The 57289-nt window shown below is 58.9% G+C and carries 49 protein-coding genes and 2 pseudogenes (1 of these 51 cut by a window edge); 26 read left to right on the forward strand and 25 right to left on the reverse strand.

Annotation, left to right across the window (positions count from 1 at the left end; all coding sequences use genetic code 11):
* Together ACB035_RS13980 and ACB035_RS13985 are read left to right on the forward strand one after the other, a co-directional pair.
* Positions 1-383: pseudogene (locus ACB035_RS13980) on the forward strand (hypothetical protein); the annotation flags it as partial.
* A complete protein-coding gene (locus tag ACB035_RS13985; RefSeq protein WP_371167491.1) occupies positions 380-949 on the forward strand; it encodes a VapE domain-containing protein in 570 nt (189 codons plus the stop codon). The pseudogene ACB035_RS13980 and the gene ACB035_RS13985, both read left to right, overlap by 4 nt.
* 265 nt (positions 950-1214) lie before the next feature.
* Here the strand turns inward: ACB035_RS13985 and ACB035_RS13990 are convergent, their stop codons facing one another.
* Positions 1215-1649 carry a YcgN family cysteine cluster protein gene (locus tag ACB035_RS13990; protein ID WP_371167537.1) on the reverse strand — a complete coding sequence of 145 codons (435 nt, stop codon included), beginning with the start codon at positions 1647-1649 and terminating at the stop codon, positions 1215-1217.
* Positions 1650-2062: 413 nt separating this feature from the next.
* Positions 2063-2548: a cell division inhibitor gene (locus ACB035_RS13995; protein WP_371167492.1), complete on the reverse strand. Its 486-nt coding sequence runs from the start codon at positions 2546-2548 to the stop codon at positions 2063-2065.
* Positions 2549-2778: 230 nt separating this feature from the next.
* Between ACB035_RS13995 and ACB035_RS14000 the strand changes: the two genes are divergently transcribed.
* Both ACB035_RS14000 and ACB035_RS14005 read left to right on the forward strand, forming a co-directional pair.
* Positions 2779-2976, forward strand: coding sequence for a DUF4250 domain-containing protein (locus tag ACB035_RS14000; protein ID WP_005333612.1), 198 nt, complete (start codon positions 2779-2781; stop codon positions 2974-2976).
* A 375-nt stretch (positions 2977-3351) separates the two neighbouring features.
* Positions 3352-5826 carry a glycogen/starch/alpha-glucan phosphorylase gene (locus tag ACB035_RS14005; RefSeq protein WP_005361122.1) on the forward strand — a complete coding sequence of 825 codons (2475 nt, stop codon included), beginning with the start codon at positions 3352-3354 and terminating at the stop codon, positions 5824-5826.
* A gap of 64 nt (positions 5827-5890) precedes the next feature.
* Here the strand turns inward: ACB035_RS14005 and ACB035_RS14010 are convergent, their stop codons facing one another.
* Positions 5891-7273 carry a DASS family sodium-coupled anion symporter gene (locus ACB035_RS14010; RefSeq protein WP_005333606.1) on the reverse strand — a complete coding sequence of 461 codons (1383 nt, stop codon included), beginning with the start codon at positions 7271-7273 and terminating at the stop codon, positions 5891-5893.
* Positions 7274-7434: 161 nt separating this feature from the next.
* Positions 7435-7869, reverse strand: a complete 435-nt coding sequence (gene trxC, locus ACB035_RS14015; protein ID WP_201905518.1) for a thioredoxin TrxC — start codon at positions 7867-7869, stop codon at positions 7435-7437.
* Between the two features lie 187 nt (positions 7870-8056).
* Here trxC and ACB035_RS14020 point away from each other — a divergent pair, with 187 nt between their 5' ends.
* From ACB035_RS14020 to ACB035_RS14035, 4 genes are all read left to right on the forward strand, one after another.
* A complete protein-coding gene (locus tag ACB035_RS14020) occupies positions 8057-10861 on the forward strand; it encodes a response regulator (RefSeq protein ID WP_371167493.1) in 2805 nt (934 codons plus the stop codon).
* A gap of 166 nt (positions 10862-11027) precedes the next feature.
* Entirely contained in the window at positions 11028-12764 is a 1737-nt protein-coding gene (locus ACB035_RS14025) for an ABC transporter transmembrane domain-containing protein (protein ID WP_371167494.1), read from the forward strand.
* Positions 12761-14512 carry an ABC transporter transmembrane domain-containing protein gene (locus ACB035_RS14030; RefSeq protein WP_199416344.1) on the forward strand — a complete coding sequence of 584 codons (1752 nt, stop codon included), beginning with the start codon at positions 12761-12763 and terminating at the stop codon, positions 14510-14512. The genes ACB035_RS14025 and ACB035_RS14030 overlap by 4 nt, the downstream gene beginning before the upstream one ends.
* 167 nt (positions 14513-14679) lie before the next feature.
* Positions 14680-15153, forward strand: a complete 474-nt coding sequence (locus tag ACB035_RS14035) for a DUF4442 domain-containing protein (protein WP_005352552.1) — start codon at positions 14680-14682, stop codon at positions 15151-15153.
* A 33-nt stretch (positions 15154-15186) separates the two neighbouring features.
* Here the strand turns inward: ACB035_RS14035 and ybcJ are convergent, their stop codons facing one another.
* Positions 15187-15420, reverse strand: a complete 234-nt coding sequence (gene ybcJ, locus ACB035_RS14040; RefSeq protein WP_005333598.1) for a ribosome-associated protein YbcJ — start codon at positions 15418-15420, stop codon at positions 15187-15189.
* A 260-nt stretch (positions 15421-15680) separates the two neighbouring features.
* Between ybcJ and ACB035_RS14045 the strand changes: the two genes are divergently transcribed.
* The 3 genes from ACB035_RS14045 to pdxY all read left to right on the forward strand — a co-directional run bounded on the left by ACB035_RS14045 (position 15681) and on the right by pdxY (position 18136).
* Complete coding sequence (locus ACB035_RS14045; RefSeq protein WP_005333596.1) at positions 15681-16244, forward strand: VC2662 family protein; 564 nt, start codon at positions 15681-15683, stop codon at positions 16242-16244.
* Between the two features lie 83 nt (positions 16245-16327).
* On the forward strand, positions 16328-17104 hold the full coding sequence (locus tag ACB035_RS14050) for a DUF429 domain-containing protein (protein ID WP_371167495.1): 777 nt from the start codon (positions 16328-16330) through the stop codon (positions 17102-17104).
* Between the two features lie 168 nt (positions 17105-17272).
* The gene (gene pdxY, locus ACB035_RS14055; protein ID WP_371167496.1) at positions 17273-18136 is read left to right on the forward strand and encodes a pyridoxal kinase PdxY; all 864 of its coding nucleotides are present in this window, start codon (positions 17273-17275) and stop codon (positions 18134-18136) included.
* Between the two features lie 107 nt (positions 18137-18243).
* On the opposite strand, the gene ACB035_RS14060 is transcribed toward pdxY, so the two are convergent.
* The 4 genes from ACB035_RS14060 to cyaB form a co-directional block, all read right to left on the reverse strand.
* Positions 18244-19362, reverse strand: coding sequence for a glycerol dehydrogenase (locus ACB035_RS14060; RefSeq protein ID WP_371167497.1), 1119 nt, complete (start codon positions 19360-19362; stop codon positions 18244-18246).
* A 298-nt stretch (positions 19363-19660) separates the two neighbouring features.
* Positions 19661-20167: an N-acetyltransferase family protein gene (locus tag ACB035_RS14065; RefSeq protein ID WP_371167498.1), complete on the reverse strand. Its 507-nt coding sequence runs from the start codon at positions 20165-20167 to the stop codon at positions 19661-19663.
* 91 nt (positions 20168-20258) lie between these two features.
* Positions 20259-20651, reverse strand: a complete 393-nt coding sequence (locus ACB035_RS14070; protein WP_371167499.1) for an NUDIX domain-containing protein — start codon at positions 20649-20651, stop codon at positions 20259-20261.
* Positions 20648-21235, reverse strand: a complete 588-nt coding sequence (gene cyaB, locus ACB035_RS14075; protein ID WP_371167500.1) for a class IV adenylate cyclase — start codon at positions 21233-21235, stop codon at positions 20648-20650. The genes ACB035_RS14070 and cyaB overlap by 4 nt, the downstream gene beginning before the upstream one ends.
* A gap of 299 nt (positions 21236-21534) precedes the next feature.
* On the opposite strand from cyaB, the gene ACB035_RS14080 reads away from it, so the two are divergent.
* Together ACB035_RS14080 and ACB035_RS14085 are read left to right on the forward strand one after the other, a co-directional pair.
* On the forward strand, positions 21535-22380 hold the full coding sequence (locus ACB035_RS14080) for a DUF5718 family protein (RefSeq protein WP_371167501.1): 846 nt from the start codon (positions 21535-21537) through the stop codon (positions 22378-22380).
* Positions 22381-22437: 57 nt separating this feature from the next.
* Positions 22438-22878 carry an acetyltransferase gene (locus ACB035_RS14085; RefSeq protein ID WP_371167502.1) on the forward strand — a complete coding sequence of 147 codons (441 nt, stop codon included), beginning with the start codon at positions 22438-22440 and terminating at the stop codon, positions 22876-22878.
* A 78-nt stretch (positions 22879-22956) separates the two neighbouring features.
* On the opposite strand, the gene ACB035_RS14090 is transcribed toward ACB035_RS14085, so the two are convergent.
* On the reverse strand, positions 22957-23277 hold the full coding sequence (locus ACB035_RS14090; RefSeq protein ID WP_088868807.1) for a DUF4377 domain-containing protein: 321 nt from the start codon (positions 23275-23277) through the stop codon (positions 22957-22959).
* Between the two features lie 92 nt (positions 23278-23369).
* A complete protein-coding gene (locus tag ACB035_RS14095) occupies positions 23370-24656 on the reverse strand; it encodes a citrate synthase (protein WP_005333572.1) in 1287 nt (428 codons plus the stop codon).
* Between the two features lie 442 nt (positions 24657-25098).
* Here ACB035_RS14095 and sdhC point away from each other — a divergent pair, with 442 nt between their 5' ends.
* The 9 genes from sdhC to ACB035_RS14140 all read left to right on the forward strand — a co-directional run bounded on the left by sdhC (position 25099) and on the right by ACB035_RS14140 (position 36200).
* A complete protein-coding gene (sdhC, locus tag ACB035_RS14100) occupies positions 25099-25476 on the forward strand; it encodes a succinate dehydrogenase cytochrome b556 subunit (RefSeq protein ID WP_005333571.1) in 378 nt (125 codons plus the stop codon).
* Entirely contained in the window at positions 25470-25814 is a 345-nt protein-coding gene (gene sdhD, locus ACB035_RS14105) for a succinate dehydrogenase, hydrophobic membrane anchor protein (RefSeq protein ID WP_005333558.1), read from the forward strand. Before sdhC ends, sdhD begins: the two co-directional genes overlap by 7 nt.
* A gap of 1 nt (position 25815) precedes the next feature.
* Positions 25816-27582 (forward strand): succinate dehydrogenase flavoprotein subunit, encoded by a 1767-nt coding sequence (gene sdhA, locus ACB035_RS14110; protein WP_040066317.1) that lies wholly within the window; start codon positions 25816-25818, stop codon positions 27580-27582.
* A 16-nt stretch (positions 27583-27598) separates the two neighbouring features.
* On the forward strand, positions 27599-28315 hold the full coding sequence (locus ACB035_RS14115) for a succinate dehydrogenase iron-sulfur subunit (RefSeq protein ID WP_005333549.1): 717 nt from the start codon (positions 27599-27601) through the stop codon (positions 28313-28315).
* A 115-nt stretch (positions 28316-28430) separates the two neighbouring features.
* A complete protein-coding gene (gene sucA, locus ACB035_RS14120; protein ID WP_005333548.1) occupies positions 28431-31238 on the forward strand; it encodes a 2-oxoglutarate dehydrogenase E1 component in 2808 nt (935 codons plus the stop codon).
* Positions 31239-31273: 35 nt separating this feature from the next.
* Positions 31274-32464, forward strand: coding sequence for a 2-oxoglutarate dehydrogenase complex dihydrolipoyllysine-residue succinyltransferase (gene odhB, locus ACB035_RS14125; RefSeq protein WP_005333546.1), 1191 nt, complete (start codon positions 31274-31276; stop codon positions 32462-32464).
* Positions 32465-32635: 171 nt separating this feature from the next.
* The gene (gene sucC, locus ACB035_RS14130; protein WP_005361097.1) at positions 32636-33802 is read left to right on the forward strand and encodes an ADP-forming succinate--CoA ligase subunit beta; all 1167 of its coding nucleotides are present in this window, start codon (positions 32636-32638) and stop codon (positions 33800-33802) included.
* Entirely contained in the window at positions 33802-34674 is an 873-nt protein-coding gene (gene sucD, locus ACB035_RS14135; protein WP_005333542.1) for a succinate--CoA ligase subunit alpha, read from the forward strand. Before sucC ends, sucD begins: the two co-directional genes overlap by 1 nt.
* A 179-nt stretch (positions 34675-34853) precedes the next feature.
* Positions 34854-36200 (forward strand): hypothetical protein, encoded by a 1347-nt coding sequence (locus ACB035_RS14140; protein WP_371167503.1) that lies wholly within the window; start codon positions 34854-34856, stop codon positions 36198-36200.
* A gap of 597 nt (positions 36201-36797) precedes the next feature.
* Here the strand turns inward: ACB035_RS14140 and ACB035_RS14145 are convergent.
* The 5 genes from ACB035_RS14145 to phnR all read right to left on the reverse strand — a co-directional run bounded on the left by ACB035_RS14145 (position 36798) and on the right by phnR (position 43170).
* The gene (locus ACB035_RS14145; RefSeq protein WP_371167504.1) at positions 36798-38204 is read right to left on the reverse strand and encodes an FAD-dependent oxidoreductase; all 1407 of its coding nucleotides are present in this window, start codon (positions 38202-38204) and stop codon (positions 36798-36800) included.
* A gap of 18 nt (positions 38205-38222) precedes the next feature.
* Entirely contained in the window at positions 38223-39959 is a 1737-nt protein-coding gene (locus ACB035_RS14150; protein WP_371167505.1) for a putative 2-aminoethylphosphonate ABC transporter permease subunit, read from the reverse strand.
* Positions 39956-41050 (reverse strand): putative 2-aminoethylphosphonate ABC transporter ATP-binding protein, encoded by a 1095-nt coding sequence (locus ACB035_RS14155; RefSeq protein ID WP_371167506.1) that lies wholly within the window; start codon positions 41048-41050, stop codon positions 39956-39958. The genes ACB035_RS14150 and ACB035_RS14155 overlap by 4 nt, the downstream gene beginning before the upstream one ends.
* Before the next feature lie 272 nt (positions 41051-41322).
* Positions 41323-42342 (reverse strand): putative 2-aminoethylphosphonate ABC transporter substrate-binding protein, encoded by a 1020-nt coding sequence (locus ACB035_RS14160; protein WP_043824248.1) that lies wholly within the window; start codon positions 42340-42342, stop codon positions 41323-41325.
* Positions 42343-42462: 120 nt separating this feature from the next.
* Positions 42463-43170, reverse strand: a complete 708-nt coding sequence (phnR, locus tag ACB035_RS14165; RefSeq protein ID WP_167556589.1) for a phosphonate utilization transcriptional regulator PhnR — start codon at positions 43168-43170, stop codon at positions 42463-42465.
* Between the two features lie 253 nt (positions 43171-43423).
* Here phnR and phnW point away from each other — a divergent pair, with 253 nt between their 5' ends.
* Genes phnW through phnX form a run of 3 tightly spaced genes read left to right on the forward strand, consistent with a single transcriptional unit; the run spans position 43424 to position 46834 of the window.
* Positions 43424-44566: a 2-aminoethylphosphonate--pyruvate transaminase gene (phnW, locus tag ACB035_RS14170; protein ID WP_371167507.1), complete on the forward strand. Its 1143-nt coding sequence runs from the start codon at positions 43424-43426 to the stop codon at positions 44564-44566.
* A complete protein-coding gene (locus ACB035_RS14175) occupies positions 44563-46002 on the forward strand; it encodes an aspartate aminotransferase family protein (RefSeq protein WP_371167508.1) in 1440 nt (479 codons plus the stop codon). Before phnW ends, ACB035_RS14175 begins: the two co-directional genes overlap by 4 nt.
* Positions 45995-46834, forward strand: coding sequence for a phosphonoacetaldehyde hydrolase (gene phnX, locus ACB035_RS14180; RefSeq protein WP_371167509.1), 840 nt, complete (start codon positions 45995-45997; stop codon positions 46832-46834). The genes ACB035_RS14175 and phnX overlap by 8 nt, the downstream gene beginning before the upstream one ends.
* 98 nt (positions 46835-46932) lie before the next feature.
* Here phnX and ACB035_RS14185 read toward each other — a convergent pair.
* From ACB035_RS14185 to nrfA, 9 genes and pseudogenes are all read right to left on the reverse strand, one after another.
* Positions 46933-47386: pseudogene (locus ACB035_RS14185) on the reverse strand (NUDIX pyrophosphatase).
* A gap of 54 nt (positions 47387-47440) precedes the next feature.
* Positions 47441-48070 (reverse strand): DUF2268 domain-containing putative Zn-dependent protease, encoded by a 630-nt coding sequence (locus tag ACB035_RS14190; RefSeq protein WP_371167510.1) that lies wholly within the window; start codon positions 48068-48070, stop codon positions 47441-47443.
* Positions 48071-48161: 91 nt separating this feature from the next.
* Positions 48162-49367, reverse strand: coding sequence for a heme lyase NrfEFG subunit NrfF (gene nrfF / locus ACB035_RS14195; protein WP_371167511.1), 1206 nt, complete (start codon positions 49365-49367; stop codon positions 48162-48164).
* Positions 49364-49954 (reverse strand): DsbE family thiol:disulfide interchange protein, encoded by a 591-nt coding sequence (locus ACB035_RS14200; RefSeq protein WP_371167512.1) that lies wholly within the window; start codon positions 49952-49954, stop codon positions 49364-49366. Before ACB035_RS14200 ends, nrfF begins: the two co-directional genes overlap by 4 nt.
* Positions 49951-51918, reverse strand: a complete 1968-nt coding sequence (gene nrfE, locus ACB035_RS14205) for a heme lyase NrfEFG subunit NrfE (RefSeq protein WP_371167538.1) — start codon at positions 51916-51918, stop codon at positions 49951-49953. Before nrfE ends, ACB035_RS14200 begins: the two co-directional genes overlap by 4 nt.
* A 315-nt stretch (positions 51919-52233) precedes the next feature.
* Complete coding sequence (gene nrfD / locus ACB035_RS14210) at positions 52234-53187, reverse strand: cytochrome c nitrite reductase subunit NrfD (RefSeq protein ID WP_371167513.1); 954 nt, start codon at positions 53185-53187, stop codon at positions 52234-52236.
* A gap of 87 nt (positions 53188-53274) precedes the next feature.
* Positions 53275-53955: a cytochrome c nitrite reductase Fe-S protein gene (gene nrfC, locus ACB035_RS14215; RefSeq protein ID WP_159143807.1), complete on the reverse strand. Its 681-nt coding sequence runs from the start codon at positions 53953-53955 to the stop codon at positions 53275-53277.
* On the reverse strand, positions 53952-54551 hold the full coding sequence (nrfB, locus tag ACB035_RS14220; RefSeq protein WP_371167514.1) for a cytochrome c nitrite reductase pentaheme subunit: 600 nt from the start codon (positions 54549-54551) through the stop codon (positions 53952-53954). Before nrfB ends, nrfC begins: the two co-directional genes overlap by 4 nt.
* 51 nt (positions 54552-54602) lie before the next feature.
* On the reverse strand, positions 54603-56039 hold the full coding sequence (nrfA, locus tag ACB035_RS14225) for an ammonia-forming nitrite reductase cytochrome c552 subunit (RefSeq protein WP_371167515.1): 1437 nt from the start codon (positions 56037-56039) through the stop codon (positions 54603-54605).
* 727 nt (positions 56040-56766) lie between these two features.
* On the opposite strand from nrfA, the gene ACB035_RS14230 reads away from it, so the two are divergent.
* Positions 56767-57289 carry the beginning of a retention module-containing protein gene (locus ACB035_RS14230; protein ID WP_371167516.1) on the forward strand. Its footprint extends 10172 nt past the window's final position, so only the first 523 of its 10695 coding nucleotides appear in the window; it begins with the start codon at positions 56767-56769; the stop codon falls past the right edge of the window.

The following is a 57289-nucleotide window of genomic DNA, read 5'->3' on the forward strand; positions in this document are numbered from 1 at the left end:
ATGGGATGAAGCGATATGCCCATGATGCAGACTTGAAGAGGATGGTGGTGATCAGATCACCAAGTCCTCAGTTAGTTCCATTCAAGCGGCATCGATTTGGGAAACAACGCCGTGCGAATTTGTTTGCGCTTATCACATTCAACGGTTGGGATCCACGCTACAACCTGATTACGGGTGAGGCAGAACTGGCAGATGCGGATGGTGAGCGTCTGGGAGGCTCTGAGGCGGGTCAGCGATCCGCGCTGCTTGATGCCTGCCAGCTGGCAGGTGTGCCGGATGCCTCAATTGATGAGCACCTGACCGCGATTTGTGAGCGCCACAGTTACCACCCTGTGCGTCACAGGCTCGAACGTGGGACGGGATACCACGCATCCATGCGGTGATTGCCACCCTCAATGCAGCTAATCCCGCCTATGCGGGAGCGGTATTGCATGCGTGGCTGGTGGGGTGTGTCGCTGCGCTGTATCAGCTACGCGGGCACTCGAAACTGGTGCCCGTGTTGGCGGGGGCGCAGTCCTATCGAAAAAGCTCCTGGGTGAGCCGTCTGGTTGCTGTAGTGCCTGGTTCGGCCCTCGATTGCTCCATCAATTCAGACAAGCTGGGTGATGTACGCCGCGCGGTGTCAGCGTGGATTGTGGAACTAGCTGAGCTAGAGAACACGACCAGACATGAGGCGGACAGCCTGAAAGCAATTTTGACCCGTGAGAGCGACTGTTTCCGCCTGCCCTATGCCCGTTGCATGACCACCAAAAAGCGGCAAACTTCATTTCTTGCCACAGTAAATGGCACGGATTTTCTCAGGGATACAGCCGGTAATGCGCGGTTTGCGCTTATCGAGCTGTTTGCTGCGGCAGATATGGATGGCTTGAATGCGATCCTCGGCTGGAGGTGTTGGCTCTTTATAAGTCTAACGCGACGTGGTTTCTGGATGATGGGACTGTTGCCCTAGCCGCCGCTGCAAACGATCTCCACACCGACAAGGGACCGTTGTATGATTTTATCTGTCACCACTACCTGTCGAACGAACATGCTCATTCTGAATGGCTCATTGCGAGCGAACTATGCACCAGACACGGTGAGAAACTGAGCGTGGCGGGCCCTTGGGGTAAAGCGCTCAAATTGCTAGTAAGTGAAGGCAAGATCCAGAACCGAAAACGACGATCCAACCAAACCTTGTGCAGCCCTTGCCTCTGGAGAATAGCGGGTTGAGCGTGTCAGCTGGCCCAGGTGATGATGTGATCGATCCATTCACCCGCCTGATCCTCGTGAATCACTTTGCCACGGACGGATTGACCAGCCTGATGCATCGCGGAACGACTGCCGGTCAGCAGAGGATGCCACTCTGGAAGAGCGTAACCTTCAGACAGCAGGCGATATGCGCAGGTTGAGGGGAGCCAGTCATATTCGGTGATCTTGTCATGGGTGATCTGCAGACAGTCAGGCTCTTTTTTGAAACGATTGGCGTAATCAGAGCACTGACAGGTCTTGGTGTTAAGCAAATTGCAGGCGACATTGGTGAAAACCAGTTCGTCGGTATCTTCATCGATCAGCTTGTTGAGGCAGCATTTTCCGCAACCATCGCAGAGGGATTCCCATTCGGATTCAGTCATCTGCTGCAGACTCTTGGTCTGCCAAAAGGGGGCTTGCATCATACCGCTCACTTATTACACCTGATAAAACGCGTGGTTATACCCCTTGTTACCCGGTATTTCAAGGAGAGGGTCACTCCGGTGGGCAAATTGTCGTGACCAGCTCAAATGAATGCAATGACTTTCAGCCTCATCATATTGCTCAAACGGGTTCGCTGGTGGGCAGGAAGTCCCGCAGGTTTGAATACTTGGGCTGCATGATTCTCCAGTTCAGGTTTTATTTTCTGCTTCTTTATCCGTTACATCTTTTTGATGTTTGTCTGCTTGCAGCAAGCAGGGTCAAATGATCTCCGATGCCTACCGTCAGGCTGTTGCACGCTTGTCTTTCAAATAAAGCCGCTGGTCACATATTGTTTGCGCCCTTCTGTCACTGCGACCCGCGGGAGAGCCTGCGTAGGCGTTCGTTTTTTGTCTTAATGATTGAGATAGATATCTTGCTCTGCATAGGCCAGCAGAGGTGTGCCGAGGTTAGTCCGTCTCGCGCCAAAGAAGCGGGTGAGTACGCCAGATTGCTGTCCCAGTCGCTGCAGCTTGACGTGATCCAGCTCGATCTGCTCGGGTAGCCAGGTAAATACGGCGGCGCAATGACCATTGCCAAGACTGCGCTCCAGAGTTTGCTGCCAGTTCTTGATTTTGGGGCTATGTACCACCAGCACTCTCTTGGGATCGATACCTCGCTCTTCCAGACGGCTGACTGTGGGGCGTCCCGGCGGGGCGATCAACAAGATCCAGCCGGTATGAGCCTCCCCAAGCTTTGTCAGCTCGCTCAGAAACTGATCATCAGACTGGATAATCACACCATAATGAGCCAACTCCGCTTTGCAGGCGGTTCTGGTTGGCCAGGGCTTGCTCATGACACGATTCATCGCAAAGGGCAGTGAGTGCAGGGGCTGGTTCATATATGGGGTTCCTGTATGAATATCCAAGCTGTATGCGCATACAGTAGTTCTATCCTGTGGCAGTGACAAGGTGTTTTTGCTGAAAAATGTGATGGTGTTGGCATGTGTCGTTAGTAAGGTTATGTTTTTAAACACTATTTAATATAAAGCTAGTTGGGTGTTTTTCGTACTATGGACAAACCTTGCGTAACCGCCCATGGTTATACAGGTCATTTACAGGAGGTGCCGCCATGGACATCAGTACCTTGCAACGTCTTGATGCCAACATCTTGCTGGGCATCATCAATGAGAAGCTAAGGCTTGAGTGTGACGGGTTGGAGGAGTTGCTGGCCTATTACGATATGAGTGAAGAGCAGTTGGCAGGACGTCTGGATCAGATTGGATACCATTACGATCCATTGAGCAATCAGTTCAAAGCACATCTTTAAGGGTGCAATGATTGCTTCATATTTATACGGTAATTTTTCAGGCACATTGAAACCGGTTTCAATGTGCCGTCTTGCTGCCTATTTTCAGGGATTTTCAAGGCTTGGCAATCTCTGAAAACCTATTCATGCCAGAATATTTTTATTGTTTCATTAAGTTCATGATAATAAAGGGAATGTTTGTTTTTATGCGATCAATTAAAGGAAAGGGTTTTCAAGCTTTTCAGGCTGTTTTTATCGGTTAAAGTGTGACTTGCGTTAACTTTTAATTCTGCCGCTTTAGTTAGTATTCTCACGCCGGTACATATTTTGAGATAACAACAGCGCCGGTCCCGCAAGCGGGATAACAATTTTATTTGTAACGAAGGAATATGGTTTATGGCTACCAAGAAGAAGACAGACCAGGATCTCCAACTGGATAAAGATCAGCTCAAGGCGAGTATCGTGCGTCACCTGCGTTCTACCTTGGGAACAAGCGAACAGAAAGCCTCTCCCGAAGCGTGGTGGAAAGCCACTGCTGCGGCTGTCAATGAACAGGTGTACGAGCGCCTGACCCGCACTCAGCAGACTCATTTCAAGAAAGATACTCGTGCGATTCACTATCTCTCTGCTGAATTCCTGATGGGACGATTGACTTCCAACAACCTGCACAACCTCTCCCTCTACAAGACTTGCGAAGAGGCGCTGGGCGAACTCGGTCTGGAACTGACCGACCTGTGCGAACAAGAGCCGGACATGGCACTTGGCAACGGCGGCCTGGGTCGTCTGGCTGCCTGCTTTATCGACTCGCTGGCCACTCTGAACTATCCGGCGGTTGGTTACGGTATCCACTACGAACACGGTCTGTTCCGTCAGGAAATCCAGGATGGCCGCCAGATCGAGCGTCCGGACTCCTGGCGTGAATATGGCAACCCCTGGGAGATCTGCCGCCCCGAGTCGGTGCAAGAAGTGCCGCTCTATGGCTACGTCGAGACCGTGTTTGGTGACAATGGCGGCCTGAAGAAGGTATGGCACGCCGGTCGCAAGATTAAAGGGGTGCCTTGGGATATTCCGGTGGTCGGTTTTGGCGGTCACACCGTCAACATCCTGCGTTTGTGGGAATCCCGCGCCTCTGAGTTTTTCGACTGGGACGTGTTCAACGCCGGTGGTTACATCGACTCCCAGGCTGAGAAAGCCCAGGCCGAGACCATTTCCAAGGTGCTGTATCCGAACGATGAGACCGATGCAGGTAAAGAGCTGCGTCTGATCCAGCAGTACTTCTTCTGTGCTTGCTCCATCAAGGACATCATGCGCCGCTACAAGCGGGTCCATGGCAGTGACTTCAGCAACTTTGCCGCGCAAATTGCCATTCAGCTCAACGATACTCACCCGACTGTCGCCATCCCGGAACTGATGCGGGTGCTGGTTGACGAGGAAGATCTGAACTGGGATGCCGCTTGGGCTATCTGCTATCAGGTCTTCTCTTATACCAACCACACTCTGCTGCCGGAAGCGCTGGAGAAGTGGTCGGTCAGCCTGTTCGAGAAAGTACTGCCTCGCCATCTGGAGGTGATTTACGAGATCAACGCCCGCTTCCTGAACGAGTTGGTGGAGCCCAAGTGGCCGGGCAACGATGCCATCAAGGCCAAGCTCTCCATCATCGAAGAGGGTGATGTACGCAAGGTTCGCATGGGCAACCTGTGCGTGATCGGTTCGTCCAAAGTGAACGGTGTGGCCGAGATCCACTCCAAGCTGGTGAAGGAAGATCTCTTCCCCGAGTATGCCGAGCTGTGGCCGGAAAAAATGTGCAACGTGACCAACGGGGTGACCCCGCGTCGCTGGCTGCTGGCGTGCAACCCGGAACTGGCTGGCCTCTACAACGAAGTAGTGGGCAAGGAGTGGCCGCTGCAACTGGACAAACTGCGTGGCGTGGTGAAGTTTGCCGACGACAAGGCGTTCCAGCAGCAGTTCATGACCATCAAGCGTCACAACAAAGAGAAGCTGGTCAAGGTCATCAAAGACGAAACCGGTATCGATGTCAGTGCCGAGGCGATCTTTGACGTTCAGATCAAGCGTCTGCACGAGTACAAGCGCCAGCAGCTGAACCTTATTCACATCATGGCGCTCTATCGTCGCCTGCTGGCCAACCCGGACTATGACATGCATCCGCGCGTGTTTATCTTCGGCTCCAAAGCGGCGCCCGGTTACAAGCTGGCCAAAGACATCATCTATGCCATCAACAAGCTGGCGGATCGGGTCAATAACGATGCTCGTATCCAGGGCAAGCTGAAAGTGGTGTTCATGCCGAACTATCGCGTGAGTCTGGCCGAGAAGCTGATCCCGGCAGCAGATGTCTCCGAGCAGATCTCCACTGCAGGTTATGAAGCATCCGGTACCGGCAACATGAAGATGGCACTCAACGGTGCAATCACCATCGGGACGCTGGATGGAGCCAACATCGAGATCGCCGAAGAGGCGGGTGCCGAAAACTGTGCCATCTTCGGTCTGAACGTGGACGAGGTGAAGTCGCTGAAGGCGCGCGGTTACAACCCGTACGACTTCTACTATGCCAACTCCGAGCTCAAAGCCGTGCTGGACTGGTTTGATACCGACTACTTCACGCCGGGTCGTCCGGGTGAGCTGGCCTCCATCAAGCGCTCTTTGCTGGAAGGGGGAGACCCTTACCTGACCCTGGCGGACTTCCAGTCCTACTCGGATGCACACAAGCTGATCGATACCTGGTATCGGGATCCGGCACTGTGGGCGAAGAAGGCCATCATCAACTCGGCCACCATGGGCAAGTTCAACTCCGACCGCTCCATTCAGGACTATGTGGATCGGATCTGGGATCTGAAGGCCTGCAACATCGGCTAATCGGATTCATAAATGAGAAAACCCCCGCAATGCGGGGGTTTTTGTTTATTGGGGGGGAGGTGGATCAGAGGATATCGCCAACGAAGTAGGCCAGCAGGGCGAGCAACACGGTAAAGACCACGTTCAGAGCCATACCGGCTTTCATCATCTCCCTCTGGCGGATGTGGCCACTGGCAAAGACGATGGCATTGGGCGGCGTGGCGACCGGCAGCATAAAGGCACAGGAGGCACCGATAGCGATCAACACCGACATTACCACAGGTGATACACCCAGCGCCTCGGCGACACCGGCAAACAGGGGAACCAACAGCGCGGCGGTGGCGGTGTTGGAGACCAGCTCGGTCAGGAACACCACGAAGGCGGCCAGCATAAGCAACACGACAAAAATGTTGGCGTTGGAGAGTACGGCCGACAGATGGCTGGCCAAGAATGCGCTGGTACCAGTGGCCTTGAGAATGGCGCTCAGGGTCAGACCGCCGCCAAACAGCATCAGCACGCCCCAGTCGGTGTTCTGGTTGACGTCATCCCAGCTGGCGACACGGCTGACCACGATGGCCACGATGGCGCCCATGGCAATCAGGGTGTCGAGTTGCGGAATACCGCCAAAGGCGTTGGAGATGGGTTGTGATCCGATCCAGAGCACAACGGTGGTCAGGAAGATTGCCAGCGTCACTTTACGCTCGCGGGTCCAGTTGATGGTGACATCCTGGATCTCGACGCGGTGGCTGAGACGCGGGCGGGTTACCAGATAGAGCAGGGCAATGCCGCAGGGCATCAGGATCAGCACGACTGGAACACCGAATTTCATCCAGTCAGTGAAGCCAATCCCCATCTGGGCGGCTGCGATGGCGTTGGGTGGGCTACCCACCAGGGTGCCGATGCCGCCGATACTGGCGCTGTAGGCGATCCCCAGCAATACGAAGACGAAGGTGGCGCGCTCTTTTTTGCTGTCGAGGCGTGCCAGCATACCGATCGCCAGTGGCAGCATCATGGCGGTGGTAGCGGTGTTGCTGATCCACATCGACATGGCGGCTGTGATGGTAAAGAGCAGGATGACGCCCCAACCCAGATGACCATTGGCCAGGTGCATCACCTTGCCTGCCATCAGGGTATCCAGTCCCTGTTTGGAGAGGGCTGCCGCGAGGGCGAAACCGCCAAAAAAGAGGAACAGGATCGGGTTGGCAAAATCGGTGAGGGATTTGCTCATGTCAAACACCCCGAGCACGGTAGCCAGCAGGGGTACCAGCAGCGCGGTGATGGTGACGTGCAGCGCTTCGGTCAGCCAGAGGATGGCAATAAAGACCAGAATGCCCAGCCCCTTGTTGACCATGGGGTCAAACGGGAGCCAAGCGAGCATGGCACAAAGTAACAAAACATCCAGGATGACGATCCCTGATTTGATGTCCAGCCAGCGAGATGGAGCAGAGGGTACAGCTGATGTGTGCATAATGTTCTCTCGGTTAATTTATGGTTGTTTTTGTGTTGCTGAGATTACATCCATTCACTTGTTTGAAACAGACTCACATGTTGAAAATAAGCCTCTACTCACATACTCATTGATAAAAATGAGGAAATGAACACATAAATAAAACATGTGCGAAATATAAATCAATCATCCATGAACTGTTCCAGCCATTGCTTGAACATGCTCTTGGGCAAGGAGCCATTTATCTGGTTCACCAGTTTGCCCTGTTTGAAGACCATCAGGGTGGGGATGCTGCGAATGGCGTAACGGGCGGCAATGGTGCTCTGCTGCTCGGTATCGACTTTGACAAAGCGCATCCGTGGTTCGAGTTCATGGGCAACCTCATGAAATACCGGAGCAAACTGCTGGCAGGGGCCGCACCAGCTGGCCCAGAAATCGACCACGACCGGGATATCTGAGTTGATCAGGGTATCGAAGTTATCCGCCTTCCCGAGGCAAGGGGTCTGGCTGAACAGGAGGGCTTTGCAGCGCCCGCATTTGGCAGATGTATCGATATGGGTAACGGGCAGGCGGTTCCTGGTAAAGCAGTGGCTACAATAAGTAGTGATAAATGACATAATTGGTTCCTTCTAAATCAGCGCTGGCCGGGGATATGATGAGAAGCCAGAATGAAGCAATCGCGAAACAATAGCGAAATATCAGAGCAATAACGGTAACACAGTGCCCAGCGGGAGTGGATAATTCCCCCAGGGTTCATTGCCTAACCGGATAATTCAGCGACCACCAGATGAGAGTCGAGACGGGATGAATAAAGGATCACGGAAAAACCGTGCTGTGCCAGGGCTGATCGTTGCCTTGCTGCTCGCCTTTTCGGGCTACTGCTGGCAGTCGCTCAGTCAGCAGCAGCAGGCCCACGACCTGAACGACGCGGCCGAGGTGGTACTGAACCGGATCAACGCCGATACCGTCTATCTGCTTGGGCGGGAGCAGGCCAATGACAGCAATGTCCAGCAGCGCCTGAACCAGTTATCCATCACCCTTGACGGTTTTGTACGGGAAGTCAGAAGCGATCCCGAGCTGGTGCAAGACGATCTCTCCCAGGCACTGCTTGAGGACATGGACACCTATCTGATGGCGCTGGCCAGGCTTCATGCCATTGAGATGGCTATCGAGTACCTCAATGCGCCCCTGCAGGCCCAGATTAAAAAGGTGCGGGGGATAAGCCCGTCAGACAGTGCGCTTCATCGCGACCTGGAGGAGCTGGCGCAACTGAGCAACTATCTGCAGCGCAGTTGGGACAAACGTGAACAGACTACGCTGGACCAGCTGCAACAGCAGTTGCAATCCCGTTATGGCAACTTGCCGGAGATCGCTACCCTGATCCGCCTGAGCAAGGAGATGAGCCAGCAGGTGATTGCCTATCACACCTTGCGTTACCAGCTCATCGACATGCATGTGATCGAGAGTCTGGTGCGCTGGAAACTCGACAAGCTGGAGCGCGCCTCCTCTTTGATGAACCGCTTCTATCTGATGGTGCTGTGCGGGGCTTTGATCTGCTTTGCGCTGGTGGCCTTCACCCTGTGGCGCCGCAACCAGAAGCTGAGCGAGTTGTCGCGCCAGACCGGCTTGCTGGCCCAGGCCAAAAGCGATTTTCTGGCCAACATGAGCCACGAGATCCGCACCCCCATGAATGCCATCATAGGTTTTAGCTCGCTGGCACTGCAGACTGAACTGGATCAACAACAGCGGGACTATCTGGGCAAGATCAAATCCTCATCCGACACCCTGCTGCTGCTGATCAACGACATCCTTGATTTGACCAAGGTGGAGTCAGGCAAGCTGACGTTGGAGGAGATCGACTTCGATCTCAGCGAGCAGCTCGATTCGCTGGCGGGCATGTTTGCCGATCTGGCGGAGCGCAAACACGTGGAAGTGGTTATTCGCAAGTCACCGGAGGTGCCGGTCTTCTTGCGTGGAGATCCCCTGCGATTGGGACAAGTGCTGGTCAATCTGGTGAACAACGCCATCAAGTTTACCGAACGCGGTGAAGTCGAAGTCTGCATCGAGCTGGCCAATCCTCACCCAATGCGGATCCGCTTCAGTGTGCGCGATACCGGCATCGGCATTGCCGAAGAGAAGCAGACCCAACTGTTTCAGGCGTTTACCCAGCTGGAGGCGGGCAATACCCGAAAATATGGCGGCTCGGGTCTTGGGCTCAACATCTCCCAGCGGCTGGTGGAGCTGATGGGGGGGCGGATCACCGTAGAGAGCAAGCCTGGCGTCGGCTCTCTGTTCAAGTTCGATATTCCGATGGCGCAGGCGGTCTACGGCGTCGCTGGACGGAAAGTCTTCTTCGAAAACCAGCCGCTGGTGATGGTGATGGATGACAACGAGCTGGTGCTGGATCTGGCCCAGGACATTCTGACTCGCGCGGGAGTGCGGGTGCTGCCGGTTAACTCCCTTTCCCGTGCCCGTCAGCTGCTCCGTGAAGAGGGACCGAATCTGCGGTTGGCGATCCTTGACTGGCGTATGGGTCAGGAGGATGGGCTCGATCTGGCGCTGGAGATGTATCAGCACAGCCAGTGGCGGCGGATCCCCATTCTGATGATCAGTGCCTGGGCCAGAGAGGGGTTGCACGCCCGGATGGACAGCATGGGGCTGACCCATTTTCTGCCCAAACCGATGACCGAAAATGCCCTGCTGGCCAAGGTGGACGAGCTGCTCAACGGCAGCTCCTACGAGCTCAACCTGCGCAAGGCCGAGGCACAGGGGGATCAGCAACACTTCAAATCCCTGTTGCAGGGTACCCGAGTGCTGTTGGCGGAAGACAACCGGGTCAATCAGCAGCTCATCATTGAGTATCTGCGGCGCGTCGATGCGGTGGTGTGTGTGGTCAGCAATGGTCGGGAGGCGGTGGAGCGGGTCGCCGAGCAGCCTTTTGACGTGATCCTGATGGATTTGCAGATGCCGGTGCTGGACGGACTCGATGCCACCCGCCAGATCCGCAAGATGGTCGACAAACACGATGTGCCCATCATTGCCCTCACCGCCAGTGCCATGCCCGGTGACAAGGAGCGTTGCCTGGGGGTGGGGATGAATGGCTATGTCACCAAGCCGGTGAGCAAGCTGGATCTCTACAACAACCTGCTGCAGTGGGTAAAGCCGCAAGGGGTGGAGCAGGCGGGGATCATGGAGGTGAAACCGCCGGATATGATCGGGATCCTCGATCTGCAGGATGCACTCAAGCGGCTGGAGCAGGACAAGGAGGCGTTGCAGATCCTGTTCAAGCTGTTCATGTCGGAACACAAGGACGACCTGTGGGAGATCCGCTCCGCCCTGCGCCGTCAGCAACCCGAGGTGGCCAGCAAGCTGCTGCACACCCTCAAGGGGGTGTCGGCCAATATCTCGGCGGCCCGTCTGCAATTGGTGGCTGGCGAGCTGGAGTGGCGCTTGCGGCAAAACGAGGTGCTAAGCGAGACGGATCTGGAGCAGTTGCAACAGGTCTTTAGCCAGACCCGGGAAGAGGTGTCACACTTCCTGTTGACCGGTGAGCAGCATGAAAATTCGTATAATCCCTATTCATCAGGGGATGATCGCATGTCACAGTGAATTAAATAGTAATTATTCTCAACCATCCCGGTTCGGGATATGATGAGCTTTCGTTCGAATCGCCTCCAGCCGGAGGCGATTGTTTTCATTCTTCTATTTCTGCGTGGCTTCTCTGATGGCCGCTCCTTGGAGCGGTCACGGGCAGAGAGCGCTAAAGGTTGGTGGTGTGAGCGTATTTCTACGATTGAGCTGGTTTTTCAAGGAGCAGTGGCCCCGTTATCTGGCTGCCATCTCCCTGCTGCTGATGGTGGCCCTGTTGACCGTTATTCCGCCCAAAGTTGTGGGCTGGGTGGTGGATGGCATCACCAAGGGCGGTCTCGACAATGGTACCCTGATGCGCTATCTGGCGGGGCTGTTTGGTCTGGGTGTGCTGATTTATCTGCTGCGCTACGTTTGGCGGGTGATGCTGTTTGGTGCCTCTTACCGTCTGGCCTATGTGTTGCGCAATCGCCTTTTCAGCCATTTCACCCGGATGAGCCCAGATTTTTATCAGCGCCACCGTACTGGCGATTTGATGGCCCATGCCACCAATGACATTCAGGCGGTGGAGATGACCGCTGGCGAAGGGGTGCTGACTCTGGTGGACTCCATCATGGTCGGGGTATTGGTGCTCTCCATCATGTGTAGCCAGTACTCCTGGCAGTTGACGCTGGTCTCCTTGTTGCCGCTGCCGGTGATGGCCTATTTCATGAACCGCTTCGGCACCCAGATCTACACCCAGTTCAAGGCGGCGCAAGGGGCCTTCTCCAAACTCAACAACAAGACCCAGGAGGCCCTTTCCGGCGTGCGGGTGTTGAAATCCTATGCGGTTGAATCGCTGGAAGATGAAGGCTTTGCCGAGCTGACCAAACAGGCGGGGGAGCGCAATATGGCTGTGGCCCGCATCGATGCCAAATTCGATCCGGTCATCTATCTCTGTATCGGTTGCTCCTACTTCCTCGCGGTGGCGGGGGGCAGTGTGCTGGTGCTGCACGATGAGTTGACCCTGGGTGAGCTCACCAGCTTCACCATGTACCTCGGCCAGCTGATCTGGCCGATGTTTGCCATCGCCTGGTTGTTCAACATCATCGAGCGGGGCAGCGCCGCCTACTCCCGCATCGAGAGCCTGTTGGGAGAGCGCAGCGATATCGAAGAGCCCGCCCAGCCGGCCGCGTTTACCTCTGCCTTTCCTTTGCAGATCAAAGGGGTGAGCTATCAACTTGAGCAGCGCACCCTGCTTGCGGATATCGACGTTACCCTCAAGCAAGGGGGGATGCTCGGGGTGGTGGGGCGCACCGGGGCAGGCAAGAGCTCCCTGCTCAAGCTGTTGATGCGCCTTGCCAATCCGACTCACGGTTCGATTGTCATGGGTGGCGTTCCGATTGACCAGCTGCCGCTTGCCACATTGCGCAGCCAGTTTGCCTATGTGCCGCAGGAGCCATTCCTGTTTTCCACCACTATCGCCGCCAATATTGCCCTGGGCAAACCCGATGCGAGCCGCGAGGAGGTCGAACGGGTGGCGCGCATTGCCTGTGTCCACGATGATATTGTGCGTTTCCCCAAAGGCTATGAGACCGAGGTGGGGGAGAAAGGGGTGACCCTCTCCGGCGGCCAGAAACAGCGGCTGGCCATTGCCCGCGCCCTGCTGCTGGATGCGCCCATTCTGGTGCTCGATGATGCGCTCTCGGCGGTGGATGCCCACACCGAGCAGCAAATTCTGCATGCCCTCAAGGCACATCGTCGCACCCTGATCCTGGTCAGCCATCGCATGACGGCGGTGGAGCAGGCCGACGAGATCCTGGTGCTGGAGCAGGGAACCGTTAGCGAACGGGGTCATCACGGTGCCCTGATGGCGCACAATGGCTGGTATGCAGATATGGTGCGTTATCAGCGTCTCGAAGAAGCGGTGGAGGAGAGCCTGTGAATCCGACCATTAAACGACTGCTCGCCTACTGCGCCCAGTATCCTCGCTGGCTGATCCAGGCGGGGATTTGCCTGCTGCTTGCGACCGGCGCCGAAGTGGCCGGGCCGCTGCTGATCAAGCTCTTTATCGATGACTATCTGGCGCCTCGCAATATCGTGCTGCCCACCATAGCCCTGATTGCAGCGGGCTATCTGGGTTTGCAGGTGCTGTCGGCGGCGGGTTTCTATCTGCAATCCCTGCGCTTTAACCGTATCGCTCAGGCGGTGGTGCAAACCCTGCGCGAGCAGGTATTTGCTACCGCCATCCGTTTGCCGGCCCGCTACTTTGACAAGCATCGATCCGGCTCGCTGATTTCCCGCATCACCAACGACACCGAGGCGATCATGAACCTCTATGTGCAGGTGATCGGCTTGCTGGTGCAAAAGGTGGTGCTCTTGTGCGGCATCCTCATCTCGATGGCGCTGCTGGATCTGCGGCTGATGCTGGTCTGCTCCCTGTTGCTGCCCGCTGTGGGCGGGGTGATGTGGCTCTACCAGAAACTGAGCGTGCCGGTGGTGCGAGCGACCCGCAGTCTGCTCTCCGACATCAACAGCCGCCTCAACGAGTCGCTGCAGGGGATGCCGGTGATCCAGGCGATGGTGCAGGAGCGCCACTTTGCCAACGCCTTTGCCGAGGTGAACCAGCAACACTGGTCGGCACGGATCAAGAGCCTCAAGATCAACGGCATTTTGCTGCGTCCGCTCATCGATCTCTTCTACATGATGGTGCTGATCGGTCTGTTGGCGCTGTTCGCCCACGAGGGGGGGAGCCACGCCGGTGCCATTCAGGTGGGGGTGCTCTACGCCTTTATCAGCTATCTGGGGCGGATGATCGAGCCGCTCATCGAGATGACCAACCAGCTTAACCAGTTGCAGCAGGCGATGGTGGCGGGGGAGCGGGTCTTTGCCCTGCTCGATGAAACCCGCGAGAGCACCGAGGGCGAGCTGCGCCCGCTGGAAGGACGGGTCAGTTTCGAGCGGGTGAGCTTCTCCTACGATGGCGAGCAGCAGGTGCTGCGGGAGGTCAGCTTTGCCGCAAAACCGGGCCAGATGCTGGCGCTGGTGGGCCATACCGGCAGCGGCAAGTCCACCATCATCAGCTTGCTGATGGGCTTCTATCCGCTGGATCAGGGGCAGATCCGCTTCGATGATCACGCACTGGATACCCTGTCGCTGGCGGCGGTGCGCCGCAGCATCGGGCTGGTGCAGCAAGATCCTTTTATCTTCGTCGGCACCCTGGCGGAGAACCTGCGTCTCGGCCGCGCCGGCATAGATGACGCGCGGCTCTGGCAGGCGCTGAGCGAGGTGCAGCTGGCCGAGTTTGTGCGCAGCCTGCCACAGGGGATCAACACCCTGATGGAGGAGGGGGGCAAGAACCTCTCCGCCGGTCAGCGGCAACTGCTCTCCTTTGCCCGGGCGCTGGTGGGGGATCCGCGCATCCTCATTCTGGATGAAGCGACGGCCAGCGTAGACTCCCAGACCGAGCTGGCGCTGTCGCAGGCGATCTCTGCTGCCCGTCGTGGCCGCACTACCATCGCCATCGCCCACCGCCTCTCGACCATCGTCGATGCGGACGAGATCCTGCTGCTCTCCCGTGGTCAGGTGAACGAGCGGGGTACCCATGGTGAGTTGATGGCCCTCGGCGGTCACTATGCCCAGCTGTTCGAGATGCAGAGTCAGGGAGCCTGGCTGGAAGAGAAGCGCGCCTGAGCGGCACATTTGCTGTAACGGCGACATGAACGAAAAGAGGGAACCGATGCGGTTCCCTCTGTTTTTTTGGGTTGGGCAAAAGGTCGTAACCGTGATCCCTGTGCTTGTCGAATGACGCAGATGCAGGCAACATGTTGTTTACATTAACTCATCGGATCAGTTCGCATATGGATTTGCAACGCTTCAAAGCCAATCTGGCGCTCCGGCTGTTTGCCTGGCGCTATATTCCCGTCATCGGGTTTTGTGCCCCGATCATCGAAGAGATGAACGCCAAGGCGCTGCGCATTCGCATTCCTCTTGGCTGGCGTACCCGCAACCACCTGGGCAGCATGTATTTTGGCGCGCTGGCGACCGGCGCTGATCTGGTGGGCGGTCTGCTGGTGATGGAGAAGGGGCGGCAGCGGCGCAAGAAGGTGCACTTCGCCTTCAAGGATGTGCAGGGGGAGTTTTTGAAACGACCGGAGGGGGATGTGCAGTTCGACTGCGCAGCGGGGGAGGAGATTGACGCCATGATCGACGAATCGTTGGCAAGCGGTCAGCGCATCAATCGCCCCATCCGGGTGGTGGCCACTTGTCCGTCATTGAACGGGGATGAGGCGATGGCGCGTTTTGTGCTGACCCTGTCGATCAAGGCCAGCTAGCGGGTTGCCGGAAAGTGGCTCCCCGAAACGGGTTTAGCCAATCTCCGGGCTGACGCCCTCTTTCACCACGACCTTCATGCCGTTGAAGTTGACCACCTGTTCGGCCACGATCTTGCAGCGCTTGCGGGTCTCGACCTGACCGTCCACCTCGACCAGCCCTTCGGCAATGAGGGCTTTGGCGGCGCCGCCACAATCGGCCCACCCCTGATGTTTGATAAGGTCACACAAGGCAACGAAGGGGTGACCTTCGAGCAGAAACGTCTCCATGGGAAATCCTCTAGATGGATGAATGCCGGATACAGCAGGGCGACTATTTTAGGCAGTTCGCTCAGGCAAAGAAAGGAAGAGGGACTACTCGCTGTGAAAAAGTGGCCGATTGTTCTTGAGGTGGCGCTTTCGCAAGTCCTGATGGAGAGGTGAGAGGGCCAACCGTGACGTATCGTGACGCACCTCGTCCCTGCTGGTGTGCCCACATTAGCCCCTGACTGTTAGGATCGGGCCACTCTCAATGTCCCAAGGAACTTTCCATGACACTCTCCCGCCTGCTGCTGGCATGCAGCGCCCTGACTCTGTGCGGTGTCGCGCAGGCCAGTACTCCGGTACAGGTCTCGCTGCCCGGGGTCAATTTGCCCGCGTCCCATCAGGTGGAAGGGGCGCGCGCCTCGTTGCTCTACGGTCGGACCGGTCAGGTGAAGGGCATTGATCTGCCGATCTTCGCCCTCTCCGATGTGGATCAGTTCAGCGGCCTGCAGCTCGGGATCTTCCTCGGTGCTGGTCGGGTACGTCACCAGTTTGGCGGGGTCGCCATCAACGCCATCAACTGGCACGAAGGGCAGGATACCGGCGTCAATCTGGGGCTGGTCAACCTGACCAACAATGTACAGGGGCTTAACTGGGGGGCGGTCAATATCGCCAAGGGCAATGCGCTGGCCAACGTCGGCTTCGTCAACTATGCCGAGCGTACCACCTTCCAGATTGGCTTTATCAATGCGACCAAGCACCTCGATGGCTTGCAGATCGGGCTGGCCAACTATGCCGCCAACGGTGTTTTCCCCATTTTGCCGCTGGTGAACTTCCAGAAATCGTTCTGAGTGGGCGGTTCGCTTTGCGTTAAAGGCATCTGCTGATTACCCTGTGCCTCTTGCAACTTGTTACAGGCGAACAGAGGTAATTGATGACGGCAGGGCAAATGAGTGCAATCGGGATCGGCTGGGATGTGCGTGGCTGGCAGGGCAGTGCCCAGGCGGTGGCCGTGGTGGGCTGGCAGGCCGAATCCAACCGCCTGCACTGGCTCGGGGTGTCGCCGCTGTTTCGTCTGAGCTCGCGGGTGGCGCCAGATCTGGCCGCCCTGCTGCGTCCTGCCCTGCAAAACGAGCTGACCCTGATGCAGGTAGAAGCCTGCCCGCAACTGGCACTCGGTATCGATGCGCCGCTCGCCTTTCCCCGCGCCTTGCGGGATCTGCTCAACGGCCAGCCACATAGCTGCGCCGCTCCCGAGCGGGAGATAGACAACCCCTACGCCTACCGCGACTGCGAGCGCTGGCTGTATCAGCAGTACGGCAAGAAGCCGCTGTCGGCTACCTTCGACCGGCTCGGCAACAACGCCACCCTGGCGCTCTCCATGCTGCCGCGACTCTCGGATCTGCAACTGGTGCCGACCGTTGCTCCGAAGACCAGTCGCGCCGTGCTGGAGGTCTATCCGGCATTGGCCAAAGTGGGCGGCAAGGCCTCCCCGGCACGGCCCGAGCTGGCGGCGCTGCTGCCTGCGGACGTGCAGGTCGGCACCGATCGCTACGATGCGGCGCTCTGCGCCCTGATGGCGCTGCAATATGCCGCGGGTGGCAAGGTGGCGGTATTGCCTGAGCTGATTTCGCCACCCAGTGACATGCCGTGTGATGAGGGATGGGTCTATCACTTTGCCCGTCATGCTGTTGAACGCAATGGGATGTGACGGACGCAGCGCATCATGGCGCCGCTCATCCTGTGGATGCGGGCCAAATGGCGCAAAAAACCTGTCTTTAGTCAGGAAATTGCCTGTTCATCCCGCGCCAAGGTGGCGCATCGTTATCTTCATCCGATATATTGCCTACCTTGCTGATCCTTTGCTGTGGTATTCCCGATGAAGTCCGTTCTCTCTATTCAGTCCCACGTGGTCTTTGGTTGTGCCGGCAACAGCGCGGCCGTCTTCCCCATGCGTCGCCTCGGCATGGATGTATGGCCCATCAACACGGTGCAGTTTTCCAACCACACCCAATATGCCCAGGGGTGGCAGGGGATGGCGATGCCGGCGGGCCATATCAGCGCGCTGGTTGAGGGATTGGGCAATATCGAGGTGCTCGGTGGCTGTGACGCCGTGCTGAGCGGTTACCTTGGCTCCGCCGAGCAGGGGGACGAGATCCTGACCGTGGTCAACGCCGTCAAGGCGGCCAACCCCGATGCCATCTACTTCTGCGACCCTGTGATGGGCCATCCGGAGAAGGGGTGTATCGTTGCCCCCGGCGTCACCTGTTTTCTGACCGAGCAGGCGCTGCCGGTGGCCGACATGATGGCTCCCAACCTGCTGGAGCTGGAGACCCTCTGTGATACCCATCTGGCTGATCTGGATCAGACCCGCGCGGCTGCCCATCAGCTGCTGGCCCGCGGCGTCAAGCTGGTGCTGGTCAAGCATCTCGGTCGTGCGGCGCAGGACTCCAGCCGCTTCGAGATGCTGCTGGCCACCCCGCAAGGGGATTACTTGATTGCCCGTCCGCTCTATGACTTTGCCCGCCAGCCGGTGGGGGTTGGCGATCTTATCAGCGCCCTGATGCTGGCGAATTTGCTGGCCGGTCACGATGCGGTCAGCGCGTTCGAGCGCACCAACGCCTCGGTGGATGCGGTGCTGCAGGAGACCTGGCGCCAGCAGGCTTACGAGCTGCAACTCATCGCCGCGCAAGATGCCTTCGCCCTGCCAGAGGTTGAAGTGCGAGCGGTGAAACTGCCCTGAGTCAATGCGGACTTTCGTCTATCCCGACAAGGGGGTGGGATGCAGATGAAAAAGGCTTGCCAATGGGCAAGCCTTTTTACTGTTTGCCTGTTTAGTGCGGCCAGCAATCAGGCGCGGGGATGGCGGAGGCGATAACGCTCAGCCATGGCATTGGCCGCTACCATGGCGGCGTAGACATTCTGTTCACTCACTGTCATCGGCATGTTGCCCATGGTATCGAGGGGATCGCAGGCCAGCTGCGCCACCTTGCGCCACTCGCTTTCATCAAAGTGGGTGAGCCCCAGCTCTTGCAGCGTCATGGGCAGACCTGCACAGTCGATGATGCGAAACACCTCATCAAGTTCGTGTTGCGGGGCGCGCTCAAGCACGAGTTGGGTCAGCAGGCCGAAGACTACCTTCTCGCCATGCTGGGCGCGATGGAGCTCCGCGATCAGTGACATGCCGTTGTTGACGGCATGAGCTGCGGCCAGTCCACCGGCTTCTGCGCCGACCCCGCTGAGGTAGATGGTGGCCTCGATAACCTGCTCCAGCGCCGGAGTCGAGACATGGTGGCGTATTGCATCCATGGCCAGCTCGATGTTCTCACCAAGCAGCTCGTAACAGAGCTGTGCCAGACCAAGGCCAGTGCGTGAAGGACGCTTGCCGACCAGATTGAGCCCGTCCGCCCGATAGCAGGCGCGCGCCTCGAAATAGGTGGCCAGGGCATCGCCAACGCCTGCGGAAAAGAAGCGGGGAGGGGCGGCGGCAATGATGGCCGTGTCAGCCAGCACCACGTCCGGATTTTGCGGCAGGAACAGATAGCGTTCAAATTCACCCGCCTGGTTGTAGATCACCGCCAGCGCCGTACAGGGGGCATCCGTGGAGGCAATCGTCGGGAACAGCACAACCGGACGGCGCAGATAGAAGGCCACGGCCTTGGCGACATCCAGCGTCTTGCCGCCGCCGATCCCGACAATCACGTTCGCACCATATTGCTCTGCAAGGTGGGTCAGGCGGTGGATCTCTTGTTCGGTGCATTCGTAGCGAAACTTGTCGACCACTCCCCTGAGGCCTGCCTGCAGGAGCCCCGCCAAAGCTTCTTCCCGTACCCGCTCCAGAATGAACTCATCGCTGATGAGCAACGCATAGTCACCAAAATCTTTAACGTGCTCATGGAGTTGCGGGAGAAGGTGTTGACCGATGATGAACTTTTTGGGGGAGGTAACTGTACGGGGCAAAGTGGGCATCCATTATTCCTCAAGGCAGTGAACAACATAGATTTGATTATCAAATGGGTCTCTCACGATACGCCTGATGAGGCAATAGATGAAGAAGAAAAGGGGGGCGTTTTAATCATTAATTAATCTTTCTGTTTGTTTGGTTGTATTTTGGGGAGAGCGATTGGCGGTGTTGAGGCATACAGGAGCAATGGCTCTATCGTGGCAATCCGTCGCAAGCCATATTGCTGCAACAAACAGTCACGCTGGCAACAAGCAGGGCCGCTTGGTGCGGCCCTGCTGTATTTGGATAAGGGATAGGGGATGGTCAGAGCGGTTTGTAGAAGATGACGGTCGCAGCAAGGGAGCCATCGGCGTTGCGTGCAAAGCTCGGGATCTGGCCCGCCTCCAGATAGCCGAGTTGACGATAGAGGTGGGAGGCCACATCACCGGCGCGAGTATCCAGCACCAGCAGCGAACGGCCCGCGGCATGGGCGCCTTGTTCCATTGCCAGCATCAGCGCACGACCGACACCTTTGCCTCTCGCCGTTTGCAGTACCATCAATTTTTCCACCTCGGCCCGGTGGCGACCGTTGGCCTTGCCACAGAGCGCGAGCTGAACCGCTCCCACAATCTGTTGTTGCTCAAGGGCAAGCCACAGCTTGCGGTGACCTGCCGCCAGATCAGCTTCAACTCCTTGCCAGTAGCGGGTAGATTCCTCCGTGGTCAGCGGCGGTAAAAAACCGACCGAGGCGCCGCTATCGACACAATCTTGCAGCAGGGCGATGAGCGCGCTTTGGTAGGTCGCTGCGCTATTAACTTCCACAATATCCATCTGACATCCTTGTCGTTGCGCTGTTATGTGGCTGATTGCCACCGTTGGTTCATATGCGGTAGGTACTTATGCTCGCCGCGAGTACGACTTGTCAGCGGATCTGCCCCTGCTCAACGAGCCAGGTAAACAGCAGGCGGGAGACGGGGGAGAGCTCATCGAGGTGAGAGCTGTCGAGCCAGCGCAGCTCGGCAATTTCTGCCGAGGCGATCGGGGTGCCGCTCGCTTCGCCGGTGTAGCAGCGCAGTCTCACCTCGACTCCTGCCGGTTTGCCATCGGCCTGAGCGCGGAACTCGCAGGCAAAGCGCAGGGTATCGGGCTGCAGGGTGACGGCCAGCTCCTCTTCAATCTCGCGGATCAGTGCCGCCTCGTCGCTCTCCCCCGGTTCCCGCTTGCCGCCCGGGATGTAATAGATGTCCTTGCCGTGGGAGCGGGCGCAGAGCAGCTGCTGATCTTTAAAGGTGAGCCAGGCGAGTTTGTCGATCATTGAGTTGCATCCTCTGGTTGTGTGGTGTGTATTGCCTGCATGTACCGGGTGTACAGGGCGCGGTAGGAGCGAGGCTCCTGCGCATCGGGAGAGAGTCCCAACTGATCTGCCAGCGCGAGCAGTTGCTGGCGAAACGCCGGGAGGCGTTCCTCGTCATCGGTCATGATGGCGAGCTCGGCGAAGTCGCCAATCCCGGCCAGATGATCCAGGGTGACGTGAAACGGGCCAATGAAGTAGATGCTGCGCCTTTTGGTGATCACGAGTATCTGCCGGTAGTTCATGGTCAAGAGCATGCTGACGGCCTTGTCCGCATCATTGATAGTGACCGCCTCGCAGCGATCCGCCTCGGGCCCCTTGACGATCAAGAGCTGGATCCCGGAGGGCTGCATGGTGCGGATAGCCAGACTTTTGCCAGCCTGGGCAAGGGCATCATCCGGGGTGTCGAAGTAGCGATCCTGCTCCAGATTATCCTCCAGCATGATCTCCGGATTGAGGGCGAGCAGTGCCTTGAGGAAGGCGGGGCGATCTGTCAGCTGATATTTGAACTCGACTTCGAAGCGGCCCTGAAAGTGCGCCTGTGACATCAAGAAGATCCCTCTGTGAGCCTGTGTGGCTGGCAGCCTAACAAAGATGAAGTTGAGTCCCAAGTAGAAAGAGGGGATAGGCCGGAAACGCACTGTTTCCAGCGCGGTGACTGCGTAGCTGAATGAGTGCGCAATGGCTGGTTCGCAACAGCCTTCTCGTCCCTAAAAAAGTGGACTGGCGCACACCACGACAGGACCGGACTGGGCGAAGGCGGGGCCCTTGTGGTTTAATCTTGCCACTTTAGCGGTAGTAGGCGACGAGCCTGCTACCTTGCGTGGGCAAGATGCAGGTGAGCAAGATGCAGATAGCAGCAGAGAGCAAGTTTATCGGACTCGGGGTCGCGGGCAATTTCGCCGGTCATCTGGAGCAGGCGGGTGAAGCATCGGACTTCGTAGCCGTAGTCGTGCGTGACACCACAGCGCCCAAGGCGCTGTTCCCCTTCTTCGTGCCGGGCCATCCGGGTCAGCTCGGGGTATTCCCGTTGAGCGACAAGGCGATCTTCCTGCCGGAAGCGGCGGTCAGCGGTGACGAGAAGGTGCAGATCGAGCCGGAAGTAGCCCTCTGGTGCGAACTGGAGTATGCGGGCAAGCAGGTGGTGGCGATCCATCCCCGTGCCTTTGGTGCCTATAACGACTGCTCCATCCGTCGTCCCAACGCCAAGAAGATCAGCGAGAAGAAGAACTGGGGCGAAGAGAGCAAGGGGCTGGCGGACAAGCTGCTGCCGCTTTCCGGTTTTGCCGCCGGTTGCGAGCTCGATGACTATCGTATCGCCTGCTATCTGGAGCGCGATGGCGAGCTGCACGCCTACGGGGTAGACAGCGCCGCCATCGACTACAGCTACTTCCACGGCAAGCTGCTCGACTGGGCCATCGACAAGTTCAATCATCAGCAGGATGAAGGGCCAGCGGAGCACATTCAGGGGCTGCTGGCGCAGGCGGGACATCCTCCCCATGCGCTCATCAGTATCGGTGCCACCCGCTATACCCCGTTTGGCGAGACCCACTTCCTCAAACCGGGCGACATCTCCTGCGTAGTGGTCTATCCGGGCAGCCGTTATAGCGAAGCGGATATTCGCGAGGCGATCCGCAGCCGCCACTTTGGTGCTGATATGTCGGTGCTGCTGCAGGCGGTGCAGGCGCGCTAATCACAGTTGCCAGCGGGAAGATGTCTCTTCCCGCTGGTTATCATATCGAGTCATTTCATGACGATTGTTCCGGTATCCCGGGCCGATTATCCGGCCCTGATCGATCTGTGGGAGGCCTCTGTGCGGGCGACCCACCACTTCCTGCCCGAGGCCGAGATCCTCGCGCTTAAACCGCTTATTCTGGAGCACTACTTCGATGCGGTGACACTGCACAGTGCACGCACAGAAGAGGGGCAGATTACGGGTTTTAGCGGAGTGTACGAGGGCAAGCTGGAGATGCTGTTTGTGGCTCCCGAGGCGCGCGGCAGTGGCGTGGGTCGCTGGCTGGTGGCGCATGCCATCAGCCAGTGCGGCGTGACGCAGGTTGACGTCAACGAGCAGAACGAACAGGCGGTGGGCTTCTATCTGAAGATGGGATTCACCGTGACGGGTCGTTCGCCGCTGGATGGTCAGGGCAAGCCCTATCCGCTGCTGCATATGACGCTGGCGCCGACCTGATCGTGCCTGATGAGGCGCAGTACCCATAAACCAACGGGGGATGGCATCAGCCATCCCCCGTTTTTTTGATCGTGTTTGTTACTTGCTGGCGACCTTGTTCACCACCTTGATCAGCTGATAGCGCAGGGAGGGGGCATCGGCCGGCACATCGGTGAGCTGCTCCTTGCTGACAGTGAGCTGGTAGCGATAGCCCGGCTCGAACTGGAAGCCTTCAATATTCTGGTAGAACAGCGTCCAGGGCTGCTGCTCATCACTGCGAACCTGCATGCACTGCATCGGGCCAACTCCAACGCAATCGACCAGCTGGCTGTTGATATAGAGGGTCTCCCCCTGTGACGGGGCGGGGGCGCTCTGGCAGGCGGTCAGCAGCAAGGCTGCGCTGATAAACAGTGGTTTCATAATGGACTCCTTAACGCGAAAGGGGGCATTAGAGCGGCAAACAAAAAGGCGGTCAATGACCGCCTTTGTAACAAACCATATCAGCGCAGTGGTTAGCGTTGCTCGAGCGGAGTGAACTCGCGCAGCGGGTGGCCCACGTAGAGCTGGCGTGGGCGACCAATCTTGCTGTCCGGGTCTGAGTGGAACTCGTTCCAGTGGGCAATCCAGCCGATGGTGCGGGAGATGGCGAAGATCACGGTGAACATGCTCATCGGGATGCCGATCGCCTTCATGATGATGCCGGAGTAGAAGTCCACGTTCGGGTAGAGTTTCTTCTCGACGAAGTAGGGGTCGGAGAGCGCAATACGCTCCAGCTCCATGGCCACGTCCAGCAGTGGATCCTTGATCTGCAGCTCGGTCAGTACTTCGTGGCAGGTTTCGCGCATCACAGTGGCACGGGGGTCGTGGTTCTTGTAGACGCGGTGACCAAAGCCCATCAGACGGAACGGATCATTCTTGTCCTTGGCCTTGGCGATGTACTCGGGGATGCGATCCACCGAGCCGATCTCTTCCAGCATGCGCAGGCAGGCTTCGTTGGCACCACCGTGGGCCGGTCCCCACAGGGAGGCGATCCCCGCGGCGATACAGGCGAACGGGTTGGCACCGGAGGAGCCAGCCAGACGAACGGTGGAGGTGGAGGCGTTCTGCTCGTGATCCGCATGGAGGGTAAAGATACGATCCATGGCGCGTTCAACGATGGGATTGACCTTGTACTCTTCGGTCGGCACGCCAAACATCATGTGCAGGAAGTTACCGGCATAGGAGAGGGCGTTACGCGGCTGCATGAACGGCTGGCCGATGGAGTACTTGTAACACATGGCGGCCAGAGTCGGCATCTTGGAGAGCAGACGGAAGGCACAGATCTCGCGATGCTGCTCGTTATTGATGTCGAGGGCATCGTGATAGAAGGCTGACAGGGCGCTGACCACACCGCACATGATGGCCATAGGGTGGGAGTCGCGACGGAAGCCGCGGAAGAAGAAGGCGATCTGCTCGTGCACCATGGTGTGGCGGGTGACCAGGCGTTCGAATTCGGCATATTGGGCCTTGGTCGGCGCTTCGCCGTACAGCAGGATATAGCAGACTTCCAGATAGGTGGCCTGGGTGGCCAACTGGGCGATGGGGTAACCACGGTGCAGCAAGACACCCTGATCCCCGTCAATGTAGGTAATGGCAGATTTGCAAGAACCGGTCGCCATAAAACCGGGGTCAAAGGTGAAATACCCCTGTGATCCCAATTTTCTGACATCGATGACATCCGGGCCGATGGTGCCGGAGAGGATCGGCAGTTCGACCGGATCTTTTCCGGGCAGGTGTAGGGTGGCTATCTTATCAGCCATAGCACGTCTCCTTTGCTCTTTATAATTTGGTTCCAGTCCTACTCTATTACGACTTTTATGACGCTGGCAAAGGTTGTTACCCATACCGAAGTGGCTGGAGCGCCTTATTTGAAACAGAGTTCCTTATCAATGTCAATTTTGCTGGAACCCCATTAATGGCATTAATGAAATGTTAAATTAAATATGCGATCGAGTTTGCGGTTTTGTGTTTTCTTTGTAGCTAATTGATTGTCTTCGGTTAAGGCCGCCGATATACTGCGCCACGTGGGTCATGGCTGCGGGTGTTTGAAACGCTTTGGCAAAGCCTGATGTGAAACCGAAAACTCGCGTTTTGGCTTTTTCAGAGTGTTTTGGTAACAAAAAACCAACAATCACCATTCCGTGCCCTCAAGTGTGAGTTAAAACAATAACTAACGTGCTCAATGGAGCTGAGTGGGCAAGCGTGAAAAACAAACAGAGACCGGTCAACCTCGACCTACAGACGATCAGCTTTCCTGTCACTGCCATTGCATCCATCCTGCACCGTGTTTCAGGGGTCATTACCTTTGTTGCACTGGGCATCTTGCTGTGGATGCTTGGTACTTCACTCGCCTCTCCCGAAGGGTTTGAAACCGTGGTTGCCATCATGGACAACTTCCTGGTCAAACTCGTGCTGTGGGGGATCCTGACTGCGCTGGCATACCACATTGTGGGCGGCTTGCGTCATCTGGTCATGGATATGGGCTATTGGGAAGAGCTGGAATCCGGCAATCAGAGCGCCCGCGTGGCCTTCGTGATCACCGCGATCCTGGCTGTATTGGCGGGAGTGCTTGTATGGTAACCAATTCTGCAACCTTCGGGCGCAGCGGCGTTCATGATTACATCCTGATCCGCGCCACCGCCCTCATCATGACCTGTTATGTCCTCTATCTGGTGGGCTTTGTCGCGTTCAACGACATCACCTACGAGGTGTGGGCAGGCTTCTTCGCCAAAACATTCACCAAAGTATTCACCCTGTTGACCCTGCTCTGCGTACTGATCCACGCCTGGATTGGTCTGTGGCAGGTGCTGACTGACTATATCAAGCCGGTAGGGCTGCGCGGGGCGCTGCAATTTGCCCTGGTCGTGGTGCTGTTTGTCTATCTGATGACGGGTTTCGTCGTGCTGTGGGGTGTGTAAGGTGACTATTCCAACTCGTGAATTTGATGCGGTGGTGATTGGTGCCGGTGGTGCCGGTATGCGCGCCGCGCTGCAGATTGCCCAGTCCGGCAAGAGCTGCGCTCTGTTGTCCAAGGTTTTTCCAACCCGTTCTCACACTGTCTCCGCCCAGGGCGGGATCACGGTTGCGCTGGGCAATGCCCACGATGACAACTGGCAGTGGCATATGTATGACACGGTAAAAGGTTCCGATTACATCGGTGATCAGGAAGCCATCGAGTACATGTGCAAAACCGGCCCCGAGGCTATCTATGAGCTGGAGAACATGGGGCTGCCCTTCTCCCGTTTCGACAACGGGTCTGTCTACCAGCGTCCGTTTGGTGGTCAGTCCAAGAATTTCGGTGGCGAGCAGGCTGCCCGTACTGCGGCTGCGGCCGACCGTACCGGTCACGCCCTGCTGCACACCCTTTACCAACAAAACGTCAAGAACAAGACCACCGTCTTCTCCGAGTGGTATGCGCTGGATCTGGTGAAAAACCAGGATGGCCATGTGGTGGGTTGTACCGCCATCGATATGGAGAGCGGTGAAGTGGTCTACTTCAAGGCCAAGGCCACCGTGCTGGCGACTGGCGGTGCCGGTCGTATCTACCAGTCCACCACCAATGCCCACATCAATACAGGTGACGGTGTCGGTATGGCGCTGCGTGCCGGCGTCGGCGTGCAGGACATGGAAATGTGGCAGTTCCACCCGACCGGCATCGCCGGGGCTGGGGTGCTGGTAACCGAAGGCTGCCGTGGTGAAGGTGGCTATCTGCTCAATAAAGATGGCGAGCGCTTCATGGAGCGTTACGCCCCGAACGCCAAGGACTTGGCCGGTCGCGACGTGGTGGCCCGCTCCATCATGATCGAGATCCGCGAAGGCCGTGGCTGCGATGGTCCCTGGGGCCCGCACATCAAGCTCAAGCTGGATCACCTCGGCAAAGAGGTGCTGGAATCCCGTCTGCCGGGGATCTGCGAGCTCTCTCGCACCTTCGCCCACGTGGACCCGGTCAAAGAGCCGATCCCGATCATCCCGACCTGCCACTACATGATGGGCGGCGTGCCGACCAACGTGAATGGCCAGTGTCTCACTCAGGATAAGAACGGCAACGACGTGCCGGTGGTCGGTCTGTTTGCGGTGGGCGAGATTGCCTGCGTTTCGGTGCACGGTGCCAACCGTCTGGGTGGCAACTCCCTGCTGGATCTGGTGGTGTTCGGCCGCGCTGCTGGCATGCATCTGGTCAACACCCTGGGCGAGATGGATCACGGCCGCGATGCTTCCGAGTCGGATCTGGATGCCGCACTGGCCCGCTTCAACCGCTGGGAAAATTGCCGTGATGGGGAAGACCCGGTGCAGATCCGCAAAGACCTGCAGCGCTGCATGCAGAACAACTTCTCCGTATTCCGCGAAGGTGCGGCGATGGCAGAGGGGTTGGCCGAGCTCAAAGTTATCCGCGAGCGCCTCAAGTCAGCCCGTCTGGATGACACCTCCAAAGAGTTCAACACCCAGCGCATCGAGTGCCTGGAGCTGGACAACCTGATGGAAACGGCGTTTGCCACGGCGGTTGCCGCCAACTTCCGTACCGAGAGTCGCGGTGCTCACTGCCGCTTCGACTTCCCGGATCGCGACGATGAGAACTGGCTGTGCCACAGCCTCTATCATCCGGACACCGAGTCCATGACCCGTCGCGCTGTCAACATGTCACCCAAGACCCGTGAGGCGTTCCCGCCCAAGGTCCGGACTTACTGATTGCGGAGCCAGCCCTATGAACGTCACATTCTCTGTCTACAGATACAATCCGGATGTTGATAACGTCCCCCATATGAAGGAATATCGTCTTGATATTCCTGAAGGTTCCGACATGATGGTGCTCGACGCACTGATCCAGTTGAAAGAGCTGGATCCCACGCTCGCCTTCCGCCGCTCTTGCCGCGAAGGGGTCTGTGGATCAGACGGGCTCAACATGAATGGCAAGAACGGTCTTGCCTGTATCACCCCGCTCTCCGACCTGCTGAAGAAGGGCAATAACGTCGTTATCCGCCCCTTGCCCGGCCTGCCGGTGATCCGTGATCTGGTGATCGACATGACCCAGTTCTACACCCAGTGGGAGAAGGTCAAACCCTTCCTCATCAATGATGACAAGTTGCCGCCGGTGCGTGAGCACCTGCAATCCCCCGAAGAGCGCGCCAAGCTTGACGGCCTGTACGAGTGCATTCTCTGTGCCTGCTGCTCCACTTCGTGCCCCTCCTTCTGGTGGAATCCCGACAAGTTCATCGGCCCGGCCGGGCTGCTCGCCGCCTACCGCTGGCTGGCTGACAGCCGCGACACCGCGACCACCGAACGACTGGGGAATCTGGACGACGCATTCAGCGTGTTCCGCTGCCATGGCATCATGAACTGCGTGAACGTCTGTCCGAAAGGCTTGAACCCGACCAAGGCGATTGGCCAGATCAAGTCGATGTTGCTCAATCGGGCTGTTTAGTATCAGGGCCGGCCACGTGCTGGCCCGACCTCTGGATAGCCATCCGACCCGTGGCAGGATGGCTATTTGACCCCTACAAGCTGCGCAGCAGTAACAAGAAGTACAAGGGATAGAAATGCATAACGGCGTGATGAAGGCCTGGTTGGAGTCATCTCACCTGGCTGGTGCGAATGCAAGCTATATCGAGGATTTGTACGAATCCTTCCTGGAAAATCCTGACTCCGTGTCCGACGAGTGGCGCAGCCTGTTTAGCGAGCTGCCCCAGGTCAATGGCCATGCGGTTGAACAACCCCACTCCCAGGTCCGCGATTATTTCCGTCGTCTGGCCAAGGATCCCTCTCGCTACAGTGCCCCCGTCTCCGATCCGCAAGTGGATGCCAAGCAGGTGCGGGTATTGCAGCTGATCAACGCCTTCCGTTTCCGTGGTCACCAGAATGCCAATCTGGACCCGCTGGGCCTGTGGCAGCGTGAAACCGTTGCCGAACTGGATCCTGCGTTCCACAACCTGCAGGGCGCAGATATGGAGGCCACCTTCAATGTGGGCTCCTACGCCATCGGTCGCGAGACCATGGTGCTCTCCGACCTCTACGCCTCACTGAAGAAGACCTATTGCGGCTCCATCGGCGCCGACTACATGCACCTCACCTCCACGGAAGAGAAGCGCTGGCTGCAACAGCGTCTCGAATCCATTGAAGGGAAGGGGAGCTACACCCTCGAAGAGAAGACCCGTTTCCTCGAGAGCCTGACCGCCGCCGAAGGGCTGGAGAAATATCTGGGCGCCAAGTTCCCGGGAGCCAAGCGCTTCTCGCTGGAAGGTGGCGACGCCATGATCCCCATGCTTAAGGAGTTGATCCGTCGCGCCGGTGAGCAGGGCTGCAAAGAGGCCGTTATCGGTATGGCCCACCGCGGTCGTCTCAACGTGCTGATCAACGTGCTGGGCAAGCGAGCTCAGGATCTGTTCGACGAGTTTGCCGGCAAGCATGGCGAATCCTGGGGCACCGGTGATGTGAAGTACCATATGGGCTTCTCCTCCGACTTCGCCACCCCGGGTGGCAACGTCCACCTTGCGCTGGCGTTCAACCCCTCTCACCTCGAGATCGTCAACCCTGTGGTCATCGGCTCGGTCCGTGCCCGGATGGATCGTCGCGGTGACAAGGATGGCTCCAGCGTGTTGCCCATCACCATTCACGGTGACTCGGCCATGGCCGGTCAGGGCGTGGTGGCCGAGACCTTCAACATGTCCCAGACCCGCGCCTATGGTGTCGGCGGGACGGTGCGCATCGTCATCAACAACCAGGTTGGTTTCACCACCTCCTATATCCGTGACCTGCGTTCCACCGAATATTGCACCGACATCGCCAAGGCGGTGCAGGCGCCGGTGCTGCACGTCAACGGGGATGATCCGGAAGCCGTGGTGCTGGTGACCCAGATTGCCTTGGATTACCGCAATACCTTCAAACGCGACGTGGTGATCGAACTGGTCTGCTACCGTCGTCACGGTCACAACGAAGCGGACGAGCCGAGCGCGACCCAGCCGCTGATGTACCAGAAGATCAAGCAGCACCCGACCCCGCGCAAGATCTACGCCGATCAGCTGGTGGCCGAGGGGAGCCTCGCTCAGGAGCGGGCGACCGAACTGGTCAACGAGTATCGCGAAGCGCTGGATCGCGGCGAGCGCGTAAGCAAAGAGTGGCGGCCGATGGAGCTGCACTCCGTCGACTGGACCCCTTATCTGGGCCACGACTGGAACATGGCCTATGAGAGTGCCGTGCCGATGGATCACCTCAAGAGCCTCGGCGAGCGGGTGAGCCAGTATCCGGCGACCCACGTGCTGCAGCGTCAGGTCGAGAAGATTTACGAAGACCGCCGTCTGATGGCCGCAGGCGAGAAGCTGGTGGATTGGGGCTTTGCCGAGACCCTGGCCTACGCCACTCTGGTGGACAAGGGGTCCCGCATCCGCTTTACCGGTGAAGACTCCGGCCGTGGCACCTTCTTCCACCGCCACGCCGTGCTGCACAGCCAGACCGATGCCAGCACCTACACCCCGCTGTGCAACCTGCACGACGAGCAAGGCCCGTTCGAGGTGTATGACTCTGTGCTGACCGAGAACGCGGTACTGGCCTTTGAATATGGTTACGCCAGCGCCGAGCCGGCTGGCCTCACCATCTGGGAAGCCCAGTTCGGCGATTTCGCCAACTGTGCCCAGGTAGTGGTGGATCAGTTCCTCTCCTCCGGTGAGCAGAAGTGGGGCCGGATGTGCGGCCTGACCATGTTGCTGCCGCACGGTTACGAGGGGCAGGGCCCGGAGCACTCCTCCGCCCGTCTGGAGCGTTATCTGCAGATGTGCGCCCAGCACAACATGCAGGTGTGCGTGCCCTCAACCCCGGCACAGGTGTTCCATATGCTGCGTCGTCAGGTTGTGCGCCCGATGCGCCGTCCGCTCATCGTGATGACGCCCAAATCCCTGCTGCGCCATCCGCTGGCGGTGAGCAAGCTTGAAGAACTGGCGGAAGGTACCTTCCAGAACGCCATCGGCGAGATCGATGCGCTGGATCCGAAAGCGGTCAAGCGGGTGGTCTTCTGCTCCGGCAAGGTCTACTACGACCTGCTCGATGCCCGTCGCAAGGCCGAGCAGCAAGATGTGGCACTGGTGCGAATTGAGCAGCTCTACCCCTTCCCGGAAGAGGAAGTGCGCGCCATTCTGGCCGATTACAGCCATGTCACCGACTTTGTCTGGTGTCAGGAAGAGCCGCAGAACCAGGGCGCCTGGTACTGCACCCGTCACCACTACGATGGCGTGCTGCCAGCCGGAGCTACCCTGCGTTATGCCGGTCGCCCCGCGTCAGCCTCACCGGCCGTCGGTTACATGTCTGTCCACGCCAAGCAGCAAAAAGCCTTGGTGGAAGATGCCCTTACCCTGTAAAGCCTCTGGCATAGAAGTAAAAAGGAACTGATTGGATGACTATCGAAATCAAGGTACCGGATCTGCCGGAATCAGTGGCCGATGCCACTATCGCCACCTGGCACAAAAAACCGGGCGATCTGGTCGCCCGTGACGAAGTGCTGGTCGACATCGAGACCGACAAGGTGGTGCTGGAAGTGCCGGCACCGCAAGCCGGTGTGCTGGGGGATATTCTGCAAGGGGAAGGGGCGACTGTGTTGTCCCGTCAACTGATTGCCATCCTCACCGCCGCTCCGGTGGCCGGTGAAGAGACCAAAGAGAAACCCGCTGAAGCTGTGGCCGATGATGGCGCGGATGGCTTGAGCCCCTCGGTGCGCCGCCTGATTGGCGAGCACGACATCGACGTGACCAAGCTGACCGGTACCGGCAAGGGGGGTCGCATCACCAAGGATGATGTGGAAGCCTTCATCAAGGCCAAGAGCCAGCCTGCGGCAGCCGCACCGGTCGCAACTGCAGCCCCGGCAGCCAAGGTTGCCCCGCTGGGTGGTCGCACCGACAAGCGGGTACCGATGACCCGTCTGCGCAAGCGCATTGCCGAGCGTCTGCTGGAAGCGAAAAACACCACCGCCATGCTGACCACTTTCAACGAGGTCAACATGAAGCCCATCATGGATCTGCGCAAGCAGTACGGCGAGATCTTCGAGAAGAAGCACGGCATCAAGCTCGGCTTTATGTCCTTCTACGTGAAGGCGGTCGTGGAGTCCCTCAAACGCTATCCGGAAGTGAACGCGGCGCTCGATGGTGATGACGTGGTTTACCACAATTACTTCGACGTCAGCATCGCCGTCTCCACCCCCCGTGGTCTGGTGACGCCGGTGCTGCGCGACTGCGACAACATGAGCCTGGCGGACATCGAGAAGGCCATCAAGGATCTGGCGGGCAAGGGCCGTGACGGCAAGCTGACCGTGGATGAACTGACTGGCGGCAACTTCACCATCACCAACGGTGGCGTGTTCGGCTCCCTGATGTCCACCCCGATCATCAACCCGCCCCAGAGCGCCATTCTGGGCATGCACAAGATCCAGGATCGCCCGATGGCCGTTGACGGCAAAGTCGAGATCCTGCCGATGATGTACCTGGCGCTCTCCTACGATCACCGTCTCATCGACGGACGCGAATCGGTAGGCTTCCTGGTCTCCGTCAAGGAGCTCTTGGAAGACCCGACCCGTCTGTTGCTGGACGTCTAAGCCTGTGGCACCCGGGCAAGGGGTTTGCGCCCCGAGCCGGATGTGCTGCTGGACGTTTGAGTAATACCCGAGCGATTGAAAGATAACGAGGGGCCGCCCAGGCCCCCATTCACAGGGGATTGAGAAACACCAGCCCCGGACGGAAATACCTACAACACGGATAGAGCATCTATGAATCTGCATGAATATCAGGCAAAACAGCTGTTTGCCGAGTATGGCCTGCCGGTCTCCGAAGGTTATGCCTGTGCTACCCCACAAGAAGCGGCCGAAGCGGCCGACAAGATTGGCGGCAATACCTGGGTCGTCAAATGCCAGGTACACGCCGGTGGCCGCGGTAAAGCGGGCGGCGTGAAAGTGGCCAAGAGCAAGGATGAGATCCGTGCTTTTGCCCAAAACTGGCTTGGCAAAAATCTGGTGACCTACCAGACCGACGCCAACGGCCAGCCGGTCACCAAGATCCTGGTGGAATCTTGCACCGACATCGCCAAAGAGCTCTACCTGGGCGCCGTAGTTGACCGTGGTTCGCGCCGCGTGGTCTTCATGGCCTCAACCGAAGGTGGCGTGGATATCGAGAAGATCGCCCACGAAACCCCCCATCTGATCCACAAGGCGGCTATCGATCCGCTGGTGGGTCCGCAGGCTTATCAGGCCCGCGAACTGGCCTTCAAACTGGGTCTGGTCGGCGATCAGATCAAACAGTTCACCAAGATCTTCATGGGTCTGGGCCAGATGTTCCTGGATTGCGATTTCGCGCTGCTGGAGATCAACCCGCTGGTGATCACCGCCCAGGGCAACCTGCACTGCCTGGATGGCAAGATCAACATCGACGCCAACGCACTGTATCGTCAGCCCAAGTTGCGCGAGATGCACGACCCGTCACAAGATGACCCCCGCGAAGCGCACGCCGCCCAGTGGGAGCTCAACTATGTGGCCCTCGATGGCAACATCGGCTGCATGGTCAACGGCGCGGGTCTGGCCATGGGCACCATGGACATCGTCAACCTGCACGGCGGCAAGCCGGCCAACTTCCTTGACGTCGGCGGCGGCGCCACCAAGGAGCGGGTGACCGAGGCGTTCAAGATCATCCTCTCCGACAGCAACGTCAAAGCGGTGCTGGTCAACATCTTTGGCGGCATCGTGCGCTGCGACATGATCGCGGAAGGCATCATAGGTGCGGTCAAGGAAGTGGGGGTCAAGGTGCCCGTCGTGGTCCGTCTGGAAGGCAACAACGCCGAGCTGGGTGGTATCAAGCTGGCCGAGAGCGGCCTCAACATCATTGCGGCCAAGAGTCTGACCGATGCCGCGCAGCAAGTCGTCAAAGCAGCGGAGGCCAACTGATGAGCGTACTGATCAACAAGGACACCCGAGTCATCTGCCAGGGCTTTACCGGCGGTCAGGGTACTTTCCACTCCGAGCAGGCGCTCTCCTATGGTACCCAGCTGGTGGGCGGCGTCTCTCCGGGTAAGGGCGGCACCACCCATCTGGGCCTGCCGGTGTTCAACACCGTCCGTGACGCGGTCGAAGCGACCGGCGCCACCGCCTCCGTCATCTATGTGCCGGCGCCGTTCTGCAAGGACGCGATCCTGGAAGCGATCGATGCGGGCATCAAGCTCATCGTCACCATCACCGAAGGCATCCCGACCTTGGATATGCTGGATGTGAAAGTGAAGCTGCAAGAGACCGGCGTGCGGATGATCGGCCCCAACTGCCCAGGCGTGATCACTCCGGGTGAGTGCAAGATCGGCATCATGCCGGGCCACATTCACAAGCCGGGCAAGGTGGGCATCGTCTCCCGCTCCGGCACCCTGACCTACGAAGCGGTCAAGCAGACCACTGACGAGGGCTTTGGCCAGTCCACCTGCGTCGGTATCGGTGGCGACCCCATCCCGGGCTCCAACTTTATCGACATTCTGGAGATGTTCCAGAACGACCCGCAGACCGAAGCGATCGTGATGATCGGCGAGATCGGCGGCAACGCCGAGGAAGACGCGGCTGCCTATATCAAGGCCCACGTCACCAAGCCGGTGGTCTCCTATATTGCCGGTGTTACCGCACCTCCCGGCAAGCGGATGGGCCACGCTGGCGCCATCATCTCCGGTGGCAAGGGGACTGCCGCCGAGAAGTTTGCCGCGCTGGAAGATGCTGGCGTGAAAACCGTCCGCTCCCTGGCCGATATCGGCAAGGCCCTGCGTGAAGTAACCGGTTGGTAATTCCTTTTAGCCCGTTATCTCTAATAAAAAATGCCGCCCCTTGGGGCGGCATTTTTATTGTCGAAAGTTTGGTGTCGTTATTTTTAATGCCTGCTTTTGCTGGTGAGAAGTGATAATATTTCAGATTTGTTGTACAAATGCTATGCTTCATGCCAAACACTTATTCAAGGAAGTCAAAAATGCTTACACTTGCCGCGTATAGGTTAGAGACCCAGCAACTGACAGAGAAGGAACTAGAATCATCATGGTTGGTACTGACGAATGCTATTGACGTTTGGCTTGCTGGTAAGGGGGTAGAGAAATTAGCTGTAGATTCTGGCATCTTTACGTCAAAAACGCCCGGCGCAACAGGCACATTCGAAAGAACAAACATATCCATCGAATCAGGAAGTCTAATTGAAGTTTCCTTAATCGAACCTACGATGGATGGCCATACTTTCAGAACAAATCTAGCCTTAACTAAATTAGATGGAGTCATTGTATTCTATCTAACATTGTCTGCATCTAATGCAGGGGATATGGTTGCACCTACATCATTTTACCCAAGATGCCCTTCATTAATTCGGGATGTTTTGAAACTAAGAAGCGATTGGCACTTTGGGGGAAATAATATTCCTCCTGCAAAAGAGATTCTTTCAGCCGGTAAAGAGTCGGCAGAAAAACTTGTAGAATATTTGCTTAGTAATACTAGGTCATTACCAGTCACCATTGTATCTGAGTTAGATGGTGAGCCTATTTGGCCTCAGTTAACAGAAAAGTTATCGCATGACTTGGCTGGATTGTCTTCGGTTGTAAGAATTGACGCTGATGCTTCATGGGCATTAAGTAATCTTCTTGGTAAGCCTCAGTCTTGCTACTTAGGAGCAGTCAGAATCTATTGGCCATTACGTGCTGATACGCAGGACCCTTTGGAATTGAGAAGTAAGATCTGGACTGCCGAGCGCTTACTTTCTAATGATACGGATGGAAAGGGTCTTTCTAGATTCACCACATCACTCCGTCGTCAAGTCATGAGTATTGCAGCCCTGTCGGTTGATGCACCTCTTCAGATTAGAAAAATAAAAAGAGAACATTCGCATGCTCGCTTGGCTCAGCTTGAGGCAAAAGCAGATGCAAACTCGGAGGAGCTGGAACTAGCAAGACTTTATATAGAGGAGAATGAAACTCTTAAAGATGATTTGGAGTCAGCAAAGAAAGAGATCGCGAAACAATCTGCCAGAGCTGATGCAGCAGAATACGCAATTGAAGTCTTGAAATCTGCTGAGGGGGATGGTTTGGATGACGCTGTTGGCGTCACAGAAAAAGTTTATATTAATGAAGTTAGCTTCTACAAGAAGACACACAGCAAGCCTTCCTACGATGTGCTTGTAAGGATTTCCGACTGTGGTCACAACTCATGGCAGACAGCCAATAAAGCTGATAAAGCAACTAAAGGTATCGAAAGGCTTGAGGGACGTCTTGACTGGAAGGGCTTATACCACTGCGGATCATGTCAGGGTGGTGGAGTTTGGAAGGTTATATGGTGAAAATCGGTATAACTGAGGACTTGAGGAGACAATTTAGCCACCCTGTTTTTTGGTGAAGGTTAAATCTTTAGCTTTATATGAGGTGTGAGGCTAATAAATTACCAGTTTACGATAAATTAGCTTATAAGACACACCTTACTGAGATGCACCCACCGCTTGTGCGGTGGGATTCTTGTGAGGTGATTAAGCTACTCCGGCCAGAATGATTAGTATTAGTTTCAGTGGGTGGTCGACAAGCAATGCCAGCTATCGCATCTCGTATGTTGGGCTAAAAAGGTAGGTTGGTGCTGAACGAAGTGAAGCCCAACGTTTACCGTGAAATATGTTTGTCAATCTGTTTACGGCTCGGTCACATCATTGTTTATCCTGCTCTGTCTGGCGCAATCACGCTCGCCTGTTGGGCTTCGCTACGCTCTGCGCCAACCTACAAATCATGCTATCTCAATCCTGCCGTCGCAGGGGTCAATCAGCTGATCACGCTTGGTGATAATGCCCCTCAGAATTCACCTGTAAAAATGCCGACCCTCGGGTCGGCACTTTCAAGAAATAGGGTGTGGGGCGAAACAGTATGGGAAATGGTTGCCCTCTATCGCCGGGCTATTTATCCGCCTTGCCCGCCGCATCGGCAAGTTTGGCCAGCTGTTTGTCATACCAGGCCACCGGACGGTTCTCATCTTCCGCCCGCTCCTTGCGCCGGATGGCGTTGCGTACCGCCATGGCCCCCAGCCAGCGGAATGGCTCTGGAGGGAAGTAGCCACGCGGGCCGCTTACCAGGGCGCATTCACGCCAGGGTTTATCCTCCTCCCGCACTTCATCGCGCACCAAAGCCGCCAGGATCTGGCCTCCGATCCAGCTTTGCGCCACTCCGTTGCCGGAGTAGCCGAGGCCATAGACGATATTGGACTGCCCTCGCCAGTTACCGAAGAAGGGGAGGCCATCCACCGAGCGGTCGGAGGCGCCGCACCAGCTGGCGGCGATGGGCACCTCTTTAAGCGCCGGAAAGAAGCGGCGCAGGGTGCGGGTGAGGGGGGCAAGATAGCGGCTGGGGGCATCGAACTCGGCCAGATGGCGGTTGGCAAAGGCGAAGGTGTTGCCCCCCTTGCCCAGCATCAGCCGCCCTTGCGGGGTGGAGCGGTAGTAATGTACAAAGGTGCGGCCATCCACCACGGAGCGGCCGTGCGCAAGCTGCTGGGCGGCCAGTGCATCCGGCGCGGGGTCGGTGATCACCATATCGGAGGAGACCAGCACGATACTGCGGCGAAACTCGCGAAAGTGCTGCACCATGGCGCTGTTGAGGGCCAGTACCACCTTGCGGGCACGTACCTCACCCTGCGGCGTTGGCACCCGCGCTGGCTGGCCCGCCTCAAGGCGCTGCATGGGGGAGTGCTCATAAACCTCGACCCCCAGCTCACGCGCCACCCGCAGCAGGCCGCGCACCAGCAGTGCCGGTTGCACCGAGCCCGCGTGGGGGCTGTAGAGCCCCTCCAGATGAACGTGGGAGCCGCTCTGGCTCGCCAGTTCACCTTCTTCAATCGCCTGCCACTGGTTAAGGTCGGCTCGCTGTAGCTCCCGCAATACCGGTTCCATCAGGCCGCGCTGGGCCTCGCTGGTGGCGGTGTAGCAGGTGCCCTCGACCCTCAGCTGTGCCTCTATGTTGTGCGTTTCGCAGAAGCGGGCGATCTCGTGTACCGCCTGCTCGGATCTTTGCACCAGCCAGGCAGCCTGCTCTTCGCCAAAGAGGCGCTTTAACGTCAAATACTTGGCCGACCAGGTGAGCAGGCAGCCGCCGTTGCGCCCGGAGGCGCCGCTGCCGCAGCGATCTTTTTCCAGCACCAGGATACGTAAGGCAGGTTCGGCCTGTTTAAGGGTGATGGCGCTCCACAGCCCGGTAAAGCCGCCACCGACGATGCAGACATCGGCCTCGTGGTGGCCGTGAAGTGGCTTGGGAGGCGCGGGTTGTTCGGCGGCGAGCGCTTCGGCCAGCCAGAAGGGGAGAGTGGACATGATGACTCCTCGATAAGGTTATTGGTGGCGCCAGCGCTGGGTGCGATCCAGCAGGGCGCGACTTAAAAAGAGCTGGAGCAGCTTGACGGTGGCGGCGGCCAGCAGGATCAGGGTGGCCATGGCGGCGGCCGCGGCGGTATCGCCGGAATCCTCCATGTTGAGCACGGCGATGGAGGCGAGCACGCTGTCACTCGAATAGAGGAAGATCACCGCCGAGGTGGTGGTCATGGCGTTGACGAACAGGTAAATGAAGATCTCCAGCAGTGCGGGTAGGGAGGCGGGCAGGGTGACTCGCCAGAACGCCTTCCAGAGCGGAATGCGCAATGAGATGGCCACCAGCTCCAGCTCCTTGGGCAACTGCTTGAGGCTGGTCAGCGCCGTCATATGGCCCACGGTGTAGTAGTGGATGACGCAGGAGAGCACCATCAGCGGCAGAGTGCCGTATAGGCCGCCAAAGAGCGGATTGCCGTTGAAAAAGAAGATGTAACCGAGCCCCAGCACCATGCCGGGTACCGCCAGCGACAGCATGGCGAGCAGATGCAGCAGCTGGCGCAGCGGCGCGAAGTGGCGTCCCTTCTCCTGCGCCCAGGCCAGCACCATCACCAGCACGGTGCCGATCAGCGCGGTATAGAGGCCCAGCTGCAAGGTGTTGGTAAAGGGCTGCCAGCCATAGACGCTGTTGCTGTCAAAGGCATAGTGATCCAGCGTCAGAGCGAGGTTGTAGGGCCAGAACTGCACCAGGGAGCCGTAAACCGCCATCCCCACCAGCGCCAGAAACAGCAGGGCCCAGAGCGTGCACCAACCGAGTGCCAGCAGATCCCGCAGCCGATGGGGTTTGGGTTGATAGGGCACCGCCTTGGTGCTGCTCTGCTCCTGCATCTTGCTGCGCACTCTGTGCTCCAGCGCAAAGCTCAACAGTGCCGGCAGCAGCAGGGTGACGCTGGCAACGGCGCCCAGCGAGAAGTTCTGCATCCCGATCACCTGCCGGTAGATATCGGTAGCCAGCACGCTGTATTGGCCGCCAATCACCTTGGCCACCCCGAAGTCGCAGATGGTGAGGGTGAAGACAGCGATGGCGGCGCTGAGCAGGCCATAACGGGCGGTAGGCAGGGTGACGGTGACAAAGGTGCGCCAGCCGCTGCTGCCCAGCACCCGGGAGGCTTCATAGAGGCGGGTATCGCTTTGGCCCAGCGCCGTGGTAAGGATCATCAGGGCGTGGGGGAAGCACCAGAAGCCCAGACCAATGACGATGCCGATAGGACCGTAGATGCTCTCGCCGCCGAGCAGCCCCTTGGCGATCCCCTGATTGCCAAACCAGTAGACCAGACTGATGGCGGGCAGCAGGGAGGGCATCAACAGCGGAATAAGGCCAATGAGGCGAAACAGGCTCTTGCCCGGCATGCAGGTGCGGGTGAGGGCATAGGCGTAGCCAAAGGCGATGGTCACCACCAGCGCGGTGATCAGCACCCCGAGCCAGAGGGTGTTGCCAATGGTGCGCCCCAGATGAGGGGCGTCGAAGTAGGCGCTGAAGTTGGCAAGGCCTATCCAAAGGCCGTTCTCATCCTGCAGGCTCTTTTGCAGCATGGTGAGCAGCGGCAGCAGCAGACCGCTGCTGAGCAGGGCGATACCGAGCGCAAGCAGGATCAGTTGCAGCAGCTGATCCCGGCTCCAGCCGCGACAGAGCCGCTGCCAGCGGGCGTCTTGCCGGGCTGTCGCTGGCGGCAACAGGGAGGAGGTCGCGAAGGGGGCTGTCATGGGCGCTCTCCTTCAAACAGCTGCATCGCCCCGGCGGGCCAGTGCAGCGAGCAGCGCATGCCGCTGCGCCAGCCACCCTGTTCGTGGTGGGGCAGCTCGTGGGTCGGGCGTTCCACCAGAATTTGCTGTGGGCCCAGATAGGTGTCGGCGGTGCAGATCAGGCGCTGGGCGGTGCCGAGAAACTCCACCTGATCGATGGTTGCTTCAACGCCATGTTGGCCAAGATACGGCTCGCTCGGCGCACTCAGGGTGATTGCCTCGGGGCGGATCGCCACCTGCAATTTGCTGCCGGCTGCGGCCTGATTGGCGAGTTGCAGCGGTTGTTCGTTGAGGCGCACCTGAGTGGGGCTCAGCACCAGGGTCTCGAGGAAGTTCATGGTACCGACAAAGCTTGCCACGAAACGGCTGGCAGGCTGGTGGTAGATCTCCTGCGGGGTGCCCACCTGCACGATGCGGCCGCCCTCCATCACCACGATGCGATCGGCCATGGTCAGCGCCTCTTCCTGATCGTGGGTCACCATGATGGTGGTGATGCCAAGGCGCTGCTGCAGGGCGCGGATCTCGCTGCGAAGATGGGTGCGCACCAGCGCATCCAGCGCGCTGAGCGGTTCGTCCAGCAGCAGCAGGCCGGGGGAGAGGGCCAAGGCCCGGGCCAGCGCCACCCGCTGCTGCTGGCCGCCGGAGATCTGGCTCGGGTATTTGTGGGACTGGGCAGTGAGATCCACCAGCCCCAGCCAATGCTCCACCCGCTCCTTGATGAGATCCCGCGCCAATCCCTGATTCTCAAGGCCGAAGGCGATGTTCTGGGCAACCGTCAGGTTGGGGAAGAGAGCATAGGACTGAAACACGATGCCAAAATCGCGCTCCTGGGGCGGCAGGCGGGATATATTGCGCCCTCCTTGCCAGATCTCGCCGTTGTCCGGCAGATCCAGTCCGGCGATGGCTCTGAGAAGGGTGGTTTTGCCGCAGCCGGAGGGGCCGAGAAAGCAGATAAACTCCCCCGGCTCAATGGTCAGAGAGATCCCTTTAAGGGCCTGAAAAGCACCGAACTGCTTGTTGAGATGTTGAATGTCCAGATAGGGCTGGGTCATGGTTCGACTCGCTACTGATTTGGTATATACCAGTTTGCGGGTGAAGTGTGACGGTCAGGTGATCGGGGGATGACAGCTTGATGACAGTCAAATGAGATCGGGTCGCCAGCAAGTGGCTGGGCACTGTGCGAATGGACTAAGCATCGCTAATTGAAGGCAATACAAACTCGGGAAGCTAAAACCAAAAAGCGAAGGCCAACAGCTGTTGGCCTTCGACTGGCAGTTTATTGGCGGCGGTGTGTCTGGCGTGAACAAACCGCCGCCCTTCACGCTTACTGTTTGGCTTCGGTCTTGCCGTCGAAGCTGGCGCTCCACTGGGCCAGGATGGCGTTACGCTCGCGGGCTGCCCAGCTAAAGTCGTTGTCGATCATCTGGCCTTTGATATCCGCCGGATAGCCCGCTCTCGGTTGGGCTACATCGGGGATGGCGACCACGGCGAACGACTTGTTGTAGAGGGCGTTGGCCTGTTCGGTGGCGGCAAAGTCGAGCAGCTGTTTGGCGGCTTCCAGCTTGGGGGTGCCCTTGATGATGGCGGCAGCTTCCATATCCCAGCCCGACCCCTCTTTCGGGAACACCACCTCGATGGGGGCTCCCTTGGCCTTGAGGCTGGTAGCCGGGAAGTCGAAGGAGATACCGATCACCGTTTCACCGCTGGCGGCCAGCTTGCAGGGGGCGGAGCCCGAGTGGGTGTAACGGTCGATGTTCTGGTGCAGGCCGTTCATGAATTGCCAGCCCTGCTGCTCGCCCATGGTCTGCAGCCAGCCCGCAACGCTCAGGTAACCGGTGCCGGAGGAGCTGGGGTTGGGCATGATCACCTTGCCCTTGTAGATGGGCTTGGTGAGGTCGGCCCAGCTGGTGGGGGCCGGGATCCCCTGTTTTTCCGCCTCTACCTTGTTGAAGCAGATGGCGCTGAAGAAGGCGTCCAGACCGATCCAGTGCGGCTCGGCCTTGCTGTCGCGAAAGCGGCTGTCGAGCTTCTCCAGCCCTTTCGGTGCATAGGCATTGAGCATCTGCTGCTGATCGAGCTGCATCAGGCTGGTGGCGGCCAGTCCCCACACCACATCCGCCTTGGGCTGCGCTTTTTCTGCCAGCAAGCGGGCGGTGACCACGCCGGTGGAGTCACGCACCCACTTGATGTTGATGTCCGGATGCTGGCGTTCGAACGCGGTTTTCAGCTCGTTGAGCTGCTCCGGTTCGAAGGCGGTGTAGACGGTGAGATCGGTCGCGGCCAGTGCCGGGGCGGTCATGGCAGCCAGCACGGCGGCGGCCAGCAGATGGGTTCCCTGTTTCATCCTCTTCTCCAGTTAAATTGGTTTGGTATAAACCAGATTGGTCGAGAGAGAGGCTAGGGGATCTTTATGACGTGACCGTGACAGCCCCGTGACGTTTTGCCGTTCCTGATTTATCCGTGACTAATCCTGGGTATCCACTTCGATCTCCAGGCTGTCGTGGCGCCAGTACTCCAGATCGAAGTCGAGCACCCGGCCGTGCTGATCGAAGTTGAGTCGCTCGAGACGCAGGGCGGGCAGACCGGCGGTGGCCCCCAGCGCCTTGGCCACCTCATCCGGCAGGGCGGTGGGAAAAAAGCGCACCTGCATGCGGGCGTAGTGGAGATCGTAATGGGCCTGGTAGATCTCGGTCAGACTGCCGTTGAGATCCAGCTCCAGCAGGCCGGGCACCCGCTCTGGCAGGCAGTGGTTCTCGCAGTAGCAGATGGCGCGCCCGTTGGCGTAGCGCAGCCGTTTTAGCAGAAACAGGCTGTCGAACGGTTTGAGCTGCAGTTGCGCTATCAACGCGGGCGGCACCGCCTGGCGGCTTTTCTCCAGCAGCTTGGTACGCGGCTCACCCCCTTGCTCCCGCACTATCTGGTGAAAGTTGGAGGTGCGTCTGGGGTTCAAGCGAAAGCGCGGCGGGGTGACGAACCAGCCGCGGCGATCCTCCCGATAGATAAGGCCGTTCGCCTCCAGCTGCACCAGTGCCTCGCGGATGGTAACCCGGGTGGTGCCATAGAGTTCCCCCAGCAGCCGCTCGGAGGGGAGCTTGTCGTTGGGGGCCAGACCCCCCGCCAGGATCTGGTTGGCGAGGGCATCCTTGATCTGCAGATATTGCGGTTTGCTCATGAAAATCCCTGGTTTTGCAATAAGTTGTGCAATGGGCTGGGCACAGGGCAGGTCATCTGCCCGATCGTTACACGGCAACATCAACATGCGTTGGTAGATACCAGCATCGCCCCTGCTGTTCAGGCTTCCTAGATTATCGCGATCCTGGCGCTGAAAATGAATTTTTTGTTGCACGTAGCCCCACCCCTTTGACCTTGGCGGGGCAGTTACCCACAATGCGCTCATTCTGGTATATACCAAAAGGAGTGAAGTCATGACCCATATTCCTGCGGCCCCCGCCGCCGTCGATTACCTGCTGCTGACCCCGGGCCCCCTCTCGACCACCGCCACGGTGCGCGCCGCCATGCTGCAAGACAGCTGCACCTGGGATGCGGACTACAACCAGGGGGTGGTGGAGCCCATCCGCCGCGAGCTGGTGCGCCTCGCCACTGGCCCGGAATATCAAAGCGACTACAGCGCCGTGCTGCTGCAGGGGAGCGGCAGCTATGTGGTGGAGAGCGTGCTGGGCTCGGCGATAGGCGTCGATGAGTGTCTGCTGATCATCAACAACGGCGCCTACGGTGCCCGCATGGGGGAGATGGCCCGCTGCCTTGGCCTGCGTCACCATGAGCTGGACTGCGGCGAGACCACCCGCCCGGAGCCCGCCGCCATCGAGGCGATGCTGGCGCGCCACCCCGAGATCACCCATCTGGCCATGGTGCATTGCGAGACCACCACCGGCATGCTCAACCCCCTTGAGGAGGTGGCTGCGCTCTGCCAGCGCCGCGGCATTCGCCTGATCGTCGATGCCATGAGCAGCTTTGGCGGTATCCCCATCGACATGGGGCGCCTTGGCATCGAGTTTCTTATCAGCTCGGCCAACAAGTGCATTCAGGGGGTACCGGGTTTTGGCTTCGTTATCGCTCGCCGCGCCGCGTTGGCGGCCTGTGCCGGGAGCGCCCGCTCGGTCTCCCTCGACCTGCATGCCCAGTGGCAGACCATGGAGCAGCAGGGGGGCAAGTGGCGCTTTACCTCGCCCACCCATACCGTGCTCGCCTTTGCCCAGGCCCTGCGTGAGCTGGACGAGGAGGGGGGCATTGAAGTCCGTCATCAGCGCTACAGCGAAAATCAGCGCACGCTGGTGGCGGGGATGGCTGCCCTCGGCTTTGCGCCGCTGCTGCCAGAACAGTGGCAATCTCCCATCATCACCGCCTTCTACTCTCCGACCCACCCTGATTACCGCTTCGCCGACTTCTACCTGCGGCTCAAGGCGCAGGGCTTTGTCATCTATCCGGGCAAGGTCTCCCAAGCAGACTGCTTCCGTATCGGCAATATCGGCGATGTGACCCCGGAGCGGGTGCGCGATCTGCTCGCCGCCATGGCCAGCGCCTGCTACTGGCAAGGGGACGCGCGATGACCAGCATGCTGGCTCAGGGTCGTGATCTGCGTGGCCGCGATTTGCATGACCATAAGCTGCACGGCAGCGGCCGCGCCGATAGCGAAGGGGATATCAACCTTGGCGAGGGGCGGGCGCGTTGGTGGGCTGACCAGAGCGAGGCGGTGCAGGCGGGATTGGCGGAGGATAGCCGCTACTTCCTCCATCAGGCACTCTCCACCCCCTGTCTGGATTTGATCGAGGGGGCGCAGGGGAGCTGGTTGACCAGCGTATCGGGCAAGCGTTACCTCGATTTTCACGGCAACAGCGTCCATCAGCTGGGCCACGGCCACCCCAGGGTGGTGGCCGCGGTGCAGCAGCAACTCGCCGATCTGCCGTTTGCGCCCCGCCGCTACACCCATCAGGTTGCCATCGATTGTGCCCGCACCCTGGCTGAACTGGCTCCCGGCGATCTCAACCGGGTACTGTTCGCCCCCGGCGGCAGCGAGGTGGTGGGGATTGCCCTGAAGCTCGCCCGTTTTATCACCGGCAACAGCAAGGTGGTATCCCTGTGGGATGCCTTTCACGGCGCCTCCCTCGATGCCATCTCGGTCGGCGGCGAGGCCTGTTTTCGCGCCGGTATGGGCCCGCTGATGGCCGGAGTGGAGCGCATCCCGCCGCCCACCCGTTATCGCGGTGTCTGGTACCGCGGGGAGGGTGATGACCTGCACTACGCCGATTATCTGGAGTACGTCATCGAGAAGGAGGGAGGGATCGGCGCCTTTATCGCCGAGCCCATCCGCAACACCGATGTGCAGGTGCCCTCGAAGGCCTACTGGCAGCGGGTGCGGGAGATCTGTGATCGCCACAAGGTGCTGTTGATCGTCGACGAGATCCCGAATGCTTTGGGCCGCACCGGCCACTGGTTCAGCTTTGAAGAGTTCGGCATCGAACCCGACATCATCTGTCTGGGCAAGGGGCTGGGGGGCGGGGTGGTACCGTTTGCAGCGCTCATCACCCGCGACCGTTTCAATCAGGCCGCAGCTATTTCGCTCGGTCACTACACCCACGAGAAGAGCCCTATCGGCTGTGCGGCGGCCCTCGCCACTATAGAGACAATCCGCGAAGCTGGATTGTTGGCAAAAGCGCAGGAGGATGGCCGTTTTATGGCGGCCGAGTTCGGCAAGTTGGCCGAACGTCACCCGCTGATCGGGCAGGTGCGCGGTATCGGTATGCTTTGGGCGCTCGATCTGGTGGTCGATCACCAGAGTCGCACCCGCAACAGCCAGGCCGCCGAGCGGCTGCTCTACCGCTGTTTGGAGCTGGGGCTCAGCTTCAAGGTCTCCCAAGGGAACGTTATTCAGCTCTCGCCACCGCTCAATATCACCCGCGCCGATCTGGTGCGCGCCATCACCATTCTCGATCGCGCTCTCGGCGAGATCGCACTTTCACCGAAACAGGAACATCACCATGACTAACTTGCAGACTGCCATCCACCCGACCACCGACGTGGAGGCGCTGATCCTCGACTGGGCCGGCACCGTCGTTGATTTCGGCTCCTTCGCCCCCACCTCCATCTTCGTCGAGGCCTTCGCCCGCGCCTATGACTTTGCTGTGACCCTGGACGAAGCACGCCAGCCCATGGGCCTTGGCAAGTGGGATCATATCGCCGCGCTGGGCCGTCTGCCCTCGGTGGATGCGCGCTGGCAGGCCCGCTTTGGCCACCCCATGAGCCACGCCGAGGTGGACCACATTTATCACACCTTTATGCCGCTGCAGATTGCCGCCGTGACCCGCTTTGCCGCCCCCATCCCCGGTGTGCTGCCGGTGCTGGACGCTCTGCGGGTGCAGGGGATGAAAATCGGCTCCTGCTCCGGTTATCCTCGTCCTGTGATGGAGGCGCTGGTACCTGCGGCGTCCGATCACGGCTATCGCCCGGATCACTGGGTCGCCACCGATGACCTCAAGGCTGGTGGTCGCCCCGGCCCCTGGATGGCGCTGGCCAACGTGATTGAGCTGGGAATAAGCGCCGTGCATCGCTGCATCAAGGTGGATGACGCCGTGCCGGGTATCAGCGAAGGGTTGAACGCGGGCATGTGGACGGTGGGATTGTCGGTTTCCGGCAACGAATTTGGTGCCACTTGGGAAGAGTTTGCCGCCATGAGCGAGGCGGAGATCGCCGCCCGGCGCGCACCGGCCGAGGCCAAACTGCGGGCGGCGGGGGCGCACTATGTGATTGATACCCTGGCCGACATCGCCCCGGTTATCGCCGATATCAACCGCCGTCTGGCCGCTGGCGAGCGGCCGTAGGCCATCTGCTTGGTCTAACAAAAGCGCTTGGCTGGCTTTAGATACAACACGCCCCCATCCGGGGGCGTGTTGCATTTACAGGGGGAAGCCGTGCGCGGTCAGCGGATATCGACCCGCATCAGGGGAGAGGGGGCGTTGTCGACAAAGTGGTGCCAGATATGGTCGTAGAGCGCCTTCTGGCCGGGGAAACTCACCAGCGCCTTGGCCTCGGCCAGAGAACACCAGCGATATTCGGTGTGCTCGTCGTTGAGGGTCACCGCCTGATTGGGCGGGCAATAGACCACAAAGACCGGCACCACCTCTATCGTATTCAGGCTACGCCTCGTAGAACTGCTCCAGATACTGGCCGTTGTAGAGTTCGGTGACCCTGATCCCCGTCTCTTCGCCAAACTCCCGAATAATGGTCTGCCAGCCGGTTTCACCCGCCTCCACCGTGCCCGCCACATGACACCAGAAGCCCCCCTTGACCCGTTTCATCACCAGCAATTTTGTTTCGCCATCGACAGTGGTAAGGGCAACGCCAGAGACGGCCTTGCAGCGAATGGGGATCATGATCTTCTCTCCGGGTTTGGGCTCTGTGATAGCCACGAACAGTGTGAAGGCGTGTTAATTGAAATACGCCTCGGCGGGCAGGCCCATGACCTCTATTTCATTCAGGCCATTTTTGGCCAGATAGTTGGCCACCAGATTGAACCCCACCCAGTAACCGGCATATTTGGGAAATGGCCGGTTATCACGGCAGTAGAAAAAGTCTAAATAGTTGAACTGCTTGCTGGATAGATGGGGCGTCATCTCTGCCAGGAGCGATTGCCAGTCATGGTGATGAGACTCCTTGAACAGCGAGGGGAGTGTGCCGCCATTGAACCTCTGCTCAAAGTAGCAGGCCAGCCCTTCAAAAATCAGGTTTTCGGCCAGTGTTTCTGCTTCCACCTTGTTCTTCTTTTGCACGATATGGTGGACTTCGTGGGCCAGCACGGCAGGCAATTCGGTGATGATCACCTCTTTGATATCAGGCCGTTCCAGATCAAGCTGGAGTTCTATCCGATACATGTTGATGGCCCAGCCACCGATACCCGAGTCGGGAGCATCCCCCTCGGCAAAAGGGCTGAAGGTGACATCCAGTTGGGAGAGATCGAACAAGGCATTCAATTTGTGCGCCGTCTCGGCAAAGACATGCCTAATGGTGTCATCGAGCCTATCGAATTTGCCCGAGTCGTTTAACAGGGTGAGTTGCATCCAGACATCCTTGTCTATTGAAAGAGAGTGCTGAACCACTTGCGTGGTCGCGGCGCCATATCACCACGATTACCCTCCTTCAATCAAGGGGTTACCCGCCCATTATGCTTGCCGTCTGGATCGCCTCGATCAGCGCGGCCCGATTGATGCGAGGGCGCTCGCCATCGAGCAGTTGCTGCCACAGGGCAATGGCCTGCCTGTAGCGGCCATGCAGGAAGTGATCGGAGGCAAGCAGCATCAGGGCGCTCACTTCCCCCGCATCTTGCTTGAAGGCACTCTCCAGCAGGCGGGTTGCCTCGGGAGTCAGCTGCTGGCCCGCCTGATAGTAGAGCACGGTGGCTTGCGCGGCTTGAGTCGCTGCGCTAGCGCCCCCCTCCAACAGAGCGAGACGCTGGTAGGCGAGCAGGGCGTTGTCATATTCACCCCGATAGAGATAGAGCTGGCCGAGCGCCGCCCAGCTGTCGAGATCGGCGGGGCTGCGCTGAAGCTTCTGATGCAGACTCCCCAGCTCCTTGTCCTGCAGATCCCGCGGGCTCAACCCCGCCAGCGGATCGGGACGGGATGCATAATCCTGCCATGCCTGATAGCGGCCGCTGCTGAAATACACAGTGGCAACGGACGCGATGGCCATGATGCCAAGCAGCAACAAGGCCCGCCCGTGCTGGTTATTGCGGCCGCGATTGTCACGCTGGCTGGCCAGTTGCGCGCGCAGGGCCAGCTCAGCCGCCGGGATGGCGTTGGCCAGGCGGGCGGCGCTCAGCTCCCTGTAGAGTGGTTGGTCGGGGGAGAGGCCTGCCTGCTCCCCATGCATGATCAGCCAATTCAATTCGCTGCGGGGATCGGCCGCAGGTTGATGAATGGGTTCAATCATTGCTCTAACGACAGGGATGGCTTGCGCCTTTGTGCGCGTCAGGCGGCGAAACAGGGTCAACAGTGCCAGCCCCAACAGCAGCGGGGGGCCGCCCCACAGCAGCGCCGTGCTGGCCTTGAAGGGGGGATCGTAGCGGACGAAATCGCCGAAGCGCTCCGTCATGCGGGCGATCACCTGCTCATCAGACTGCCCCTCGTCCACCCAGCGGTAGACCTCTAGCCGCAGATCCCGCGCGATGGGGGAGTTGGACTCTACCAGATTCTGGTTCTGGCACTGGGGGCAGCGCAGGGCGCGGGCCAATTCCTGAGCGCGGTTTTGCAGCTCGGGGTGGCGAAATTGATAGGTATCGACCCCGCTGGAATATGCAGTTGCACTCAGCAGCATGCCGAGGGCCAGCAGGGCGCAGGCAAGAGAACGGCACATCATGGCTGTGTCTCCCGAGCTGATATTGCAATAGCTGGTGCAGTAGTGGCGGCCTTTATCTGTGCGTCCGTTCGCGCCTGGTCGAGCAGGGGAGCAAACTGCCGTTGCCAGATCCCTTTGGTAAGCTCGCCGGTATGGCGGGCGAGCAGGGCACCATCGGCATCAAACAGATAGGTCTCAGGCGTGCCGTAGACGCCGAGCTCCAGCGCCAGTTTGCCGTCAGGGTCGGCCAGCACGGCGCGATAGGGGTTGCCCGCCTGGATAAGCCAGGCGCGGGCCGCATCCCCCTTGTCCCGGTAGTTGAGACCGTAGAGGGGCACTGTTGCCGCGAGCTCGTTGAGCAGCGGATGCTCGGCGCGGCAGTTGGTGCACCAGCTGGCCCAGACGTTAAGCACAAAGGGCTCGCCCCTGAGGCTGGTGGTCTGGATCTGGCTCCCGTCCAGCAGATTGTTGCTCTGCCACGCAGGCAGGGTACGCCCGAGCGTCGCCTCATCCTGGCTGTAGGGATTGTTGCCAAGGCCGAGCCAAAGCAGGGCGCCGAGGCTCAGGGTCAGCAGCAAGGGAAGAAAGAGACGCAGGCGGGATCTCATAACGCCTCCTGTTCGAGCCGGGGATGGGAGGCGCTAACCGCAACGGAACGGGAGGCAAGCAAGGGGCGACGTGCGATCAGGCGTAGGGTGCCGCCCGCCATCATCAACAGGCCGCCGAGCCAGATCCAGCGCACCAGCGGCTTGTAGTGCAGCCGCATGGCATAGGCATCTGGCCCCATCTTCTCACCCAGCACCACGTAGAGATCGCCGAGCATTCCCCACGCGATGCCCGGCTCGTTCATGTTCATGGTGCGCACGCTGTAGTGGCGCCGCTCCGGCGTCAGCCGCGCCACCTCTTTACCGTCTTTATGCACGCTAAGCGTGACGCGCTCGGCGGTATAGTTGGGGCCGATCACCGGCTCGCGCCTCTCATAACGAAACTCGAACGCGCCGAGCTGGTAGGGCTGGTTGGCACTTAGCACAGTGCCCCCCTCCTGACTGTGGTCACTCACCTGCGCGATGCCAAGGGCGCACACCGCCACCCCGAGGTGGGCCAGCGAGCTGCCAAACCGATTGAGGGTGAACTCGCGCAGCAATGTCGGTTGCATGAGCGGGAGTAACAGACTGGCCATCAGCCAGAGGCTCATCATATTGGCGAGGATGCCAATCCAGCTACCGGAAAACGATCCCTGTTCCAGATAGGCAAGGCTAATGAGCCCGCCGCCAAGCAGGCCAAACAGCGGCGGCAACAGAGCGTTTAGTCGGGAATGTGCCGCAAGCTGCTGCCAGCGCAGGCGCGGCAGCTGGGTCATCAGCGCCATCAGGCAGAGGGCCAGCGGCACGAAGATGGAATTGAAATAGGGGGCGCCCACCGAGAGCGAGCCCAGATGAAGCGACTGGAACACCATGGGGTAGAAGGTGCCGAGCAGCACGCTGGCGCAGGCCACGCAGAGCAGCAGGATGGCGGCGCCGAGCAGCCCCTCTTTTGACAGCAAGCCAAAGCGGGCATAGGGGGCGCGAATGTCTGCGCGCAGGGCAAACAGGGTGAGGGCGCAGGTCAATAGCAAACCGAGCAGCAACAAGAGGGTGAGGCCGCGGCTGGGGTCCACCGCAAAGGCGTGCACCGAGGTGAGTACCCCGGAGCGCACCACGAAGGTGCCGAGCAGGCTCAAGGCGAAGGTGAAGATGGAGAGTAACAGCACGGCGTGGCCGTAGGCGCCGCGCTTCTCGCAGACAATCAGGGCGTGCAGCAGGGCAGTGCCCAGCAGCCAGGGCAAGAGGGAGGCGTTTTCTACCGGATCCCAGAACCACCAGCCGCCCCAGCCGAGCTCGTAGTAGGCCCACCATGAGCCCAGCACGATGCCGGCGGTGAGAAATACCCAGGAGCCGAGCGCCCAGGGGCGGCTCCAGTGAGCCACGGCGCCATCGAGCCGCCCCGAGTGCAGCGCCGCCATGGCGAAGGCGAAGTTGACCGCAAAGCCGACGTAACCGAGATAGAGCAGGGGCGGGTGGATGATAAGGCCGATATCCTGCAGCATGGGGTTGAGATCGCGCCCCTCCAGCGGCCCCGGGAATTGGCGGTCAAACGGGCTGGAGAAGATCAGGGTATAGAGGCCGAAGAACCCGACGATCAGCCCCATGATGGCCAGTACTCGAGCTGTGATCAGCGGATCGACCCGCTTGGAGCAAAGGGCCACCAGAGCGCCCCACAGCCCCAACGCAAAGACGAAAAAGAGCATGGAGCCTTCATGGCCCCCCCATACCGCCGCCAGCTTGAAGCCCAGCGGCAGGGCACTGTTGGCGTGCTGGGCCACATAGCTGACGGTGAAATCATCTTGGGCAAAGCAGCTGGCGAGCAGCAGCAGGGCGGTCAATAGCAGGATGACATTGATCAGCGCCAGCGGCGTGGCGCAGCGCAGAAGGGTCGGGGAGGCGAGCCGTAATCCCAGCCAGGGCAGTGTGCCCTGGAGCAAGGAGAGTGCCGCCGCCAGCAACAGTGAGAGATAGCCGAGCTCCGCCAGCACATAACCTCCAGTCAATCTTTGATGTCATTCATGTCATGACACACACGCTGCGTCGTCTCCCTTTGGCGGAGAACATTGCCAAGCAACGGGTGTGGCATCACCAGAAATTCATTGGGCCAGCAACAAGCCAGCGCCAGTCACCCGAGGGTGGCTGGCGCTTATCCCCAGTTTCAATAACCGGTTCACGATCCGTCGTGAGAGGTCGTCAGCAAGGTAAAGAGCAGCGCAGGAACCGGAGTGTATGTGAATACATGAGGATTCCGAGCAGCACATGAGCCTTGATCACGGCCTCGCAACAGGAGCGTGAACCGGTTTTTAAACTACCGTCATCTGGCCGGCATAGAGCACGAAGTAGCGCAGCAGCAGGATCCCCACCAGGGTCAGGCTGCAGACCAGCACCAGATGGCCGTTGCGTTCCCGCAGGGGCGCCGGGGTCAGCAGGGCCAGCAGCTGGGGCAGCAGCATGCCGACCCCCACCACGCCGACCCAGAACACCTGAGCCCAGAAGCCGCTGCCGATGGCGGCCCACATGGCCACCTCTTTCTGACCGCCACCGAAGTAGAGGCCGGTAAAGAAGCAGACCAGCAGCAACGCCTCCACCGCCAGTACCGGCCGCTCGAAGCGATGCACAAAGCTCACCCCCTGGCTGTGGTGGTTCTCCTTGAAGAGCATCACCGCCAGCAAGATGGTGGAGGCGATGCCGGAGCTGATGCCCGAGACCAGAAACAGCACCGGCAGCACCGGGTTGTTCAAGAGCGGATAGGTCTTGAGTGCCGAGAGCAGAAAGCCGGTGTAGGCCCCCAGCAGCACGGCAAGCAGCAGCAAGAGCGGCGCCAGCAGCCGTTCGATGCGGGCGAGCAAGCCAATCAACCCATCCACAAAAGCGAACTTCTCTTTCAGCAACCGGCTGCGCATTGTCTCGATCTCGGTGCGAAACACCACCGCCAGCCAGGCGAACAGCACCGCCATATAGAGCTGAAACAGCATGACCCCCATCGACATCACTGAGTCGAACTGGTAGTGGAACATCAGCTTCCAGAAGGTCCAGGGGCGGGCCAGATGGAAGATGAGGATGAGTAACCCCAATATCACGCTCGCTGGCGCCAGAATGGCGGTTGCCTTGATGATGCCGTTCTCGCTGCCGGCGCCCTTGCGGCGCAGCAGCACCGAGAGGGTGGTGGCCCCGGCGGAGATGCCGAGCAGGAACAGATAGATAGCGATGGGCCAGTCCCAGACAAGTGAAGGGAAGTGAAATGCGTCATGCAACATGATCCATTCCTCCCTCTGTCACAGCAGTAGATGGCGATGGGGCAAATCCCCACACCAGCGAGGGGAAGTGAAATGCCGCTTGCATGGTCATGACGTTATCTCCCCTTTGGGCACGCGGTACATCTTGGGCGAGGTGCCGAGTGCCTGCTTGTAGCGATAGGTGGTCTCTTTCACCAGCCGTTTGGCGATGGGGCTGTCCGGATCATCCAGATTACCGAACACCAGCGCCTTGGTGGGGCAGGACTCCACGCAGGCTGGCTCCTTGCCCGCCGCCAGGTTGGTCTTGCGGCAAAAGTCGCATTTGTCCGCCACTCGGGTGACCGGGTTGATAAAGCGCACCTGATAGGGGCAGGCGGCCAGGCAATACATGCAGCCGACGCAGAGATCCGCGTCGACATCGACGATGCCATCCTCCTTGCGGATATGGGAGGCGCCGGTGGGGCAGACGTGGACGCAGGGGGCGTTGTCGCAGTGCTGGCAGGACTTGCGAAAGAAGCGGTACTCGGCATCGGGATATTCACCGACCGGGCCTGAGCGGATGATCTCGAGACGCGAGACCCCTTGTGGCACCTGATTCACCTCCCGGCAGGCGTCCATGCAGGCGGTGCAGCCGATGCAGGCCGTCTCATCGTAGATCATGCCATAACGGATCCCGTCGATGGTCTGGCTGTGGGCGAGGGGGGTAGCAAGGGAACGAGTCGGCCCCGTCATCATGATAAGGGCTCCCGCGCCCATGCCCGCCATAAAGTCACGGCGAGAGCAGCTCATGATGCCTCCTTGCCGGTAGCCGGTTTGGACTGCTCCTGCCGGGCCTTGCTGGCCTCATGCTGCTTGCTGTGGCAGTCGACGCAGAGCTTGATGCGGGATTTTTCCGGGATCCCCACCATGGGCTCCTTGGCCGGATGCAACTGGTGGCAGCTGGTGCAGGTGAGCTTGGTGGCGTGCACGTCGTGGGCCCAGAGCGCCTCGCGCAGTGGTTTGGGCTCGTGGCAGCTCATGCAGACTCCATTCTGCTCGCTGATGGGATAAAGCTTGATGCTCTCTTTATCCTTCAGGCTGTGGCTGAAGCGCATCACATCCTTGACCCCTTCCCGGTGCTGGGGGGAGGGCTGGCCGTGGCAGTTGGTGCAGGTGACCGGCGCCAGGTTGTTGGGATTGGTCGCCTGACCATGCTTGCCGTGCATTCCCTCGCTCTGCTCTTTGTGACAGTCGGTACAGGCCTTGTTGGGATTGCGTAAAAATTCCACCTCATGTGTAGCTGGAACAGGGGCTGCTGCCGGCTCGGCCGCCTGACCCTGCAGGCTGGTGAGCAGCATGGCTGCCATCAGCATCAGTCGTAAAAAATCCATCGTTAAATCACCCATAGGAAGCCTCCATCCGCTGCGGGCCTGGTCTGGCCGGGCCCGCAGGCGCCGTTACTGTGCCAGCCGTCCGGCCGCTTTGGCCTCGGCATCCCAGGCGGGGACCGTGGTCTTGAGGAACTGGGCCTTGTCGCTGTTGAACTGCTTCATATCCATGCCAAGGGCCGCTTGCGCTTTCTCCTTGGTGGAGATGTCTGGGATGGCGATTTCGTGGCTGATCCCCTTGCTGGCCAACAGGCGTGCCAGCTTGGTGCGGGCGTCAGCGGCTTTATCCAGCGCGCTGCCAAGTACCTTGAGGGCCACTTCGGGGGCGTGCATTTGCACCCCGTGGGAGGCGATGGCGTAGTCCCAGCGCCACTGGGCGTGACGGATGTCCTGCAGAATATCCTTCATCTCTGCCTCGGTGGCGCCGGCATCCCAGGCCGCCTTGGCTTCAAAGTGGGCGTGTACCAGCTGCTTCTCGACCTTCAGCTTGGTTTCGATTACCGCCTCTTTGCGCTGCTTGACGATCCCTTGCAGCATCTCCTTGCTCTGGGTGTGGCAGTTGCGGCAGGTCTGCTCGAAACGATCGAAGGGGTTCCCCACCTTGTGATCGGTGTAGACCTTGCCTTGCTCGTTCTGCACCTTGGGCATGTGACAATCGACACAGGCGACGTTGTTCTGGCCGTGAATGCCGGCGCGCCAGGTTTCGTACTCGGGGTGCTGGGCTTTCAGCATGGGGGTTTTGGAGAGGGCATGAGTCCAGTCGGCAAAACCGATTTCATCGTAATAGGCCTCCATCTGCTCAACCGTGGTGCCCTTGTCCCAGGGGAATTTGACCGCCTTGGTGGGGCCGCTGAAGTAGTATTCCACGTGGCACTGGCCGCACACCTGGGACTGCTGATCAAAGCGTCCCTGATCCTTGAACGGCTTGCCGATGGCGGTCATGGCCCGATCGGCATAGGGACGGGAGAGGTGCAGGGCAGGTTTACCCACCTTGAACTCCTTCGAGGCGGTGTCGTGGCAGTCGGCGCAGCCGATGGTGTTGACTACTTCCGGCCCACCCTTGGCCCACATCCCCTTGAAGTAGCCATCTTCACCCTTCTCGTCGATGACGCGGGCCACGTCCGGGCCTTTACAGCTCCAGCAGGCCATGGGCAGGGGGCCATCTTCGGCTGTTTTCGGGGCGCCGGTACGCAGGGTTTCGCGCACATCGGTCAGCGCATAGAAGTGGCCCCGCGGCTTGTTGTAATCCTTGGCGAAGGGGTAACCGCCCCACAGCACTACCATATTGGGATCTTCCGCCAGCGCGTCGGTGCGCTCCTTGCTCTCGCTGGTGGCTTGCCAGCTGGTGAACTGATCGGCGTGATCCTTGGCGAACAGCTCGCTGCGCGCCTCTATCTTGCCCTTGGTGGTTGCGTCATCAGCCAGTGCCCAGCCGCTGGTGCCAAGGCTGGTAGTCAGCAGCAGGGTGGCGAGGCCCAGTTTGATATGCCTGTGTTGTGAACCCACGTTTATCACTCCCAGATAAATGTTTTGGTCTCGTCTGACCCGTTCCATCTTGGTGTGGATCTTCCCCCCGTCGGGCGGGGTGGGCAGACATTCGCTTGCGGGTGAATAAAACCGCGCAATATATGATTGCTCGAGGGTTACCCTAACAAATAGGTAAATTTAATGATGATTTATCGGAGGGAGAGTTGTGCCAGATCAATTGGTGCACAGGATTGATCGCTGAAATGAGATCTGGATTAAATTTTATGGAAACTCAACTTGTTGTTAACTGCCGAGCATTCGATGGCAGGAGTTTGAACGGTACAGCTACGTACTGGCACTTTTTGCTGCTGATCCTGATTGCTGCCGTATTGTTCACAGATTCCGGCAATTACTTATGCTAAAAAATTGACTGAATATGCAAATTGTCGGTGTTGTGGTGTGAGCTTTTGACCTTCGGATTATGATCCATTTATTGAAGCTGCAGTGGATTTATCGTCAAACGACAGAAATAGTCACATGGAGTCTGATAGACCTGTTAATAAAGGTGATGGGATTGGGGTCGTCCAAATCTCATTTCATTTAAAAAGGCCTGTTAGATGCACAATCTTGTAAGTTATGGCCATTTTATGGCAATCATTGTCGAAAATAGCGAAAAGACCCACTTAGTCTGGTGCGGTATGATTATTGAACAGACAAGTACCCTCTAGGTACTGATGTTGGTGGTTAAGGTTTTGCTGGAGGTTGTATGGCTGAGTTGCAAATTGAAAAGTCCACGGTGATCTCCCAACTCGAGGGCTCCGTGTTTGTCATCAGTGCAGATGGATCTGTCATACGAGCAAAAGTGGGGATGGCATTGCAGCCGGGGGACCGCCTGCAAACTGCCCAAGGGGGCCACTTTCAACTAGCCGAGCCGGGCAGTGATCCTGCTGGTGAGCATGATATGGCCGCCAAACCTGAGCCTGCTGCTGATGGACAACCGACTGATCCGGAACTGGCCTCATTGCAAGAGGCGATCCGTCAGGGGATTGACCCGACCGAATTGTTCCAGGAGACCGCCGCCGGTAACGCAGCCGCTGCAGGTAATATCGGTGGTGTAGCCGGTTCCAGCTCGGGTGGTTTTGTGGTGGTCGATCGTACCAATGACGCCACCCTGGCCGAGGCCGGTTTTGATACCGACCATGCGGTGCAACCTGTCGGCGATGAGCTGCTGTTTTCAGAAGAGCGCGATTTCTTTGCCGCCATCACCATCACCGAACCCCAAACCAGCG

The organism is Aeromonas sp. S12(2024), from assembly GCF_041402305.1.
GTDB lineage: Bacteria > Pseudomonadota > Gammaproteobacteria > Enterobacterales > Aeromonadaceae > Aeromonas > Aeromonas veronii.

What these genes read in the sequence shown, in the direction of transcription:
- sdhD (WP_005333558.1), top strand. Translation starts at nt 25,470, where the DNA reads ATGGTAACCAATTCTGCAACCTTCGGGCGCAGCGGCGTTCATGATTAC.
- ACB035_RS14160 (WP_043824248.1), bottom strand. Translation starts at nt 42,342, where the DNA reads ATGAAACAGGGAACCCATCTGCTGGCCGCCGCCGTGCTGGCTGCCATG.
- sucA (WP_005333548.1), top strand. Translation starts at nt 28,431, where the DNA reads ATGCATAACGGCGTGATGAAGGCCTGGTTGGAGTCATCTCACCTGGCT.
- nrfC (WP_159143807.1), bottom strand. Translation starts at nt 53,955, where the DNA reads ATGAGCTGCTCTCGCCGTGACTTTATGGCGGGCATGGGCGCGGGAGCC.
- ACB035_RS14060 (WP_371167497.1), bottom strand. Translation starts at nt 19,362, where the DNA reads ATGCCCACTTTGCCCCGTACAGTTACCTCCCCCAAAAAGTTCATCATC.
- odhB (WP_005333546.1), top strand. Translation starts at nt 31,274, where the DNA reads ATGACTATCGAAATCAAGGTACCGGATCTGCCGGAATCAGTGGCCGAT.
- ACB035_RS14050 (WP_371167495.1), top strand. Translation starts at nt 16,328, where the DNA reads ATGACGGCAGGGCAAATGAGTGCAATCGGGATCGGCTGGGATGTGCGT.
- ACB035_RS14095 (WP_005333572.1), bottom strand. Translation starts at nt 24,656, where the DNA reads ATGGCTGATAAGATAGCCACCCTACACCTGCCCGGAAAAGATCCGGTC.
- ACB035_RS14085 (WP_371167502.1), top strand. Translation starts at nt 22,438, where the DNA reads ATGACGATTGTTCCGGTATCCCGGGCCGATTATCCGGCCCTGATCGAT.
- phnW (WP_371167507.1), top strand. Translation starts at nt 43,424, where the DNA reads ATGACCCATATTCCTGCGGCCCCCGCCGCCGTCGATTACCTGCTGCTG.
- ybcJ (WP_005333598.1), bottom strand. Translation starts at nt 15,420, where the DNA reads ATGGAGACGTTTCTGCTCGAAGGTCACCCCTTCGTTGCCTTGTGTGAC.
- ACB035_RS14175 (WP_371167508.1), top strand. Translation starts at nt 44,563, where the DNA reads ATGACCAGCATGCTGGCTCAGGGTCGTGATCTGCGTGGCCGCGATTTG.
- ACB035_RS14140 (WP_371167503.1), top strand. Translation starts at nt 34,854, where the DNA reads ATGCTTACACTTGCCGCGTATAGGTTAGAGACCCAGCAACTGACAGAG.
- sucD (WP_005333542.1), top strand. Translation starts at nt 33,802, where the DNA reads ATGAGCGTACTGATCAACAAGGACACCCGAGTCATCTGCCAGGGCTTT.
- ACB035_RS14080 (WP_371167501.1), top strand. Translation starts at nt 21,535, where the DNA reads ATGCAGATAGCAGCAGAGAGCAAGTTTATCGGACTCGGGGTCGCGGGC.
- ACB035_RS14200 (WP_371167512.1), bottom strand. Translation starts at nt 49,954, where the DNA reads ATGAGATCCCGCCTGCGTCTCTTTCTTCCCTTGCTGCTGACCCTGAGC.
- phnR (WP_167556589.1), bottom strand. Translation starts at nt 43,170, where the DNA reads ATGAGCAAACCGCAATATCTGCAGATCAAGGATGCCCTCGCCAACCAG.
- ACB035_RS14070 (WP_371167499.1), bottom strand. Translation starts at nt 20,651, where the DNA reads ATGATCGACAAACTCGCCTGGCTCACCTTTAAAGATCAGCAGCTGCTC.
- ACB035_RS14145 (WP_371167504.1), bottom strand. Translation starts at nt 38,204, where the DNA reads ATGTCCACTCTCCCCTTCTGGCTGGCCGAAGCGCTCGCCGCCGAACAA.
- cyaB (WP_371167500.1), bottom strand. Translation starts at nt 21,235, where the DNA reads ATGTCACAGGCGCACTTTCAGGGCCGCTTCGAAGTCGAGTTCAAATAT.
- ACB035_RS14115 (WP_005333549.1), top strand. Translation starts at nt 27,599, where the DNA reads ATGAACGTCACATTCTCTGTCTACAGATACAATCCGGATGTTGATAAC.
- nrfF (WP_371167511.1), bottom strand. Translation starts at nt 49,367, where the DNA reads ATGATGTGCCGTTCTCTTGCCTGCGCCCTGCTGGCCCTCGGCATGCTG.
- nrfD (WP_371167513.1), bottom strand. Translation starts at nt 53,187, where the DNA reads ATGTTGCATGACGCATTTCACTTCCCTTCACTTGTCTGGGACTGGCCC.
- ACB035_RS14155 (WP_371167506.1), bottom strand. Translation starts at nt 41,050, where the DNA reads ATGACCCAGCCCTATCTGGACATTCAACATCTCAACAAGCAGTTCGGT.
- nrfB (WP_371167514.1), bottom strand. Translation starts at nt 54,551, where the DNA reads ATGGGTGATTTAACGATGGATTTTTTACGACTGATGCTGATGGCAGCC.
- sucC (WP_005361097.1), top strand. Translation starts at nt 32,636, where the DNA reads ATGAATCTGCATGAATATCAGGCAAAACAGCTGTTTGCCGAGTATGGC.
- ACB035_RS14020 (WP_371167493.1), top strand. Translation starts at nt 8,057, where the DNA reads ATGAATAAAGGATCACGGAAAAACCGTGCTGTGCCAGGGCTGATCGTT.
- ACB035_RS14010 (WP_005333606.1), bottom strand. Translation starts at nt 7,273, where the DNA reads ATGCACACATCAGCTGTACCCTCTGCTCCATCTCGCTGGCTGGACATC.
- ACB035_RS14045 (WP_005333596.1), top strand. Translation starts at nt 15,681, where the DNA reads ATGACACTCTCCCGCCTGCTGCTGGCATGCAGCGCCCTGACTCTGTGC.
- ACB035_RS14150 (WP_371167505.1), bottom strand. Translation starts at nt 39,959, where the DNA reads ATGACAGCCCCCTTCGCGACCTCCTCCCTGTTGCCGCCAGCGACAGCC.
- ACB035_RS13990 (WP_371167537.1), bottom strand. Translation starts at nt 1,649, where the DNA reads ATGCAAGCCCCCTTTTGGCAGACCAAGAGTCTGCAGCAGATGACTGAA.
- ACB035_RS14190 (WP_371167510.1), bottom strand. Translation starts at nt 48,070, where the DNA reads ATGCAACTCACCCTGTTAAACGACTCGGGCAAATTCGATAGGCTCGAT.
- trxC (WP_201905518.1), bottom strand. Translation starts at nt 7,869, where the DNA reads ATGTCATTTATCACTACTTATTGTAGCCACTGCTTTACCAGGAACCGC.
- phnX (WP_371167509.1), top strand. Translation starts at nt 45,995, where the DNA reads ATGACTAACTTGCAGACTGCCATCCACCCGACCACCGACGTGGAGGCG.
- ACB035_RS14035 (WP_005352552.1), top strand. Translation starts at nt 14,680, where the DNA reads ATGGATTTGCAACGCTTCAAAGCCAATCTGGCGCTCCGGCTGTTTGCC.
- ACB035_RS14065 (WP_371167498.1), bottom strand. Translation starts at nt 20,167, where the DNA reads ATGGATATTGTGGAAGTTAATAGCGCAGCGACCTACCAAAGCGCGCTC.
- ACB035_RS14005 (WP_005361122.1), top strand. Translation starts at nt 3,352, where the DNA reads ATGGCTACCAAGAAGAAGACAGACCAGGATCTCCAACTGGATAAAGAT.
- ACB035_RS14000 (WP_005333612.1), top strand. Translation starts at nt 2,779, where the DNA reads ATGGACATCAGTACCTTGCAACGTCTTGATGCCAACATCTTGCTGGGC.
- ACB035_RS13995 (WP_371167492.1), bottom strand. Translation starts at nt 2,548, where the DNA reads ATGAACCAGCCCCTGCACTCACTGCCCTTTGCGATGAATCGTGTCATG.
- pdxY (WP_371167496.1), top strand. Translation starts at nt 17,273, where the DNA reads ATGAAGTCCGTTCTCTCTATTCAGTCCCACGTGGTCTTTGGTTGTGCC.
- ACB035_RS14090 (WP_088868807.1), bottom strand. Translation starts at nt 23,277, where the DNA reads ATGAAACCACTGTTTATCAGCGCAGCCTTGCTGCTGACCGCCTGCCAG.